Origin of the sequence: Sulfitobacter sp., assembly GCF_036960155.1 — a bacterium.
Lineage (GTDB): Bacteria > Pseudomonadota > Alphaproteobacteria > Rhodobacterales > Rhodobacteraceae > Sulfitobacter.
This window is the reverse complement of the sequence record NZ_JBALWB010000008.1, coordinates 113,618-170,171: the sequence shown is the minus strand read 5'-3', so window position 1 is coordinate 170,171 and position 56,554 is coordinate 113,618. Positions and strand designations below refer to the sequence as shown.

The 56,554-nt window shown below is 53.5% G+C and carries 57 protein-coding genes (2 of these 57 cut by a window edge); 21 read left to right on the top strand and 36 right to left on the bottom strand.

Annotation, left to right across the window (positions count from 1 at the left end):
- On the bottom strand, positions 1-113 hold the 5' end (the start) of the coding sequence (locus tag V7775_RS17120) for an MSMEG_1061 family FMN-dependent PPOX-type flavoprotein (protein ID WP_335753129.1). 526 nt of this gene lie to the left of the window's left edge; 113 of the gene's 639 nt are visible here — the first part of the coding sequence; it begins with the start codon at positions 111-113; its stop codon lies off the left edge, out of view.
- On the bottom strand, positions 113-760 hold the full coding sequence (locus V7775_RS17115) for a glutathione S-transferase family protein (protein ID WP_335753128.1): 648 nt from the start codon (positions 758-760) through the stop codon (positions 113-115). The genes V7775_RS17120 and V7775_RS17115 overlap by 1 nt, the downstream gene beginning before the upstream one ends.
- Positions 761-928: 168 nt before the next feature.
- On the opposite strand from V7775_RS17115, the gene V7775_RS17110 reads away from it, so the two are divergent.
- The 3 genes from V7775_RS17110 (at position 929) to V7775_RS17100 (ending at position 3,698) form a co-directional block, all read left to right on the top strand.
- A complete protein-coding gene (locus V7775_RS17110) occupies positions 929-1,867 on the top strand; it encodes a pyridoxamine 5'-phosphate oxidase family protein (protein WP_335753127.1) in 939 nt (312 codons plus the stop codon).
- A 268-nt stretch (positions 1,868-2,135) separates the two neighbouring features.
- Positions 2,136-2,705, top strand: a complete 570-nt coding sequence (locus V7775_RS17105) for a TetR/AcrR family transcriptional regulator (protein ID WP_335753126.1) — start codon at positions 2,136-2,138, stop codon at positions 2,703-2,705.
- A gap of 42 nt (positions 2,706-2,747) precedes the next feature.
- Positions 2,748-3,698, top strand: coding sequence for an ADP-ribosylglycohydrolase family protein (locus tag V7775_RS17100; protein WP_335753125.1), 951 nt, complete (start codon positions 2,748-2,750; stop codon positions 3,696-3,698).
- A gap of 118 nt (positions 3,699-3,816) precedes the next feature.
- Here V7775_RS17100 and hpaH read toward each other — a convergent pair whose 3' ends face one another.
- The 10 genes from hpaH to V7775_RS17050 form a co-directional block, all read right to left on the bottom strand.
- On the bottom strand, positions 3,817-4,617 hold the full coding sequence (gene hpaH / locus V7775_RS17095; RefSeq protein ID WP_335753124.1) for a 2-oxo-hept-4-ene-1,7-dioate hydratase: 801 nt from the start codon (positions 4,615-4,617) through the stop codon (positions 3,817-3,819).
- Positions 4,614-5,468 carry a fumarylacetoacetate hydrolase family protein gene (locus V7775_RS17090; RefSeq protein WP_335753123.1) on the bottom strand — a complete coding sequence of 285 codons (855 nt, stop codon included), beginning with the start codon at positions 5,466-5,468 and terminating at the stop codon, positions 4,614-4,616. The genes hpaH and V7775_RS17090 overlap by 4 nt, the downstream gene beginning before the upstream one ends.
- The gene (locus tag V7775_RS17085) at positions 5,465-6,862 is read right to left on the bottom strand and encodes a pyridoxal phosphate-dependent decarboxylase family protein (RefSeq protein ID WP_335753122.1); all 1,398 of its coding nucleotides are present in this window, start codon (positions 6,860-6,862) and stop codon (positions 5,465-5,467) included. The genes V7775_RS17090 and V7775_RS17085 overlap by 4 nt, the downstream gene beginning before the upstream one ends.
- Positions 6,863-6,944: 82 nt before the next feature.
- Positions 6,945-7,928 carry a 3,4-dihydroxyphenylacetate 2,3-dioxygenase gene (gene hpaD, locus V7775_RS17080; RefSeq protein ID WP_335753121.1) on the bottom strand — a complete coding sequence of 328 codons (984 nt, stop codon included), beginning with the start codon at positions 7,926-7,928 and terminating at the stop codon, positions 6,945-6,947.
- On the bottom strand, positions 7,928-9,439 hold the full coding sequence (gene hpaE / locus V7775_RS17075) for a 5-carboxymethyl-2-hydroxymuconate semialdehyde dehydrogenase (RefSeq protein ID WP_335753120.1): 1,512 nt from the start codon (positions 9,437-9,439) through the stop codon (positions 7,928-7,930). The genes hpaD and hpaE overlap by 1 nt, the downstream gene beginning before the upstream one ends.
- Positions 9,440-9,597: 158 nt before the next feature.
- The gene (locus tag V7775_RS17070) at positions 9,598-10,830 is read right to left on the bottom strand and encodes a Tm-1-like ATP-binding domain-containing protein (RefSeq protein WP_335753119.1); all 1,233 of its coding nucleotides are present in this window, start codon (positions 10,828-10,830) and stop codon (positions 9,598-9,600) included.
- 24 nt (positions 10,831-10,854) lie between these two features.
- Positions 10,855-12,339, bottom strand: a complete 1,485-nt coding sequence (locus tag V7775_RS17065) for an aldehyde dehydrogenase (RefSeq protein WP_335753118.1) — start codon at positions 12,337-12,339, stop codon at positions 10,855-10,857.
- A 6-nt stretch (positions 12,340-12,345) separates the two neighbouring features.
- Positions 12,346-13,863 carry a tripartite tricarboxylate transporter permease gene (locus V7775_RS17060; protein WP_335753117.1) on the bottom strand — a complete coding sequence of 506 codons (1,518 nt, stop codon included), beginning with the start codon at positions 13,861-13,863 and terminating at the stop codon, positions 12,346-12,348.
- Between the two features lie 12 nt (positions 13,864-13,875).
- The gene (locus tag V7775_RS17055; protein WP_335753116.1) at positions 13,876-14,415 is read right to left on the bottom strand and encodes a tripartite tricarboxylate transporter TctB family protein; all 540 of its coding nucleotides are present in this window, start codon (positions 14,413-14,415) and stop codon (positions 13,876-13,878) included.
- A gap of 70 nt (positions 14,416-14,485) precedes the next feature.
- The gene (locus V7775_RS17050; protein WP_335753115.1) at positions 14,486-15,430 is read right to left on the bottom strand and encodes a tripartite tricarboxylate transporter substrate binding protein; all 945 of its coding nucleotides are present in this window, start codon (positions 15,428-15,430) and stop codon (positions 14,486-14,488) included.
- Between the two features lie 114 nt (positions 15,431-15,544).
- Between V7775_RS17050 and V7775_RS17045 the strand changes: the two genes are divergently transcribed.
- From V7775_RS17045 to V7775_RS17025, 5 genes are all read left to right on the top strand, one after another.
- Positions 15,545-16,360 carry an IclR family transcriptional regulator gene (locus tag V7775_RS17045; protein WP_335753114.1) on the top strand — a complete coding sequence of 272 codons (816 nt, stop codon included), beginning with the start codon at positions 15,545-15,547 and terminating at the stop codon, positions 16,358-16,360.
- Positions 16,357-17,703, top strand: coding sequence for an aspartate aminotransferase family protein (locus V7775_RS17040; protein ID WP_335753113.1), 1,347 nt, complete (start codon positions 16,357-16,359; stop codon positions 17,701-17,703). The genes V7775_RS17045 and V7775_RS17040 overlap by 4 nt, the downstream gene beginning before the upstream one ends.
- Positions 17,704-18,122: 419 nt before the next feature.
- Complete coding sequence (locus V7775_RS17035; protein WP_335753112.1) at positions 18,123-18,881, top strand: tyrosine-protein phosphatase; 759 nt, start codon at positions 18,123-18,125, stop codon at positions 18,879-18,881.
- A gap of 187 nt (positions 18,882-19,068) precedes the next feature.
- Complete coding sequence (locus tag V7775_RS17030) at positions 19,069-19,830, top strand: MipA/OmpV family protein (RefSeq protein ID WP_335753111.1); 762 nt, start codon at positions 19,069-19,071, stop codon at positions 19,828-19,830.
- Positions 19,831-19,845: 15 nt separating this feature from the next.
- On the top strand, positions 19,846-20,523 hold the full coding sequence (locus tag V7775_RS17025; RefSeq protein WP_335753110.1) for a nitroreductase: 678 nt from the start codon (positions 19,846-19,848) through the stop codon (positions 20,521-20,523).
- 6 nt (positions 20,524-20,529) lie between these two features.
- Here V7775_RS17025 and V7775_RS17020 read toward each other — a convergent pair whose 3' ends face one another.
- Entirely contained in the window at positions 20,530-21,540 is a 1,011-nt protein-coding gene (locus V7775_RS17020) for an NAD-dependent epimerase/dehydratase family protein (protein WP_335753109.1), read from the bottom strand.
- 215 nt (positions 21,541-21,755) lie between these two features.
- Here V7775_RS17020 and V7775_RS17015 point away from each other — a divergent pair, with 215 nt between their 5' ends.
- From V7775_RS17015 to V7775_RS17005, 3 genes are all read left to right on the top strand, one after another.
- Complete coding sequence (locus V7775_RS17015) at positions 21,756-22,724, top strand: KpsF/GutQ family sugar-phosphate isomerase (protein ID WP_335753108.1); 969 nt, start codon at positions 21,756-21,758, stop codon at positions 22,722-22,724.
- Positions 22,724-23,524 carry a 3-deoxy-manno-octulosonate cytidylyltransferase gene (locus V7775_RS17010; RefSeq protein ID WP_335753107.1) on the top strand — a complete coding sequence of 267 codons (801 nt, stop codon included), beginning with the start codon at positions 22,724-22,726 and terminating at the stop codon, positions 23,522-23,524. The genes V7775_RS17015 and V7775_RS17010 overlap by 1 nt, the downstream gene beginning before the upstream one ends.
- Positions 23,525-23,770: 246 nt before the next feature.
- Positions 23,771-24,199, top strand: coding sequence for a YqaA family protein (locus V7775_RS17005; protein ID WP_335753106.1), 429 nt, complete (start codon positions 23,771-23,773; stop codon positions 24,197-24,199).
- Positions 24,200-24,312: 113 nt separating this feature from the next.
- Here the strand turns inward: V7775_RS17005 and V7775_RS17000 are convergent, their stop codons facing one another.
- The gene (locus V7775_RS17000) at positions 24,313-25,206 is read right to left on the bottom strand and encodes a DMT family transporter (RefSeq protein ID WP_335753105.1); all 894 of its coding nucleotides are present in this window, start codon (positions 25,204-25,206) and stop codon (positions 24,313-24,315) included.
- 338 nt (positions 25,207-25,544) lie between these two features.
- On the opposite strand from V7775_RS17000, the gene V7775_RS16995 reads away from it, so the two are divergent.
- From V7775_RS16995 to V7775_RS16965, 7 genes are all read left to right on the top strand, one after another.
- Positions 25,545-27,248 (top strand): class I adenylate-forming enzyme family protein, encoded by a 1,704-nt coding sequence (locus V7775_RS16995; RefSeq protein ID WP_335753104.1) that lies wholly within the window; start codon positions 25,545-25,547, stop codon positions 27,246-27,248.
- Positions 27,245-28,534 carry a 3-hydroxyacyl-CoA dehydrogenase gene (locus tag V7775_RS16990; protein ID WP_335753103.1) on the top strand — a complete coding sequence of 430 codons (1,290 nt, stop codon included), beginning with the start codon at positions 27,245-27,247 and terminating at the stop codon, positions 28,532-28,534. The genes V7775_RS16995 and V7775_RS16990 overlap by 4 nt, the downstream gene beginning before the upstream one ends.
- Positions 28,531-29,310 carry an enoyl-CoA hydratase-related protein gene (locus tag V7775_RS16985; protein ID WP_335753102.1) on the top strand — a complete coding sequence of 260 codons (780 nt, stop codon included), beginning with the start codon at positions 28,531-28,533 and terminating at the stop codon, positions 29,308-29,310. Before V7775_RS16990 ends, V7775_RS16985 begins: the two co-directional genes overlap by 4 nt.
- 82 nt (positions 29,311-29,392) lie before the next feature.
- A complete protein-coding gene (locus V7775_RS16980; protein ID WP_443070141.1) occupies positions 29,393-30,679 on the top strand; it encodes an acyl-CoA dehydrogenase family protein in 1,287 nt (428 codons plus the stop codon).
- Positions 30,676-31,446: an SDR family NAD(P)-dependent oxidoreductase gene (locus V7775_RS16975; protein WP_335753100.1), complete on the top strand. Its 771-nt coding sequence runs from the start codon at positions 30,676-30,678 to the stop codon at positions 31,444-31,446. The genes V7775_RS16980 and V7775_RS16975 overlap by 4 nt, the downstream gene beginning before the upstream one ends.
- 3 nt (positions 31,447-31,449) lie before the next feature.
- Positions 31,450-32,223, top strand: a complete 774-nt coding sequence (locus V7775_RS16970) for an SDR family oxidoreductase (protein WP_335753099.1) — start codon at positions 31,450-31,452, stop codon at positions 32,221-32,223.
- 13 nt (positions 32,224-32,236) lie between these two features.
- On the top strand, positions 32,237-32,608 hold the full coding sequence (locus V7775_RS16965; protein ID WP_335753098.1) for a VOC family protein: 372 nt from the start codon (positions 32,237-32,239) through the stop codon (positions 32,606-32,608).
- Between the two features lie 51 nt (positions 32,609-32,659).
- Here the strand turns inward: V7775_RS16965 and V7775_RS16960 are convergent, their stop codons facing one another.
- The 17 genes from V7775_RS16960 to V7775_RS16880 all read right to left on the bottom strand — a co-directional run bounded on the left by V7775_RS16960 (position 32,660) and on the right by V7775_RS16880 (position 50,970).
- Positions 32,660-33,526, bottom strand: coding sequence for an acyl-CoA thioesterase (locus tag V7775_RS16960; RefSeq protein WP_335753097.1), 867 nt, complete (start codon positions 33,524-33,526; stop codon positions 32,660-32,662).
- Positions 33,527-33,537: 11 nt separating this feature from the next.
- Complete coding sequence (locus tag V7775_RS16955; protein WP_335753096.1) at positions 33,538-35,490, bottom strand: acetoacetate--CoA ligase; 1,953 nt, start codon at positions 35,488-35,490, stop codon at positions 33,538-33,540.
- Entirely contained in the window at positions 35,487-36,692 is a 1,206-nt protein-coding gene (locus V7775_RS16950) for a serine hydrolase domain-containing protein (protein WP_335753095.1), read from the bottom strand. The genes V7775_RS16955 and V7775_RS16950 overlap by 4 nt, the downstream gene beginning before the upstream one ends.
- The gene (locus V7775_RS16945; protein ID WP_335753179.1) at positions 36,692-37,375 is read right to left on the bottom strand and encodes an ABC transporter ATP-binding protein; all 684 of its coding nucleotides are present in this window, start codon (positions 37,373-37,375) and stop codon (positions 36,692-36,694) included. Before V7775_RS16945 ends, V7775_RS16950 begins: the two co-directional genes overlap by 1 nt.
- A 14-nt stretch (positions 37,376-37,389) precedes the next feature.
- On the bottom strand, positions 37,390-38,151 hold the full coding sequence (locus V7775_RS16940) for an ABC transporter ATP-binding protein (RefSeq protein ID WP_335753094.1): 762 nt from the start codon (positions 38,149-38,151) through the stop codon (positions 37,390-37,392).
- The gene (locus tag V7775_RS16935) at positions 38,148-39,443 is read right to left on the bottom strand and encodes a branched-chain amino acid ABC transporter permease (protein ID WP_335753093.1); all 1,296 of its coding nucleotides are present in this window, start codon (positions 39,441-39,443) and stop codon (positions 38,148-38,150) included. The genes V7775_RS16940 and V7775_RS16935 overlap by 4 nt, the downstream gene beginning before the upstream one ends.
- A complete protein-coding gene (locus V7775_RS16930) occupies positions 39,440-40,396 on the bottom strand; it encodes a branched-chain amino acid ABC transporter permease (protein ID WP_335753092.1) in 957 nt (318 codons plus the stop codon). The genes V7775_RS16935 and V7775_RS16930 overlap by 4 nt, the downstream gene beginning before the upstream one ends.
- Positions 40,397-40,475: 79 nt before the next feature.
- Positions 40,476-41,720, bottom strand: a complete 1,245-nt coding sequence (locus V7775_RS16925) for a branched-chain amino acid ABC transporter substrate-binding protein (RefSeq protein WP_335753091.1) — start codon at positions 41,718-41,720, stop codon at positions 40,476-40,478.
- A gap of 429 nt (positions 41,721-42,149) precedes the next feature.
- Positions 42,150-42,941, bottom strand: a complete 792-nt coding sequence (locus V7775_RS16920; RefSeq protein WP_335753090.1) for an IclR family transcriptional regulator — start codon at positions 42,939-42,941, stop codon at positions 42,150-42,152.
- Between the two features lie 2 nt (positions 42,942-42,943).
- Positions 42,944-43,972: a phosphotransferase family protein gene (locus V7775_RS16915; protein WP_335753089.1), complete on the bottom strand. Its 1,029-nt coding sequence runs from the start codon at positions 43,970-43,972 to the stop codon at positions 42,944-42,946.
- Between the two features lie 11 nt (positions 43,973-43,983).
- The gene (locus V7775_RS16910) at positions 43,984-44,634 is read right to left on the bottom strand and encodes a histidine phosphatase family protein (RefSeq protein ID WP_335753088.1); all 651 of its coding nucleotides are present in this window, start codon (positions 44,632-44,634) and stop codon (positions 43,984-43,986) included.
- Positions 44,635-44,664: 30 nt separating this feature from the next.
- Positions 44,665-45,657 (bottom strand): NAD(P)H-dependent flavin oxidoreductase, encoded by a 993-nt coding sequence (locus tag V7775_RS16905; protein WP_335753087.1) that lies wholly within the window; start codon positions 45,655-45,657, stop codon positions 44,665-44,667.
- Between the two features lie 72 nt (positions 45,658-45,729).
- Positions 45,730-46,926, bottom strand: coding sequence for an acetyl-CoA C-acyltransferase (locus V7775_RS16900; protein WP_335753086.1), 1,197 nt, complete (start codon positions 46,924-46,926; stop codon positions 45,730-45,732).
- 15 nt (positions 46,927-46,941) lie between these two features.
- Positions 46,942-47,865, bottom strand: a complete 924-nt coding sequence (locus V7775_RS16895) for an SDR family NAD(P)-dependent oxidoreductase (protein ID WP_335753085.1) — start codon at positions 47,863-47,865, stop codon at positions 46,942-46,944.
- Entirely contained in the window at positions 47,865-48,686 is an 822-nt protein-coding gene (locus tag V7775_RS16890; RefSeq protein WP_335753084.1) for an SDR family oxidoreductase, read from the bottom strand. The genes V7775_RS16895 and V7775_RS16890 overlap by 1 nt, the downstream gene beginning before the upstream one ends.
- Positions 48,687-48,688: 2 nt before the next feature.
- Positions 48,689-49,804 (bottom strand): acyl-CoA dehydrogenase family protein, encoded by a 1,116-nt coding sequence (locus tag V7775_RS16885; protein WP_335753083.1) that lies wholly within the window; start codon positions 49,802-49,804, stop codon positions 48,689-48,691.
- Positions 49,801-50,970, bottom strand: a complete 1,170-nt coding sequence (locus V7775_RS16880; protein WP_335753082.1) for an acyl-CoA dehydrogenase family protein — start codon at positions 50,968-50,970, stop codon at positions 49,801-49,803. The genes V7775_RS16885 and V7775_RS16880 overlap by 4 nt, the downstream gene beginning before the upstream one ends.
- Positions 50,971-51,108: 138 nt before the next feature.
- Here V7775_RS16880 and V7775_RS16875 point away from each other — a divergent pair, with 138 nt between their 5' ends.
- Complete coding sequence (locus V7775_RS16875; RefSeq protein WP_335753081.1) at positions 51,109-52,107, top strand: NADPH:quinone oxidoreductase family protein; 999 nt, start codon at positions 51,109-51,111, stop codon at positions 52,105-52,107.
- A gap of 42 nt (positions 52,108-52,149) precedes the next feature.
- Here the strand turns inward: V7775_RS16875 and V7775_RS16870 are convergent, their stop codons facing one another.
- On the bottom strand, positions 52,150-52,803 hold the full coding sequence (locus tag V7775_RS16870; RefSeq protein ID WP_335753080.1) for a histidine phosphatase family protein: 654 nt from the start codon (positions 52,801-52,803) through the stop codon (positions 52,150-52,152).
- Between the two features lie 47 nt (positions 52,804-52,850).
- Here V7775_RS16870 and V7775_RS16865 point away from each other — a divergent pair, with 47 nt between their 5' ends.
- Together V7775_RS16865 and V7775_RS16860 are read left to right on the top strand one after the other, a co-directional pair.
- Entirely contained in the window at positions 52,851-53,855 is a 1,005-nt protein-coding gene (locus V7775_RS16865; protein ID WP_335753079.1) for an NADP-dependent oxidoreductase, read from the top strand.
- Positions 53,856-53,866: 11 nt separating this feature from the next.
- Positions 53,867-54,337: a MaoC family dehydratase gene (locus tag V7775_RS16860; protein ID WP_335753078.1), complete on the top strand. Its 471-nt coding sequence runs from the start codon at positions 53,867-53,869 to the stop codon at positions 54,335-54,337.
- Positions 54,338-54,383: 46 nt separating this feature from the next.
- Here the strand turns inward: V7775_RS16860 and V7775_RS16855 are convergent, their stop codons facing one another.
- The 4 genes from V7775_RS16855 to V7775_RS16840 form a co-directional block, all read right to left on the bottom strand.
- Positions 54,384-55,187, bottom strand: coding sequence for a substrate-binding domain-containing protein (locus tag V7775_RS16855; RefSeq protein ID WP_335753077.1), 804 nt, complete (start codon positions 55,185-55,187; stop codon positions 54,384-54,386).
- A gap of 331 nt (positions 55,188-55,518) precedes the next feature.
- A complete protein-coding gene (locus V7775_RS16850; RefSeq protein WP_335753076.1) occupies positions 55,519-56,169 on the bottom strand; it encodes a GntR family transcriptional regulator in 651 nt (216 codons plus the stop codon).
- Between the two features lie 3 nt (positions 56,170-56,172).
- Entirely contained in the window at positions 56,173-56,487 is a 315-nt protein-coding gene (locus V7775_RS16845; protein ID WP_335753075.1) for a 2Fe-2S iron-sulfur cluster-binding protein, read from the bottom strand.
- A 10-nt stretch (positions 56,488-56,497) separates the two neighbouring features.
- Positions 56,498-56,554: the final stretch of a glutamine synthetase family protein gene (locus V7775_RS16840; protein WP_335753074.1), read on the bottom strand. The gene runs 1,233 nt beyond the window's last position; 57 of the gene's 1,290 nt are visible here — the last part of the coding sequence; the start codon falls outside the window, past its right edge; the stop codon is at positions 56,498-56,500.

Here is a 56,554-nt window from a genome sequence, read left to right as displayed (position 1 = left end):
TCGCTCAAAAACGGGGCCGATTTATCATAGATAGACTCCGTTGTGTCCCCATGCCGCTCGCGGAATTCGGGGATGTCTTTGATCAGGTATTCTGGGCGAATTGGATTACTCATCAGCGTCCCTTCATCGTCTCTGGTACAAACGCACAACTTGCTCGGGCGCCGATGCACGCGCGCCACTCGTTCAAAGCGGTGAGCCCTTGGGGCACCATAACCTTGGGGTATGTTTCGGAAAAATTAAGACCCGTAAAAACAGTGATGTCAGCCATCGAATAATTCGCACCCGCGATATGGCGCTGGTCGCGCAGCACCGCATCAAAATAGGCCATCCCATCCAGGGTCTTTTGCAGATGTGCGTCACCCCATGCTTTGTTTTGGTTCAGTTCAATCTCTGGCCCAAAGCCCAGGGTCGCGTGATGAAAATAGGTCCCTATTGCATCAACGATCTTTTGTTCGCCCCGCCGTTGCATCATGTGCACCACTGCGCGCTCTTTTGCTCCGCGACCTGTTAACGGAATGCCCTCAAAAGTGTGATCAATGTACTCAGTGATCGCTGTCGTCTCGGACAAGGCAGTGCCGTCATCCAATTCCAGCAGCGGTACAGTCACACTTGGGTTTTTGGCCTTAAAGGCTGCAGTACGGTGTTCGCCCTCCCAAAGATTGACCTGAATGATCTCAACTTGATCGAGCACCCCTTTTTCGGCCAATGCAATCCGCACACGGTCAGGATTTGGCAAACCCAAGCTATCATAAAACTTCATTCGATCATCCCTTAGTGCAACCACAAGATAGGCAAAAATACCTGATGTTCCATTTCAATCAAGGAAACGTGAGCACGATACCCTTGTGTTCATAGTCTCCGACATCACATACCACTTACCCTACCTATTGGAAGGCAGATTTCTAGAATGTTCACAAGGATGACAAGAATGCCAGAACAAATCGGAGTTTTCCACGCAGGCGAACAGAGCTTGCATGAAAAATTGGGGATCGGTGAGCGCCAGCATCAACTTGGCCTGCGAATGATCCGTGATCACATGCCCGATCAACATCGCGATTTTTTTGCGGGCCTATCGTCGGTTCATATCGGCGCCGTAGACAGCGCAGGACATCCTTGGGCTATGATGCGCGTTGGACCAGCCGGATTCATGACCTCTAAGGATGATAAAACGTTAAACATCTCATCCCGCCCTCTTGCTGGTGAACCTACCGATCTGCATCTCGCTGAGGGTGCCAAAGTCAGCGTTGTCGGTATCGAATTTGAGACGCAACGCCGCAACCGGCTCAACGCGACGATCACTGCCGCTGACAGCGGTCATCTGTCTCTGCGTGTTGATCAGAGCTACGGAAACTGTCCTAAATACATTCAGGTCAGGACCAAAACATCTGAGGCGTCAACGCACCCTTCTCCCTCCGTAGTCACCTCAACCTTACAGGATATCGACAAAGAGCAGATCATGAACGCCGATACTTTGTTGATCGCGTCGCGCGCCGCACAGCTGGGCGATGATCCACGCGCCGGGGTCGACATTAACCATCGCGGTGGCATGCCCGGCTTTGTATCGGTCTTGGACGACACCACGATCCAGTTCCCAGACTACAAGGGAAACAGCTTTTACAACACATTCGGTAATATCGTGACGGATAAGCGTGTCGGTTTACAGTTTGTCGATTTTGAAACGGGTACGCTGCTCAACATCAAAGGCACTGCAGTTTTGGTAGAAGACCTGAACAACGGTGAACTACCTTTGATGGGACGTGGCCTGCGCATCACCGTTGAATCCGTCACACGTGCTGAAGGTGCTTTGCCCATGCGTTTCACCTTTGGACAATATTCTGACCGCAATCCCGCGATCCACCCAGACTAAACAACCCTTGCCACGTAACCTACCTGTTGGTAGGCTGCTCGAGGTGAGAAGTTCCAGTGAGCCGAATTGTTTGCGATTGGTGGCTCATTGGTCGAAACCAAAGAAACCCTTTGCCTAGGATTGCGGCAATGCCCGCCAGATGATCACCCGTTGAATGCCAACGCAGACATTAACAGCGCAAAAACTGGAACAGTACTCACCACTTGCGGCATATCAAGCCGCCGAATACATACATTGGCCATTAGGGCGTTAAACGGAGCACTTTGTAATGGCGATCGACACCAAAACAGCACTCTTGGATTCAGCCGAGCGCGCCGCACGAACCCTTGGTTTTGACGGGTTTAGCTATGCCGATCTGGCAGAGGATGTCGGTATCCGAAAGGCCAGTATCCATCACCATTTCCCATCCAAAGCGAACTTATCGGTCGCGCTGATGCAGCGCTACCTTGCTAAATTTGAGGCCGTGCGCGCAGAATTTGACGCCAATCCCAGGACAGGCGGAGCGCACTTAGATGCGATCATCGGCAACTACCGTGCGGGCATCAATGGCGGCAAAAGCCTATGTTTATGTGTAACCTTCACAACCAGCCGCGACAGCTTACCACCCGAAGTAGCTGACCTCATTCGCCGCTTTCGCATCATGATGATGGATTGGCTCGAAGCCGCATTCCGAACAGGGCAAGGTGATGGATCAATCACTGGCGTCCTAGACCCCGCAATTGAAGCTGCTGCGACCCTTCCCTTGTTGGAAGGTGCGCAGCTCGCCGCGCGGACACAGGAAGATCCGGTCCTTTTTGACAAAGCTATGCAGCTTTTGAAGCAACGCATAAAAAACTGATACAGGGCCTTATAAGTCTCTCACTTTACCAAAGGACCTAATATGACCCAGAATGCTGAATTACTTATTGGTGCCCTTGTGGCAGATGCCGCCAGCCTTGGTCTACATTGGATTTATAACGTCGACAGAATTGCCGAGATAACGGCGCGCCAAAACGGACAATGCGCATTCACGCCAGTTGATGCCAAAAACTTTGACGGCGTAAAAACATTTGCGCACAGCGCGCGCCATAACGGTATGTTCACCCAAATTGGCGAGGTCTTGCGGCTTGTGATCCAATCCATGAATGCAAATGATGGGGCCTTTGATATCCCCGCCTACCAATCCGCATTCGTCGCCTTTTTTGGCGCAGGCGGAGCCTATCAAGGGTTCATGGACCACCCTACACTGGGTGCATTGGTAAACATTGCTGCACAGACAGATCCGTCGGGAATTGACGATAATCAAACACCAGCCCTTGCGCGGCTACCTGCAATTCTTGTCGCCTACCACGGCAAAGCAAACCTGTTAGACATGATAAGAGCCTCAATGCAGGTCACAAACGTCAATAGTGTTGCCGCCGCTTACAGCGATGTATTCGCAGATGTCTTATCTCGCGTAATGCAAGATGAACCTTTAAGCGCCGCCCTCGTCGCTGCCGCCCTCAATGCAGATGAGGCCATAAAGGCCGATCTATTGGCAGCGCTTGAAACACAAGAAACGGATTCAACAATTTTTGCGGGCATAAACGGCCTCATGGGACGCGCATGCAGCTTGCCTGCTGCTGGTCCGGTTATGTTCCACATCCTCAAACACAGCACCACGTACCAAACCGCCATTGAAGCCAATATTTTAGCAGGCGGAGATAGCGCCGGTCGATCGATTATGATCGGTGCAATCATGGCGCGCGTACACGGCATCGCAACACTAACAGGTGTTCCACTTTCGTGGGTGCTTCAGTTGGAAGACGGTGCAGAGATATGGAATGAATGTGAAACTCTAGGCGCCAACTAACAAAACCTAAACCTGCTGGATACGGCAGGTTCTTACTGCGAACATAGGCACCATTGCCCAAAGGGTGAGTGACATCATTAGTAGGCGTGTGCTTGTTTCGTCTTAAGGCGACTGTCCGTTATTGAAATGAAATTTCGACCTCACCAAAGGAGCCAAAGTCAGCATGAATTTCCGCACCTGAGGGGCATTCAATTGGCCTGATAAAGCTACCCGAAAGGATGATCTGCCCCGGCTCAATGCTTTGACCATATTGCGCCATGCGCTGCGCCAACCAAACCACGCTTTGGACTGGATCATTCAGCACGCCAGCGCCAAGGCCCGTCTCTTCGACCTCGCCATTACGCGAAGTAATGGCACCAACCCACCGCAGATCAACTGCATCAACGGCGTGACGTTGCGGCCCCAATACGATGCCAGCATTCGCAGCGTTGTCACTGATCGTATCAAATACTTTACGTGTCTGGCCTGTCTTGGCATCCACGCGTTGAATGCGGGTATCCAGAATTTCGATCGACGGAGCCACGAAATCAGTGGCCGCTAGAACGTCATCACGCGTAACGTTCGCACCACCCAAAGAAGTTTTGAGAACAAAGGCTATCTCGGCCTCAATCCGAGGCTGAATGAAGCACCCAGCAGGAACAACTGCTCCGTGCGCAAACAGCATATCATCAAACAGGATGCCGCTATCAGGGATGTCGATGTTGAGCGCGGATTGCATCGCCTTGGAGGTGAGACCGATTTTCCAACCGATCACCTTGCGCCCTTGCGCAATTTTGGCGCGATAGATTTCATTCTGAATCGCATATGCGTCATCCATCCCTATTTCAGGGTGGCGTAGACTTAGCAGGCTGATCTGGGTTCCTGCCTTTTCCGCCTCTAGCAGATCGGTCGCAGCCTGTGCATGCTCTTGGGGGGTCATACCACTTCGTCCTCCACAGTATTGCGCAACACACCAATACCGTTCACTTCGACCTCAACCACATCACCGGGCTTGAGGTATTGCGGCGGATCAAGGCGCGCGCCCGATCCGGTCGGCGTGCCCGTGACGATGATATCACCCGGTTGGAGCGTCATAAACGTTGAAATATATTCAATCTCGCGGCGGATTGGATGCATCATACGCGACAGCACATCATCCTGACGCACCTCGCCGTTTACGCGGGTGATTATGCGGGCATCATCTAGTTGCTTGGCATCTGTAAACGGCACCAACCACGGCCCAATCGCACCGGAACAATCCCAGTTTTTACCTTGTGTGACGTTAAACTTTGCATGACGAACCCAATCGCGGATTGTACCCTCATTGCACAGCGTGAGTGCGGCAATGTGATCATAGGCGTCGTCTTGGGAAATCCGGCGGCCCGATTTGCCAATAACGATTGCGACCTCACCCTCATAATCGAGCGTCTCATTTTCGGGGGGACGAATGAGCGGCCTGTCATGGCCCGTGAAGCCACTTGCGAAACGAGGGAACAAAGACATGTATTTTGGCTGTTCTGATCCGTCTTTGTATTCTGCGTTCCGGTCTGGGAAATTCACACCTACGCACAAAATGCGAGGCGCGTTGGGCAGCACCATTTCAAACTGATACTCTTGATGGCTCACTGGTTTGCCATCTGCAGCTTGTCCAAGCGCTGCCAAACCATCCGCTTGCACAGCATCCAGAAGCGTAGGCCACTGTGGAAAATCAGTATTCAGGGCAATCATACCCTTGTCGGTTACGGCTCCATAGTATGTTTGCCCATCAACCGAATAAGTTGCGAATTTCATATGCCTTGCTCCCAAATCTCTTTGATAACGGTGTACGCCATCATCACGTCATCACGCGTTGTATCGAACTGCCCCACTTGGAACCGGATGACCTTGCGATCGCCAAACATGCCCTGTGTTACGTAAATACGCCCATCATCATTCAGCGCATCAACCAGTTTTTGTTGATCGGCATCACTCCCCGGACAGCGGAAGGAAAACAGGCTTAGGATTGGTTCGGTCACGATTTCAAACCCATCAAGCCCGCGCAACATCTCGCAGAGTTCATGGGCCCATTTAACGTGATTTCGAATGCGTGTACGCAGCCCTTCCAGACCGTAGGATCGCAGCAAGAACCAAATCTTGAGCGCGCGAAACCTGCGGCCCAATGGGATCGTCCACTCGGAATAGTTCGTGACGCTTTCACCCGACGTCTTGAGGTATTCTGGTTCAATCTTCAACGTGTTGAGCTGCGGTGTAGCGTCCCTCAGAAATTGAACCGAGCAATCAAATTGCGCACCGAGCCATTTGTGCGGGTTGAAAACAATACTATCAAAACCGTCCACATCAGCCCAAAAATCTTGCTGGAATTCAGGGCAAATCATAGCGGAGCCTGCCCATGCAGCATCTAGGTGCGTGTACAAATCCTCTGCCTTGGCTACATCCAACAGCGGGCCCAACGTATCGCAGGCACCAACACCCGTGCCGCCTGTAACCGCAATGATCCCCGCAGGGGTGTGTCCCGCCGCGCGGTCTGCTGCAATCGCTGTTTTTAGCGCCTGAACGTCCATCGCATGCCTTGAACCTTGTGTTGGGATTTTAATCAGGTTCGCTTGCCCAATGCCCGATACCCAGCACGCGCGGTCAATAGATGAATGCACCTGATCTGAGCAGTAAACGCGCAGATGCCCTTTATCCGAAATCCCATCGCGATTGCCAGTGTACCCTGTCGCGCGTTCCCGCATTGTCAGAACCGCGGATAACGTCGCTGATGACGCACTGTCTTGGATCACGCCTGTAAATCCATCGGCAAGCCCTAATGCTTGGCGCAACCAATCGATCATCACCCCTTCAACCTCTGTTGCGGCGGGGGACGTTTGCCATAGCATGCACTGTGCTGCCATTGTTGTTACTAACATCTCTGCCAACATCGAAGCTGGGGCCGCGTTCGCGGGAAAATACGCAAAGAAACGGGGATGCTGCCAATGGGTCATCCCAGGCATAACGATGGCCTCGAAATCGGCCATAATGGTTTCCATTGCTTCGGCATTGTCTGGCGGCGTTGCGGGCAGCTGCATCGCAATATCACCTGGTGCCGTCTGGGCACGTACGGGTAGGTCACGCATATTTTTGTGATAATCCGCGCCCCAGTCGGCAATGTGCTTACCCCAATGGGCAAATTCGTTCCACTCCATCAGTGAACCTCCAGATTGATAGTACGCAGATATACTTTATTGAAGTCTACTGGCCCAAGGCACAGCATCAAACTCAGCTTAGTCACGGCGCAATGATCGGACTGGCAGCAATCTCGCTATCGCGTGTTTCGATATCTACAAACGTTGAACCATGTTCAAACCAACTGCGCGGTGCTGCCGCACCCCAAAGCGTTTGACGTTGTGGATCTTGCAAATCCCATTTGATCGGTTCCAGATCTGGATCAACAGTCTGATAATCAGAGCAGTAGATTTCAATCCGGTGGCCATCAGGGTCAAGAACATAGAGGAAGAATGCGTTGGATATGCCGTGGCGGCCCGGGCCGCGTTCGATATTATCAACATATCCTGTTGTCGCCATCAGATCGAGCAAATCAATGATGTTCAGCGGTGTTGGCACCCAGAACGCAACATGGTGCATGCGTGGGCCAGTACCGTTCGTAAACGCCATGTCATGCACGCCGCCCTTGCGGTGCATCCATGCCGCCCACAGCTTTTTACTGTCTTCGTCCTCAGTGTATTCCGTCACGCGAAACCCAAAATCGCTATAGAACGCAACCGATGCATCAACGTCCGGCGAGAAGCAATTAAAGTGATCAATGCGCAGTGGCTTTACCCCACGATACAACGCGTACTGCTGATGAATCGGTGCGAGGCGGTCCATCTTGTGGTAAAATTCCAAAGGGATGCCGATGTTATCCGAGGTCAGCAATGTTCGGCCCTGATAAGGTCGATCAACCCAAGATGTCGGGCGGCCCTTGGCGTTAAAGTATGCTTCGGCCTTGTCTAAATCATCTTCATCAAAGGTTTTAAATCCCATAACCTCAACCGTACCCGGCTGGTCAGATTTTTGCAGGATGATGCAGTGATGGCCGCGCTCTTCCATGGCACGCAAATAAATATGCGTGTCGCTTTCGTCAGTGACTTGGAGGCCCAAAATCTCGGTGTAGAATTTTTTGGAGACCACAAGGTCTTTGACATTGAGACACGCGTGCGAGAGACGAATGGTGTTGAAATCGGGGTAAAGATTTGGCGCAGGTACGGGCATCAGAGGGCTCCCAATTTTGTGATTTTATGCTGTCCGGTCGCAAAACCGATGTGCTTTTGCTCCATGTAAAACTCGAACGACCAATCGCCGCCATCGCGGCCAATGCCGCTGGCCTTGACGCCGCCAAACGGGGTGGGCAGATGGCGCACATTTTCCGAATTCACCCAGATCATCCCCGCTTCAAGCTTATCGGTAAAGCGCAAGGCACGGGTCAGATCATTGGTCCACAGATACCCCGTGAGGCCATAAGGCGTATCATTTGCCATGCTCAGCGCCTCTTCCTCGGTAGCGAAGGGGATAGACGTGAGGACAGGTCCAAAAATCTCTTCTTGGGCGATGCGCATGTCGTTCGTTGCGTTGGTAAACAGCGTCGGGCGGATGAAATAACCCTCTTCGCCAACCTTTTCGCCGCCAGCAGCAATTGTTGCGCCGTCTTCGCGCGCGATGTCAAAATAGCTGGTTACTTTGTTATAGTGTTCCTCGGTCACAAGCGGGCCAATTTCGGTGGACGGGTCCAACGGGTGGCCAACTTTTATGTTGTTCACACGTTCAACCAGCTTGGCCTCAAATTCTTCACGAATTGTGTCTTGGATCAATAGGCGAGAAGAGGATGTGCAGCGTTCGCCGTTGATTGAATAGATCATGAAAATCACAGCATCTAATGCGCGTTCAAGATCAGCATCCTCAAACACGATTACTGGGTTTTTGCCACCCAGTTCTAAGTGATTGCGTTTAAGAGTATCTGCACCTTGCTTGGTGATCAGGCTGCCTGTGCGGCTTTCGCCTACAAATGCGATAGCGCGGATTGCTGGATGTTCGCACAGCGCCTTGCCTGCACCTTCGCCAAAGCCATTGACTGTGTTCAACACGCCCGGTGGCAGGCCTGCCTCTTCGGCGATTTCGACCAGCAAACGCGCGGTCAGTGGCGACGCTTCGGCGGGTTTGTGAACAACCGTACAGCCGGCGGCCAAAGCCGGCGCGATTTTCCACGTGGACAACATAAAGGGTGTATTCCACGGCGTAATCACCCCAACAGGGCCAATTGGCACACGCGTTGTGACATTCATCAACGTAGGCGATCGCAAGTGTTGCCCATCGCGTGCTTTGATCGCCTGATCCGCGAAATACCGGAAATTCTCGGCGCCGCGCAGGGCTGCTTTTGACATGAACCGCATGGTTTGGCCGGTATCCCAACACTCACACAAAGCGATCTCTTCGGCGCGCGCTTCGATCCCATCAGCAATGGTGAGCAGGATTTTACGGCGCGCCGCCGCGGGCATATCACGCCAGCCTGCAAAGGCATCCGCAGCAGCACGTGCCGCCGTATCGATGTCTTCAGCTGTCCCATGTGCAACATCGCAAATCTTGCTTTTGTCCACAGGAGAGCGGTTGGTGAACACGCCACCTGCCCCTACACAATCCTTACCATCAATCCGGTTCTGGATACCGCGTTCACGAAAACGATCAAGATATCCGTCCAGTTTCGTGATGTTGTCCTCGAGTATGCCCATGCCAATTCCTTCAGCTGTCAAATCCTGTTCGGATGGTGTTTTGGAATCATCCGAACCGTTAACAAGTTAATGATTAATACGTTAACTAAAATTTCCCTGTCATGTCAAGCTAAACGACTAAGACAAGGATGTATCGCACCAGGAATTTGAAAGAGCTATTAGGCTGAAACAAGCCCTTCAGCACACCAGCCATCAAATATCTTCAAAGCGGTCGCTGCAAATATCTCATCGTTGATGTGACCAGCGACTTCATGAACAGCAACGCCATCGGGCAATGTATCTTTCAGCTCAGCCAAAAACACGGCAAGGCCTTCGGCATCGTGCAAATCGGCGCCTATCCGGTCCCATTCACCCAATCCGTCTTTCGGCAACAACAGTGCAATAGGCCCAGCAGCCGTTGCCAATTGCGCGCTATGCGCCTGTGCAATTTCTTTGCGTTCTTCATGGTTCATGACAATAGAAGTGAGCAAACGATTGTGCGTGTGCTTTGGGTGATCCGCCCACTTTTCGGGTACAGGTTGCCAACCTACGATATCAACCAGATCATAACATCCCGGTGCCACCAGCTGCGGTGTTCCGTTCAGGCCCGCATGGGTCAGTCGCCCTGCCCCAGCAGAAATGTTAGACCCGTGGATGTGATTGCCCAACTCTTGGGTACAGAAATCAAACACACAGGCAAACGCCCCTTGGGCGGCAAGACTTTCGAATGCGCGCCCGCCCATGCCAGTTGCGTGAAACACAGCCACTTCGAAACCGCGCTCTTCCAAGGCGGGTTTGAGCGTCACCATGTATCTTAGGGCCGATTTACCAAGTGAGGTCATACCAATCAGTGGTTTTTTCCGATCAGGTGCGACAACGGCCCGCGCCGCACCCAAAACAGCGCCCCCTGCCTGACTAAGCGACGCTTTGCATACAGAATTCAATCCATACAGGCCGCCAGCCCAAAGGATCATCTGAGTATCGGCAGCAAGCCGTTCTGCTGGGATAAGCGGCGAGAAAGAGACCGTAGAGACAATGTATTTAGGCACACCCAGAGGCAGCGCCAAACACACGTCCAACGCCAGATCAGTGCCCATCGTGCCGCCCAACACGACCATGCCGTCAAATTTTCCTGACGCGTATAGGCGCGCGGTGAGCAAGCCAGCACCCGCCGCCATAATTTGCATCGCCTTATTTTCATCACCTGAGGCAATAGCTGCTTCGATACTGCTGCCACCCTCTTGGGCCACATCATGTTTAGAATAATCCGTCGGGCTAGACGGGTCCCCCAGAACAGACACATCCATTGTCACAACATTGCCACCCTGTTCACGGATCACATCGGCAAGGAACGCCAATTCGTCGTCCTTGGTGTCATAGGTGCCGATCACAAGAATGGTTTTATCTGACATGGGGTGTGTCCTTATCTGAGTATCTTAAAGTTTGATCCAAGCGGTCTTGAGGTTCACATACTTGTCGAGCGCGTGAAGAGATTTGTCATGACCATTGCCAGACTGGCCAACGCCGCCCAAAGGCACCGTGCCATCCGCGCCGCCATATGTATTTACGTGCATGACACCTGTCTTTACCGCACGCACCATCGCGTGTGCCCGCGACAAATTTGAGGTCCAGACCGCGCCTGCCAAACCGTATATGGTTGAATTTGCTAGGCTGATCGCCTCGGCGTCCGTATCAAATGCCGTTACTGCCAATACTGGGCCAAATACTTCCTTTTGGGCGATCGTCGCATCGCGGGTGACATCCGTAACAACTGTTGGTGCCATGTAATATCCGCCGGTGTTTTCCAGAATGCGTTGACCACCTGTCACAACCCTACCGCCCTCAGTTTTAGCTGTCTCTACAAAGGCAAGGTTCTGCAGCAGTTGCGTTTCAGAGTTGATCGCACCCACATGAGTATCAAGGCTCAGTGGGTCGCCGACACGAAGTCCTTCAGCAGCTTTAACAACCGCGGCTACAAACTCATCGTGGATTGACGCCTCAACCAGCAGGCGCGAACCTGCAACACAGACCTGCCCTGAATTGCGAAAAATACCCATGGCAGCGACCTTTGCCGCCTCATCCAAATAAGGCGCATCGGCAAAGATGATATTGGGGGATTTTCCACCCAACTCCAGATAGACCCGCTTCATGTTTGAACGCGCCGAGTATTCCATCAGGCGACGGCCAGTTCCGCCAGACCCAGTGAACACCAAAACATCCACGTCCATGGACAGTGCCAATGCCTCACCCACCACAGCACCTTCACCGGTTACGACATTCAGCACACCGTCAGGCAGACCCGCTTCATGCGCCAGCTCGGCCATGCGCAGCAAAGACAGCGATGCTGTCTCGGACGGTTTCATCACAACCGAATTGCCCATCGCCAGCGCGGGACCAAGTTTCCAAGCACCGATCATCATCGGGAAATTCCACGGGATGATCGCCCCAACAACGCCAACAGGTTCTTTGTGGATCATACCTAGAATGTCGGGGTTGGTTGGTGCAACTTCGCCGTACACTTTATCCAAGGCTTCAGCGTAATAGCGGATGGTGCCTGAAGCAGACCCCGGTTCGGCCTTGATGGCCATGCCAATCTCGGTTCCATTGTCACGCACACCCAGTACAGCCAGTTCCAGCGCATGCGCATCAATCAGGTCCGCCCATTTCATCAAAACCTTTTTACGCGCCGCCGGGCCTTGGCCTGACCAACGGCCATCTTCAAATGCGCCGCGTGCAGCCGCAACAGCAGCGTCCATGTCTGCCGCTGTGCCTTTGGCAACCTGCGTCAAAACCTGCCCGTCAATTGGCGACAGGACATCCATGGTTTTGCCGTTCGATGCCGCAACTTTTTTGCCGTCAATCAGATGGGTGAATGGCGCAACATCTTGTGCACGCAGCGTATCAATTTGGGTTTGGTCCATTGGATCCTACCGTGTTTGTGTGTCGTGAATGTCGTGATCTTCTTCGGGCTGATGGGCGCGCCATTCTTTGATCAACGTACGCACATGCAGCAACACTATCAGGCAGATCATTGTGAACAAAATAAAGGCGATGGGCCGGTCGATCATATCAAACGGTGTTTTCAGGCGTGGCATCGCAGCACGCAGCTTTACCTCCATAATACCGCCCAAAACCATACCCAGAATAATTGGAACTATAGGTAGATTGAGACGTTTGAGGATCAGGCCCAGCACACCAAAGCCGGCAGAGATCATACAATCGGTTAGTGAGTTACGCAGCGAATACACCCCAACAAAAGACAGGATCAAAATCATCACGCCCAAGAAACGTGTTGGAACGCGGATGATCTTTGTCATCAGATTTGTAGAGAAAAGCAGAAACACAAATACAATGATGTTGAGCAGGATCAGCGCAAAATACAGGCCATAGACCAGATCGATATTATTCTGGAAAAGTTGCGGCCCCGGGATAACGTTGTGCACATAAAATACGGACAGCATCATCGCAGTCAACGCCTCGCCTGGAATGCCAAGGGCCAGCAAGGGGATCATCGCAGCGGCAGGTACAGCGTTGTTGGCCGCTTCTGATGCAATCAAACCCTCTGGTGAACCTTTGCCAAATTCATCCGGTGTTTTGGAGGATTTCTGCGCGTAAGTGTAACTCATGAATTGGGCGGTAAACTCACCCGTGCCCGGGATCATCCCAAGGATCACACCAAGGCTGGCGGAAACTGTGGCCACACGCTTGTGCTTCATCAGCTCCTTTATGCCTGCGCTCATTTTGCCTGATACGGGTTTCGCATCTGGGCTGGAATCTGGCGCACCGAGAAGAAAGAATGCTTGGCTAAGCGCGAACAGGCCAAGGACCACAACAATCAGGTTTATCCCTGAACTGAGGAAACTGTAGCCAAATGTATAACGCTGCGTATAGGTCACAGCGTCTAATCCAACCGTTTGCAGAAAGATGCCAAACATTGCGAGCAGCCCAGCCGCAAATATCTGACCGCGGTGTGCGAGGACAACCAATATGATCCCCAACATTGCAGCTAGAAAAATCTCTCGGCTGCCAAACATGGGCGCAACCAACGCTAAAACCGGAGAGAGCAATATCAAGCATAAGATGCCGAAAATGCCGCCCCAAAAAGACGCGCTATAAGCCAATGAAATTGCGCGGTGCGCCTCTCCCCTTTGGGTCATCGGATACCCGTCATAGGATGTTAGGGCGTTCACCGCCGTTCCCGGTGTATTGATCAAGATCGCGGGTATAGCGCCGCCATACATTGACGACCCATAGATGCCCAACAGCATCGTCAGACCTACAATTGGATCAAACGAGAATGTCGCGGGCAGCAAGATCGCAATTGCAACTGCGGGCCCAACACCCGGAATGGCACCAATGATTACGCCGCCAATGGATCCTACGAACAACGCAAGGACCACATCCCATCGTGCCAACATCTCGGCACCAGCAATAAGATTTTCCATCAATTGATCCGATCAAAAATATGTAAGCATGATTTGGCGGATGCCATCCGGCAGGTATTCATAAACCTGACCCGCTGGCAGCTTGACCTGCAGGAGTGTTTTGAAAATCAAAACAATTCCTAAAGCGCTAAGTGCTGCGGCACTTAGAGCCATTCGGCTTCGATATCCTGCACGCAAAGCAAGCAAAACGGCAAAAACAACAGTCGAGGGCAGGTAGCCAGTGATAGGGACAATAGCCGCATATACAACAAACCAAATAGCGTATTCAAGCGATGAAACCCAAACCCACACCTCGGCCCAGCGTCCGTCGATACGTTCTGATAGCATCGACCCTAAAAGGTGAAGCGCTGCAAACAAGGCCATTAGCGAAAGAGAAGCAGCAGGCCAAAAGCGTGGTTGAGAAAACAGCTTTCCGCCAGATTTATACGCGGTTTGCTCAAACAATTGAGACAGCAGGAACACCGCGACAATCAGAAGCACCCATGCAAATACGATATCACCCGGGCGGCGGTACCGTTTGAAAAGAGATTGAAGCGTTTTGACACGTGACATTATAGGCCCCACCTGATGATCGCAAAGAGCGCGCGAAACATGTCGCGCGCTCAAAGTCTTTTGCTTGAGCTTATTCAGCCAAAAGCGTTTCGATACCTACCAAGGTTTCGATGTCTTTCTGGATCTGTGCGGTCACTTCGTCAGCAGACTGCCAATAGACCGAAGCACCCGTTTCGGACGCAATCTTTTGCGCACGTTCCGACATCATAGTTTTTGAAGCTACCGCAATGATTTTTTCGCGCACGTCTGCCGGTGTGTCTTTGTGCACAAACAGGCCATTCCACAGAGCAACATCAAGGCTTGGCGCCAACTCTGCAACAGTCGGTGCGTCTGGCACCAACGGGATACGCTCAGAACCGATAGACGCAAGAATCTTCACATCATCAAGGCATGGCAAGATCAGCTGCAAAGTGGTGTTCATCACATCAACGTCACCAGATGCCAATGTATTGCAATCCAGCGCGTCAAACGCCGCATCGGACGCAAAGGAGAAACCCATCTCTTTGGCCAGACCGAATGTCACCTGTGTCGGCACCAGCGGCGCGCCAAAGTGACCCAGAACCACATCGTTGCTCTTGGCGTGTTCTGCCAGGCCGTTGATGTCGTCATATGGCGCATTTTTACCTGCCACGATCACAAACGGATAGGTCAGGAAATTGCCCAATGGCTCAAACGGATCTGGGTTCAGCTCGGGAATGCCGATCTGCGGACCAACAACCGGAATAGCAATGATGAACGAACCGATCGTGTAACCATCAGCAGGTGCATTTGCGACCTCAATCGCGCCCGGGAATGGGCCGCCCCCGCCGCCGGGCTTGTTCACTACAGCTGTTGGAACGCCATATGCCGTCTGAAAATCTTCGGCAATCATGCGCGTCAGGACATCTTCCAAATCACCGGGAGGCCACGGCACAACAAACTGCACAGGTTTCTCTGGATATTCCGCCTGAGCAGAGCCAGCGACCGCAGCAACGGCAAGCGCCATAGCCGTAAGCGATTTCACAAATTTAGACATTACGTTCTCCCTGTCATCGGTTCATATATTGAACCCTTATTTCAAAAAATAGATTGCCTTGTTAAAAATAGTCTGTCAAACTTTTTTTGAAATAAGAGCGAAGAGAAGGTTCAAATGTCATCTGCTGCTAAAACGCTTGGCTTGCTTGCCTATTTTTCACCCACACGGCCTGAGATCGGGCTTTCGCAGCTGTGCAAGCTGGCTGGACGGGACAAGGCAACGACATACCGCCATCTTCAAGCGCTTGAAGATACAGGGTTTGTTGAGCAAAATCCCGCGACCAAACAATATCGCCTTGGTCCTGCCGTCCTTCAGCTGGCGCAAACGCGGGAAATCACGGTTCCACGCAAAGCGGGCGCAGAACATGCCTTGTCAGAACTTGCGGAGGCAACGGGCGAAACAAGTCATGTTTCGGTTCTGTCCGGCTCAACTGTCTATGCGCTCGCCTCATGCGAGTCGCCCCAACACAGTACACGTGCGATCATAGACATTCAGACTTTCCCGCTGCACGCGACAGCCTCCGGGTTGTGCGCACTGGCATTTGGTTCCGCTGATCTGATGGCGTATGCCTGTAAAAATATTCAGATATTCACCGCCACCACCGTTCAAACACCCGATGCGTTAAGGACCGCTGTCGAAACCGTCCGCCAAACCGGCTTTGCATGGTCAGGCGGCGCTCTGGAGATCGAGGTGCAAGGCCTTGCCGCGCCCGTCTTTGACCACACAGGCTTATTGGCTGGCTCCATATCAGTCGCCAGCGTTGCAACGCGGTTCACGCCAGAGCTCCAAGAGACAATTCAGCGAAACCTAATCATCGCCAGTCGAGAAATAACACGCAATTGGGGCGGCACCATTCCCGACAGCCTAGAGGCTAAGTGGGCCAGCTCCCTCTCAAATACAAACCCGCAAATAATGGAGTTTTCAAAATGAAAGATTCGAACTTTTTGAAAGAGAACAATGGCCGCTTCATGTGGCACCCGATGACATCACCGGCAGACACAAAAGAAAACCCTCCCAAGATTATCACTGGCGCATCCGGCGTTCGAATTGAGGACATTGACGGGCATTCTGTTGTGGATGCGGTTGGTGGTCTTTGGAACGTGAACCTTGGGTATTCTTGTCAGCCTGTTAAAGACGCGATTAAAGATCAGCTAGACACACTGCCTTATTATTCGACGTTCCGCGGGACATCTAATGATGCCGCGATTGAGCTGTCTTACGAGTTGAATGAGTTCTTTGCCCCGGACGGAATGTGCCGTTCGTTCTTCACCTCCGGCGGTTCGGATTCCATCGAGACGTCGCTGCGGCTCGCGCGGCAGTATCATAAATTGCGCGGCGATCATGGTCGTACAAAGTTCCTGAGCCTGAAAAAAGGGTATCATGGCACCCACATCGGTGGGGCCAGCGTGAATGGGAATGCGAATTTCCGCAATGCGTATGAGCCGCTTTTGCCTGGGTGTTTCCACATCCCCGCGCCCTACACGTACCGCAACCCATTCAATGAAACCGATCCCGAAAAGCTGGCACAGCTGTGCGTTGCCGCGCTGGTGGACGAGATTGAATTTCAGGGTGCAAACACAATTGCAGCCATGGTGATGGAACCCATTCTAGGGGCGGGCGGCGTCATTCCTCCGCACAAATCCTTTGCGCCTATGGTTCAGGAAATTTGTAACCGCAACGGCATCCTGTTGATCACAGATGAAGTTATCACAGCTTACGGGCGCACTGGCGCATGGTCTGGTGCGCGCCTTTGGGGCATTAAACCCGACATGATGGCCACCGCCAAAGCGATCACAAACGGTTTCTTCCCGTTTGGTGCAGTGATGCTGGGTGAGCGAATGGCAGAAGCATTTGAAGACAATCCAGCGGCAAAAATTGCCCACGGGTATACCTATTCCGGCCATCCTGTCGGTGCCAAAGCGGCCCTTGCCTGTCTGGCGGAAACCAAACGCCTCAACATCGTTGAAAACGCCGCGGCGCGTGGGGACCAGTTGTTTGAAGGATGTAAGGCACTGATGGAGAAATACGACATCATTGGTGATGTGCGTGGCGGCCACGGCATGATGACGGCAATCGAAATGGTGTCAGATCGCGCAACCAAAAAACCAATCGATGGCGGTACTGCTGGCAAGGTTCAAGAAGTCACATACGAGTCCGGAACAATGGTACGTGTTTCAGGCCCCAACATCATCCTGTCTCCGCCATTAGTCCTGTCCCAACAAGATGCTGATGTAATTCTTGCATCGCTCGACAAAGGCTTTGCGTCTCTCTGACGCGAAAATTACACGCCTTATCCGCAATCAGAAAATGCGGATAAGGCGTGTCGCAAAAAAGTATGGTCATGAAATTGGGTAATCATGCAACCCTTGGGACAATCGCGTTCGCCCTTTTTCAAGGTTAACCGTGGCACCACTCCCCACATTATTCTGATATGGCCAAATTGGTTATGGGCACTGCCGGACGTAACACATGCTCGTTCAGCTCTGGTAGCCCGCCGTGTCTATATTTAGCCCAACAACTGTCATGGCATCTGCAATCAATCACGCAACTATTGCAGCCTCATTTCTTGAAATTTTGGCGTAGTATGTCAATTGATACAAGGCTGATCACTGACTGAGAGTAGGAAATATGAAACTCTCTGCATTGGGTACTGCGCCTTGAACACATACAGCGCCCGCATTAGCTATGGGTTATGACATCACCTCTCCCCTCCCGACAAATCGTCCTGCGCGGCGCCTATAATGTGCGCGACCTTGGTGGCTATCTCACGGCGCAAGGGTCGCCTGTCCCGATGCGGCGTTTCCTGCGTGGGGATTGCCTGCACCGTTTGGATGAAGGAGAGCCCGAGCGGTTGCACTTTGAAGGACTGCGCATGGTTGTAGATCTACGTACTGCGCGCGAAGTACGTGATGCCCCCAGCCGCCTTGCACGCCAACGCGGGGTTGAATGGGTGAACCTGCCCTTGTTTGATGCGCTGTCACCAGATGCTTTGGCGGAAATTGACGTCCCCGACGGACATCCCCTGCTTGCCATGTATGTCACCGCCGTTGAAACCCGCGGTGAGGCAATTGAAACCATTCTCAGCCGCATCGCAACTGTCCGCGAAGGCGCAGTCCTGTTCAACTGCACCGCAGGCAAGGACCGTACAGGCGTAATTGCAGCATTACTGCTGGGACTTGCTGGCGTATCTCATACCGACATCATTGCCGATTATGCCCTTACCGAAGCCCTGATCCCCGAACTTGTCGCGGAATTTTTGAGCCGCTCACGTGCAAATGGTGGCGACGTTGCGACATATGCGACCCTACTTGAAAGCCCTGCAAGCGCAATGGCAGGCATGATGGCACATATTGATGGGCGGTACGGATCGGTCATGGGATATATGGACCACATCAATGTTCCCACAAATGTTTTATCGCGTCTTCAGGTGCGTTTGGGTGTGACCGAATAATCCCTACTGATAAAGTAAGCGTTATTTCGCTGAAAGGCTCCGCTTGCCTCAATAACACTGTAAATTGTCCAGTCACGGGTGAGTGATCTGATAGTTTCCCCATATACTTAGATATATTGATCCATTAAAATTACCGGGAATCTAACGAACCTCGGTTGTCGGGGCTTACGGATATTGGAGCATTCAAATGCGCATTCACTCGATCATGTATGTCTCTGCTTTTGCAATGGTTGCTGCCCTGCCAGCCGCCGCACAGGAGCGTTCGTTCAACTTTGCGCTGCGCGGTGGAGCTTCTGTATCACCCGAGTATCTTGGATCCGATCAAACCGAGGCTGGCGCTGACCTAGGCTTTACCTTTGGATCGCTTTCATGGGGCGGCATGACGATAGGCAATGGGGTGCGCGGTGTCCCAGACAATGGCGTATCTGTACGCGGCGCATTCCGCGTGATTGGCGACCGTACCGTAGATGACAGCCCCGAACTTGCGGGTCTGGAAGACATCGACACCGCAGTTGAGCTGGGCTTTGGCCTGACGTATCAGCAAACAAATTGGATGGCCTTTGGTGAAGTTCGCAAGGGCGTCACAGGCCATAGCGGTGTCACGGGTACAGTTGGTGCAGACCTGATTTACCGTCCCAATGACCGTTGGCTGATCACTGCTGGCCCACGTGTTAACTTTGGCAACGACGAATTTGCCAGCACGTATTTTGGTGTTCCTACAGGCAGTTCTTCCAGTTTTGCGGCATATGACGCTACTGGCGGAGCACTTGGTGCGGGCCTCGAAGTTGCTGGTACATATTTCATCGATGATAAATGGGCACTTGAAGGTGCTGTCAGTTATGAGAAACTATTGGGTGACGCTGCAGACAGCCCGATTACGCAAAACGGGTCCGAAGACCAGTGGCGTATTCGGTTGGGTCTGAGCCGCGTGTTCACCCTTAATTTCTAATAACAGGACTTTCCCATGCAACTAGACGAAGCGATGCAAGGCCGCCGGAGTATCCGCGGCTTTCAAGACAAACCTGTGCCACGCGCGCTGATTGAAGAAGTCATTGCACTGGCGAACCGTGCGCCTTCGTCTATGAACACCCAGCCTTGGAACTTGCATGTTCTCACCGGAGAGCCGCTGGAACGGGTGCGTGAAGGGAACTCAACCCGTATGCTCAACGGCGTGCCACCCGTGCGCGAAATCGTCGATCATGGTGCCTATGAAGGACCACACCGTGACCGTCAGGTGGGCATTGCCAAGCAGCTGTTTGCCGCCATGGGCATTGCCCGCGAAGACAAAGAGATGCGCCAAGATTGGGTCATGCGCGGCTTTCGCCAGTTTGACGCTCCCGTTTCCATTGTTGTGACGTTCGACAAAAGCTTAGAGGGCGGCACAATTGCGCATTTCGATCTGGGTGCGGTGACCTACGGCCTGACATTGGCCGCATGGTCACGTGGTTTGGGCTGTGTGATCAACGGACAAGGCATCATGCAATCCCCTGTTGTACGCGAACACGCTCAAATCCCTGATGATGAAATCATCATGACCTGCGTTGCACTTGGCTGGCCGGACGAAGAATTCTCAGCGAATGCAGTGGTCTCAGAACGCCGCGACGTGAATGACGTGGCCTCCTTTGTCGGGTTTGACGACTAAACCCAATCAGATTTTATAGTAGTTGCGATACCACGCGACGAATTGCGTAACGCCGTCGCGCACAGTTGTGCGCGGCACGTACCCCGTGAGCGATTCCAGAAGGCTTGCGTCTGCCCAAGTAGCAGGCACATCACCCGGCTGCATAGGCATCATATTCATTTCTGCATCAACACCTGTCGCGTTTTCAATTGCCTTGATAAAATCGAGCAGTGGCACGGTTTCAGAGTTGCCGATATTCACAACCCGGAACGGCGCAACTGGCGACAAGCTATCGTTCACATGTTTACCCTGCCCCGTCAGGTAATCAGGCACAGCGTCTATCAACAAGATAATCGCCTCAACCAGATCGGTCACATAGGTAAAGTCGCGACGCATTTGGCCGTGGTTGTACACGTCGATTGGCCGTCCCTCTAGGATGCGCGACGTGAATTTATGCGGTGCCATATCCGGTCGCCCCCACGGCCCATAAACCGTGAAAAAGCGAAACATCGTGATCGGCAATGCAAACAGATGGGAATAGCTGTGGGCGATATTCTCGGATGATTTCTTTGTCGCCGCATACAGCGACATCTGATGATCCGCCTTCATGTTCTCTTGATAGGGCATCTGCGTATTGGCTCCATAGGCTGAGGAACTGGACGCCATCAGCATATGTTTGGGCGGATGCGCACGCGCAGCCTCTAACAACTGCAATGTTCCACCCAAGTTTGTCTCAAAATACGACATCGGGTTTTCCAGCGAATACCGCACACCCGCTTGCGCAGCGAGGTGGATCACAACGTCTGGTTTGTATTGCCCAAACAGCGCTGTCAAAAGGCCGGGTTCTTCGACCTTGCCCTGTACGTTTGTAAAACCGCTCTGCGCTTCCAGCAGATCCAGACGCGATTGCTTTAGCCCCACGTCATAATAATCACTCATGCTGTCCAAGCCCACGACCTGCCAGCCAGCGGCCAAAAGCGCGTCTGCTACAAAGTAGCCGATAAATCCGGATGTTCCGGTGACAAGTGCGGTTTTCATAAGTGCATCCTAAACAACGCAAGACTTCTTGTCTGCGCGCTTACACCCGCATGGGGCACTGCCTCAACCGTGAAAGCGGGTTTTCACCTATCGTTTGCTTCACATTAGCGGCACGTTGAGGTGACCCACCTGTGATAAACCCCCTTCCTCGACTTGCGGCATGGGCGCGTCATGCGTACATCGGTATCAAGTACCGAGTAGCCTGAAAGAGCATAATGTCTGATCAAACCGCCTCCCGCGACACGATACTGGCCACAGCAGCACAAGTGCTAGAGCATGAAGGCAACGCCCTAGTCCGCATGGCACAGAACCTGCCGGATGATTTTGCCCCCGCTGTTGAGCGCATATTGCTGATCAAAGGGCGGATCATTTTATCGGGTATCGGCAAATCCGGCCATATCGCACGCAAGATCGCTTCAACCCTCGCCTCAACGGGAACGCCTGCGTATTTCGTGCACCCCGCCGAGGCCAGCCACGGCGACCTTGGCATGATAACCCAAGATGATTTGTGCATCCTGCTATCCAATTCAGGCGAAACATCCGAGCTGGGCGATCTTATCCGCCACACCCGCCGCTTCTCAATTCCGATGATCGGGATGAGCAGTAAATCCGACAGCACCTTGATGCGCGCTGCCGACCTATGCCTGACCCTCCCTCAAGAGCCCGAAGCAGGCAGTGGTATTGCGCCAACAACATCAACAACCATGGCACTCGCCTTGGGCGATGCCTTGGCAATGGCGCTGATGGAGCAACGCGGCTTTCTATCCGAACATTTCCGCACCTATCACCCCGGCGGCAAACTGGGTGCACAACTGGCCTTGGTGCATCAACTGATGCACGGCCTCGAAGCCATGGCAATTGTTCCCCCTGATGCCGGCATGCAGGAAACGCTCCTCAAGATGAGTGAGAAAGGCTTTGGCATTGCCTGTGTTGTCGAAAATAACCAACTGGTTGGTGTGATCTCGGACGGCGATTTGCGCCGTAACAGCGAGCACCTAAGCAGCCATAGCGCGCGCGAAGTTGCCACTAGCACACCCATAACAATACCTTCCGATATGATGGCCGCCGAAGCCTTGGCCGTAATGAACGACAATAAGATAACCGTATTGGTTGTGGTGGATGAGGCGGACGCCCCTGTGGGCTTGTTGCGCATCCACGATTGCCTACGTGCAGGAGTAGCATAATGAAAACAGTCATCGTAATCCCCGCACGATATGCCTCTACCCGTTATCCCGGCAAACCGCTGGTCACCCTACGTGATCGCGACGGACACGAGAAATCCCTAATCCAACGCAGCTGGGAGGCGGCAATGGCCGTTCAGGGTGCAGACGCCGTCTATGTTGCCACAGATGATGTCCGCATCAAAGAAGCCGCCGAAGCCTTTGGTGCAGATGTAATCATGACATCCGAGAGCTGCGAAAACGGAACCGCCCGCTGTGCAGAAGCCGCGACCAAAGGCGTGTTTGACGCGGATCTCGTCGTGAACCTGCAAGGTGACGCACCCCTAACCCCTGCATGGTTTGTTGAAGACCTGATCGCCGCCATGAAAGCACGCCCCGAAGCCCCCGTCGCAACGCCAGTGGTGAAATGTGACGCACAAACCTACGCCCATTTCCGCGCCGACCGCGCGGCAGGCCTAGTTGGCGGTACAACGGCAGTGTTCGACCGGACCAACCGCGCGCTCTATTTCAGCAAAGAAGTCCTGCCCTATATCGACCCCGCAAAAGAAGCAGACGCCGCCGGAGAAGTGTTCCACCACGTTGGTCTGTATGCCTACCGCCCTGACGCCCTTGCCCTTTATGCTGGCTGGCCCGAAGGCCGCCTAGAGCGCCATGAGGGTTTGGAACAACTGCGGTTCCTCGAGAATGGCACCGATGTGCTATGTGTCGAAGTTGAAGGTCGCGGGCGTGTGTTTTGGGAACTCAACAACCCTGGTGATGTTGAACGCATCGAATCCATTCTCAATGCTGATGCCGATAGCTGAAAAGTCGCAAGTTATCAGTAATCTTTGACAGAATCTGACGGGTTTCCTGACATCTAACAAGAGCTAGCGCCAAATACCTATGACCTTAACCGGACCTCCGCTCCGAACGAAGCCAAAGTCTGCTACGTGGACTTTGCTACCGTCAGGCAGTCTAGATATAAGTGCCTCATGATCTATGATCTTCCTAGATTCAACTTTGAGTACCGCGTGTGTGGTCGCCCCTGTGCGCCAGGCTGTGCATGATATATGATTGCATATATTGGCCTCTTCATTTCTGCGTTCGTGGCAGCGACCGTCCTTCCAATGCAATCAGAAGCTGTTTTGGTCGGGCTCTTGGTGGCCGCTTCTCACCCGATTTCTGTCTTGGTCATTGTTGCAACAATAGGAAACGTACTGGGATCAGTAATCAACTGGTATCTTGGACGGTATTTGTTGGTATTTAGAGAGAAACGCTGGTTTCCAAGCTCGCAGCACCAACTTGAGCGTGCTCAGAACTGGTATAGGCGTTACGGACGGTGGTCGCTTTTGGGTAGTTGGCTACCAATTGTAGGCGATCCCCTGACTGTTGTTGCTGGCCTTATGCGGGAGCCTCTCATTTCCTTTGTTGTACTGGTCACGATTGCGAAAGGAACAAGATACATTCTTCTTGCGGCTGTAACATTGGCGTGGCTGTAAGTGCCGAAATTATCAGCTACCAATGCAACTGTTCTTCTACCGTGCAGCATCGGTTACATTGGGTTCGAAGCAAACCTTAGCATCTAGTCAACGCAAGACATCCCGCTCAATTGCTATTCTGACTTTTCACTCGGTCGATTTGCACCCGCGAACGTCACAATCAAGGCAGCAAACGTGATTGCGAAAACACCAAGGAAACCAAGCGCGCCAGGAACCACCGAAAATAGGATCAGATCAAAACCCAAAGCCCAGATTAAGCCCGTGAAATCAAACGGAGCCAAAGCACTTACGGGCGCGCGGGCAACCGCTTCATTTGCTGCGATGTGCCCCACTCCACCCAGCAATCCGGCAAGCGCGAGCCACCCAAACATTCCCCAATCCAACGTGACCCACCCGAATGGAAGCGTAACCAATCCGATGGCCGCGGCCACAACCGCAAAGTAAAACGCGATCGTCGATGCGCTTTCTGTCAACGTCATTGTTTTTGTATGCACCCGCACAAAGGCCATCGTGACAGCATAAGCCAACCCTGCTGTGACACCGATTAACGCGCCATCTCCGGGCAGCTCAAATGCTTCCCATAACAGCAGAACTACCCCTGCAAACCCAAAGAACATCGCAGTAAAGATCGCAGTGGTCAATTTTTCGTTCAACATAATAGCGGCAAGCGGCAGCACCAAAACTGGGGCAAGATATGCAATGGCTTGGGCATTTGCGACGGGCAAATACGCAAGCGACAGGAATGACATTGCCATCGAAAATGCGCTAAATGCGCCGCGCGTAATATGAAGACCAGGACGTTGTGTTTTTGGGGCCTTCGGAAACTCGCGTAACCAAAACATATACAGACATATCGGTATCAACGCTAAAGCTGATCTCCAGAACATGATCTGACCAATCGGGACAGATTCTGCTGCCGCATGCACAGCAGCTGACATTGCAGTCACCAGAAACGCAGCGAGTAGGCGAAGGCCGACACCCTCAAGAAAGCTATTACGAGAAACCATATTGATGATGTCTTAGAGAGGCTGTTCAACTACAAGTGGTTTAACTTGTTTTCACACCCCAACGTGCCTGCTCATGCCTGAAAGCCCGCGTTGCGCCAATAAATTGCGCGGATTTCCGCAGCGTAAATTTTACGGCAAACGCCTAATCCAAACGGGTTCAACCAGAAATTGCCATTTTGCGAAACGAAGTTCCGTACTGCGGTATTGGCAGTCCCGAAGTTTCCCCCTAGTCTCTGGCTTGAAGAGAGTCGCGCACCCTTGGGAGGAAGGGGGCGCATGGCTTAAAGACTTGGGAGGGTCACGATGATTACTGCATACTGCCTGATTGGTTCTGTCCTATGAACACGATGACACCTGAAGCCGCTGTAGCCCATGTTATTGCGACAAACCCCACGTTTGCCGTGGCACCAACGGTGATCCGTGGGGTCACTTACACCGCGTTTCAGAACATTCCTTCCAATGTGCCGATGCTGATGGCCGCGGGAATGGCGCAGCACGAAGATGGCGCATCCCACTACCTTCTTTATGAAGGTGAGCGTTGGACTTATGGTGAATTCAGTGCCGAAGTACGCCGCGCAGCACAAGTGCTGCATAGCAAATTTGGCATAGGAAAAGGCGACCGCGTCGGGATTGCCATGCGCAACTATCCCGAACTGATGACACTTGTACTCGCGATCTCGGCCACGGGCGCGACTGTTGTGTTTGTCAACGCGTGGTGGACAACCGAAGAGCTGGACTATGCCCTGCGCGACAGCACCGCAAAGTTGATTTTCGCCGATGGCCCGCGTGTTGAGCGACTGCTTCCACTCGCAAACGAACATGGCCTGACACTGGTTGGCGTCCGTGACGGCGAAACTATGGTGGATCACAGCTATACTGCGCTGCAATCTGTAGCCTCCGATGCACCGCTAGACGTCCTAATCGACACCGATGACGATTTTGCCGTAATGTATTCCTCAGGAACAACAGGACACCCAAAAGGGGTTGTGCAAACGCACCGAGGCGCTGTGAATGCCGTCTTCAGCTGGTTGATGCAGGCCGTAATTGCGCCGCTTGTCACGCCCCCAGAAGATGACGCACCAGAGGCACCGCGTCCTTCAGCGTTAGTGGTCACACCCCTGTTCCACGTCACCGCAACGCATCCGCTTTTCCTCCTCAGCTTGGTTGCCGGTGCCCGGATCACATTGATGCGCAAATGGGACGCTAACGAAGCAGTCCGTCTGATCAAAGAAGAGGGCATCACGCGCTTTTTGGGCGTCCCGACACAATCAGCTGAGCTGATGCATGCCGCCCAAGCAGCCGACGAAACCCTCGAAACTATGAGCTACCTTGGGTCAGGCGGTGCAAAACGCCCCGGCGCGCAGGTAGGACAACTGGCCAAAACATTCCCAAATGCCGAAATCGCAACGGGATGGGGCATGACCGAAACCAATGCCCTTGGCATCGGGATGATCGGCGAGGATTACGTGAACCGTCCGGAAAGTGCAGGCAAACTGCACCCTCCTGTTCAGGAATTGCGTTTGTTGGACGATGCAGGAAATGATGTTCCGCTGGGCGAGTTGGGTGAAATCACCATCAAAAGCCCCGCCAACATGCGCTGCTATCTCAACAAGCCCGAAGCAACCGCCGAAACCATGCAAGACGGCTGGCTGCGCACAGGTGATCTGGCTGTCATGGACAGCGAAGGTTACGTCACCATTCTAGATCGCAAGAAAAACATCATAATCCGGGGCGGTGAAAACATCGCCTGTCTGGATGTTGAGGGCGCACTGCACCGCCTGCCAGATGTGATCGAGGCCTGCGCATTTTCCGTGCCCGATGAACGGCTCGGCGAAGTTGTGGGCGCCTGCGTGCAACTGCGCAACGGTGCCACCCTTTCCCAAACAGACATGGCAACCGCATTGGAAGGCCATATCGCCAAATTCAAAACACCCGCACATTTGTGGACCCAGACTGGGCCGCTCATGCGGGGCGCAACCGATAAGATTGACCGCCGCGGATTAAGCGTGGCCTGTCTAGATAATGAGAAGGCAAAGACATGACACCAACCATTGAAGAAACAGGCGAATACATCGCAACAGCAGGCAAAGCAGCGTGGGATGTTCCAGGTCTGGACGCAAACGCGCCACAACGTGAAATCAAAACCGTTGGCATCATTGGTGCGGGCACCATGGGCGGCGGCATCGCGATGAACTTTGCCACCGCAGGCTATAACGTCAAGATTGTCGAAACCACGCAAGAGGCCCTTGATCGCGGCCTGAAAGTTGTGCGCGGCAACTACCAGCGTTCATCAGACAAGGGCCGCTTTCCACAGGACGAAGTAGAGGCGCGCATGGACCGTTTCGACGGCCGCCTAGCGATTGCTGATCTGGCTGACTGTGATCTGGTGATTGAGGCCGTGTTTGAAAACATGGACCTCAAGCGCACCATCTTTACCGAGCTTGACCGCGTTATGAAACCCGGCGCCATCCTTGCCACCAACACTTCCGCGCTGGACATCGACGAAATCGCGGGCATGACAAAGCGCCCCGAAGACGTGATTGGCCTACACTTCTTCTCCCCTGCGAACGTGATGAAGCTGCTGGAAATTGTCCGCGCCAAACACACTGCTGATGATGTAGTCGCGACCTCAATGGCGCTGGCCGCGAAGATTAACAAAATTGCGGCGCTGGTTGGCGTCTGCCCCGGATTTGTTGGCAACCGCATCTTATTTGCCCGTCAAATTCAGGCAAACAAACTGTTGGATCTGGGCCTGATGCCTTGGGACGTTGACGCTGCGCTGAACGCATTCGGTTTCAAGATGGGGCCGTTCCAGATGAGCGACCTTGCAGGTCTGGACATCGGTTGGTCCAAAGGGGCAAAAACCGATAACCCGATCCGCGATGCATTATGCGAACTCGATCGCCGCGGCCAAAAGACCCAAGCCGGCTTTTATGACTATGACGAAACCCGCCGCCCCATTCCATCCGACGTAACGGCAGGCATCATCCGCGACATCACTGGCGCGGACGCCTCAACCATGAGCGCCGAAGAGATCATTGAAATTTGCATCTATCCAATGATCAACGAAGCGGTAAAAATCCTCGAAGAAAACAAAGCACAGCGCCCCTCTGACGTCGATGTGGTTTGGCTAAACGGCTATGGCTGGCCCGCCGACAAAGGTGGACCAATGTTCTATGGCGACATGGTTGGCGCACAGGCTGTGCTGGACCGGATGGAAAAACTAGGGGCACAAGACCCCGCATTTGCACCTGCCGAAACACTGCGCAAACTCGCGGCTGAGGGCGGCAAATTCACTGACATCGATACCGGAGGGCTAAAAGTATGAGCTACGAATTTATCACCACCGAAAAGAAGGGTCATATCCTTGTTGTGACCATGAACCGGCCTGACGTCTACAATGCCGTTCACGTTGATATGCACAACGAGATGGCGCAGTGCTGGGATGAATTTGCAGCGGATCAAGACCTTTGGGTGGCCGTTCTTACGGGTGCTGGCGAAAAAGCGTTCTGTGCAGGCAATGACCTCAAGGCGACAGCAGCAGGCGGATCAAAGGCGACGATGACATCTACAGGTTTCGCCGGTCTTTCCTCACGGTTTGATCTGGAAAAACCGATCATTGCTGCCGTGAACGGCTTTGCCATGGGTGGCGGATTTGAGACAGCACTGTCTTGCGACATTATCCTCGCCTCAGAAAATGCAAAATTCGCACTGCCCGAAGTCAAGGTTGGCTTCTTTGCCGCCGCATCTGGTGTTCAGCGCTTATCACGTTACATCGGTCGCTTGGCCGCGCAGGAAATGATGTACACGGGCCGCACCATTATGGCTGATGAAGCGCTGGCAATGGGCTGCGTAAATGAAGTCCACCCGCACGGCGAACTGATGACGAAAGCCATGGAAAAAGCAGAGCAGCTTTGCTCGGTCTCGCCCTCAGCCGTCAAAGCCACAAAGCGTGTGTTGAACGACATGTACGCCCGTGACGGCATGCAAGAAAGCATCAGCTATTCCCGCGAAGTCATCGCGGACCTCAGCAAAACCGAAGACTTCAAAGAAGGCGTGCAGGCCTTTGTAGAAAAACGCAAACCCAATTGGGTCAACAAGTAAACCTACCTCCGAGGTAGACAAATAGTGCCCTCTGGGTCAGCGAAAAATAGGGAGACAACATATGTCCGATACACCAATGGAAATGAACAATCTCGGCATGTCCGAGAAGAACAAACCGCTGCTTGCAGCCGTGATCAAACACATCCGCGAAAACGTTGATCCGATCACCGAAGAGTATTTTGCTCTTGGTGAAGGCCGTGCAGATCGTTGGAGCCACACACCCGGTCAGTTGGAATTAATTGAAACTGCCAAGCAAAAGGCCCGCGACGCCGGTTTGTGGAACTTCTTTCTACCGAACGCTGAAACTGGCGAAGGTCTCAGCAACCTCGACTATGCGTATATCGCTGCTGAACTGGGAAAAAGCCCGTTGGCTTCCGAGACGCTGAACTGCTCCGCACCGGACACGGGCAACATGGAAGTATTGGAACGTATCGGTACACCAGAGCAAAAAGAAGAATGGCTCAAGCCGCTGCTTGCAGGTAAAATCCGTAGCGCATTTGCCATGACAGAGCCTGATATGGCCTCCTCTGACGCCAAAAACATCAGCACATCTGCTGTGCTGGAAAATGGCGAATGGGTCATCAACGGCGAGAAGTATTACATTTCGGGTGCGGGCGATCCGCGCTGTAAAATCATGATCACCATGGTGAAGACCTCCCCAAATGCCGAAGCATTCCGCCAGCAATCCCAAATCCTTGTACCAATCGACACCCCCGGTGTTGAGATCGTTGGCCCGATGCACGTATTCGGTCATGACGACGCGCCACACGGCCACATGCACATCAAATTCAAAAACGTTCGCGTTCCCGAAGCAAACATGCTGTGGGGCGAAGGCCGTGGTTTTGAGATTTCTCAGGTACGTCTTGGACCTGGCCGTATCCACCACTGCATGCGCTCCATTGGTGCAGCGGAAAAAGCGCTTGATCTGATGATCGAACGTGGCCTGTCCCGCGAGGCATTTGGCAAAAAGATCATCGATCTGGGCAAGAACATGGAAACCATTTCCCGCTCAAAAATCGAGATCGAGGCCATGCGTTTGATGGTGCTGAAAGCGGCCAAAGCAATGGATGTGCTTGGCAACAAAGAAGCCCGCATCTGGGTCAGCATGATCAAAGCGATGGTGCCGGAAAAAGTATGTAACATCATCGATGAAGCGATGCAGGTGCACGGTGCCACGGGTATTTCCCAATGGTCGCCTTTGTCCGGCATGTACACCGCGCAGCGCACATTGCGTTACGCAGATGGCCCTGATGAAGTACACCACCACGTCATCGCGCGCGCCGAAGTCAAAGACTACCAAGAGTCCAACTCTCGCACAGACCGCGCACGCAGCGAGATCGCAACAGGCCGCACACGGAGCGGCGTATGAGCATGTTTGACCTCACCGGAAAGGTTGCTTTGCTGACTGGTGCCTCCAAAGGCATGGGCTTTGAAATGGCCAAAGGTCTTGCCGAACATGGCGCGACCGTGATCATTTCATCCCGCACCCAAGAAGATTTGGATGCGGCGGCCAAAACCATCAACGAAGCTGTGGGCGCAGAGCGCGCCCACGGCGTTGCGGCGAACATCGTGCACGAGGATTCCCTTCAGGCGCTTGTGGACAAAACCCACGAAATCGCAGGGCCCATCGACATCGTTGTCGGCAACGCAGGCGTGAACCCATACTTTGGGCCAATCGCAGGCATCTCGAATAAAGACTATGAGCGCACAATGAACGCAAACGTTCAGTCAAACCTGTGGCTGGCCAAGATGGTTGCCCCTGACATGGCCGCCAAGGGTGCTGGCTCCATGATGTTCACTTCATCCATTGGCGCGTTCAAAGCGTCAGACATGCTAGGCGCTTACGGCATGTCAAAGCTCGCTTTGATTGGCCTTGTGCGCAATTTAGCTATGGAGTTTGGTCCCCAAGGCATCCGCTTTAACGCGATCTGCCCCGGCCTGATCAAAACCGATTTTGCCCGCGAATTGTGGGACAAACCCGGCGTCGAAGAGAAATACTCAAAAAGTATTCCATTGCGTCGCTTGGGTGAGCCTGACGATTTTGCTGGTCTTGCAGTTTTCCTTGGGTCGGATGCAAGCAAATACATGACCGGACAGGCGCTGACCGTCTGTGGCGGCTCCAGCATGTGGGCATAGGCCATGGAACTCAAAGATAAAATCATCGTTGTGACAGGGGCGGCGTCCGGCATCGGGCGCGCCATGTGCATCCGCTACGCCGAGGAAGGCGCCGCGCACATCGCATGCGTTGACCGTGACATCGCGGGCGCTGAAGAAACCGCCAAAATGATGGGCGGCAAAGCCTATCAAGTGGATGTGGCTATCAAAGACCAGATCACCGGCATGATCGATGCGGTTGAAGCAGATGCAGGTCCTATCGATCTGTTCTGCTCAAACGCGGGCATCTCGGTTGCGGGCGGCGTTGAGGTTGAAGACGACGCGTGGCAGAAAATCTGGGAGATCAACGTGATGTCCCATGTTTGGGCTGCACGTCATCTGGTGCCTCTCATGGCCGAACGTGGCGGTGGCTATCTGCTTAACACAGCGTCAGCTGCTGGCTTGCTTAATCAGATCGGCTCGGCGCCTTACGGCGTGACAAAACACGCCGCTGTTGGCTTGGCAGAATGGATTGCTCTTAGCTACGGTGATCAAGGGATCAAAGTATCCGTCCTGTGCCCACAGGCTGTGAAAACAGAAATGACACGCGGACACGAAGACCATGTTGCCGCGATCAATGGCATGATGGAACCGGGCCCCGTCGCAGATGCCTGTGTGCAAACAATCCGCGACGAGACCTTCCTTGTGCTGCCGCATAAAGAAGTCGAGCAATACATGCGCAACAAAACAGACAACTATGATCGTTGGATCGGTGGCATGCGCAAACTTAACCGCCGCTTTGGCAGCTTTGACACCTGATAGGATAATGTAAATGATCGGCTATACCACCATCGGCGTGAGCGACATGGAAAGCGCCAAAAAATTCTACTGTGATCTGTTTGCAGATAAAGGCGCAAAAGTTGCCATCGATGCAGGACGCATCGCCTTTATTGGAACAGAACGCGGCGAGCCAATGCTTGCCGTTTGCGAACCCTATGACAAAGAGGCCCCTACACCGGGCAACGGCGTCATGGTCGCATTTACAGTTAAGGAAAAGCAGGAAGCCGACGCGCTTTATGCCCGCGCACTAGAACTGGGTGCCACGTGTGACGGCCCTCCGGGACAGCGCGTCCCTGATCGTTTTTACGGTGCCTACGTACGCGACCCCGACGGCAACAAATTGTGCTTTTTCCAGTTTGCCTAAGCGCCATCCAAACAATAGTCAGGTCCGCTTCATCGCTAAGATGAAGTGGGCCTACATCTTTTTCAGAGGTCTCACCAAACCTTCTTGTGCCACACTGGCCACCAACGTCCCGTCTGCACTGTAAATTGATCCACGGTTAAATCCGCGGGCCTTCCCAGTCCAAGGCGCATCCAGATCATAAAGATGCCAATCGCTAAACTGGATCGGGCCGTGAAACCACATCGCGTGATCCAGACTGGCGCTCATGACATTACCTTGAAACCAAGTGAGCCCGTGAGGGCGCAATGACGAACCTAGCAAATTCATGTCCGACGCATAGGCTAACAGACAATGCTGCATCTGTGGTCCCTGCCCTTTGGCCGCCTCCATCCGGAACCATAGATGGTTTTTGTCGCTCGTTTTTTCGGGCGTAAAGAAATCACGCGGCGCAACTTCGCGCAGCTCAATCGGACGCTCTCGCAGAAAATCGTCGTGAAATTTCTCAGGAACTTTGGCCACATGAGCTTCGCGAAGCTCATTCCGGTTTGGCCAGTCTTCGGGTGATCCAACTGCGGGCATTGGGTGTTGATAATCCCAGCCCTCTTCATCAACTTGAAAAGACGCCGAAAGGTTGAATATCTGTTTGCCATGCTGAATCGCAACAACGCGGCGCGTGGTAAAGCTGCCGCCATCACGGGCGCGGTCAACCTGATAGATCACAGGTATTTTGGGATCACCTGGCCGAATGAAATACGCATGCAAACTATGGCACAAGCGATCAGGCACCGTACGGTAGGCGGCCATCAAAGCCTGCGCAATCACATGCCCGCCAAAAATACGCGTCGTTGTTTCGCCACCCGATCCAACACCACGAAACAGGTCAACCTCCAGCTGTTCGATATCAAGAAGCTCTAGCAGTTGATCAGCAACAGTGCTCATGGACAGGCCTTTTACATGGTGGCCCGTGCATCCGCATAGGCGATAAAGAAATCAAAGCTCGTTGGGTTTGCCATGCTATCACGGTTCACCACCCGAGCGGGGTCCCCTCCCAACAACAGCTTTTTCACAGGAACCTCAAGCTTTTTACCTGAAAGAGTTCGCGGCACCTCGGCGACCTGAACGATCTCATTTGGCACAAACCGCGCTGATACCGTCTTGCGAATAGCATCGTTAATCTTGTCTTTGAACGCCTGATCAAACACGACGCCCTCAGCCGGAACAACAAACAGCGGCATAAAGCTGTCTTTGCCCAAAAACTCCAGATCGACAACCAGACTGTCCAAAACCTCATCTAATCCCTCAACCGCCTGATAAATCTCAGCGGAGCCAAGGCGCAGGCCCTTTCGATTTATCGTCGCATCAGAGCGGCCATAAATCACGCTTGCGCCACTTTCATCGATGCTGATCCAGTCGCCATGTCGCCAAACACCCGGGTAGGTATCAAAATAACTGTCAAACAAACGGGTTCCGTCATCATCTCCCCAGAAATAAAGAGGCATGGACGGCAGCGGCTCGGTACAAACCAGCTCACCTACTTCGCCGACCAGTTCGTTTCCTTCGGGGTCATAGGCGCGCACAGCATTGCCAAGCGCGCGACACTGCATTTCACCCGCGCGCACTGGCATACCTGGGTGGCCCAAAACAAAGGCCCCCGCGAAATCAGTGCCGCCAGATATCGGCGCAAGCCAAACGTCCGCCTTCACATCGTTGTAGATCCAGTCGTATGCGTCCGAACTTAACGGTGAGCCAGTAGACCCGATTGAGCGTAGAGCAGATAGATCAACCTGTTCGCGCGGCGTAATGCCTGCCTTGAGGCATCCAGAAAAGAACGCAGCACCCGCACCCAAATAAGTGAGTTTTTCATCCGCTGCAAAGCGCCATAACGCCAGCATATCAGGATGATTGGGGGCGCCATCATACATGCACACGGTCACACCCTGCGCTAACGCTGTCCACTGCGCGTTCCACATGATCCAGCCTGATGAGGTAAGCCAGCAAAAGCGATCTTGTTTGGTAAGGTCATGGTGCAGGGATTGTTTGGCAGATTCCAGCATCACACCGCCATGGCCATGCACAATAGGTTTAGGTGTGCCTGTCGTGCCGGATGAATAGACTATCCACAGCGGTTGATCGAACGGCACTTGAGTTGCCTCAAAGGGGACATCATCGTGCAACAGGCTGTCCCACGCGATGTGACCGTCTGGCACGTCTCCGGCCACGGGGAGAGTGACAAACTGTGCAACGCTAGGCAACTGGGCTGTGATCTCAGCCAGTACATCACGGCGATCAATTGTCTTTCCTGCGTGCACATAACCGTCTTGCGCAATGAACACTTTTGGCGCGACTTGTTTGAAACGATCAAGGATCGCCACATGCCCCATATCGGGGGCGCACAACGACCATGTAGCACCGATGCTAACAGTCGCAAGAAAGGCAATCAGCGCCGCTTCGGTATTGGGCAGCACAGCCACCACGCGGTCATCTTTTTCCACACCCATGCGCCGAAGGTTCGCCGCAACCGATGCTACCTGCGCACGCAATTCACCCCATGAAAGTTCCTTGCGACCCGATGTTTCAGAAAAACTGACGATGGCTGGATGCTCTTCACGCCCCTCAGCATGGCGCAGGATATTCTCCGCGTAATTAAGCGTCGCGTCGGGGCACCACTTTGCCCCCGGCATGGTGCGATCTGCAAGAATGCGAGAATAGGGCGTACCCGAACGAAACTCAAAAAAATCCCAGATCGCAGCCCAGAACCCTTCAAGGTCTGTGACGCTCCAACGCCACATTGCGTTATAATCCTCAAATGTCAGATCACATGTATCTGCCACATGCCGCTCAAACGCAGCCATGGTGGACGCTTCATAACGTTCAAGCGTCGGCGTCCAAAGGACGGGATTCATGTCATTGCTCCGTGGATTAACGCCTTGAGTTGCGGACGTGCAGGATAGGCGCTGCTTGGGATTAGTTGAGTGAAAAAGATGACGGACATATCAAACACCGGATCAATCCAAAAAGCGGTCGAGGCCATTCCGCCCCAGCTGAAATCACCAACACTGCCCGGCGCACGCGCGCGACCCGGATCAAGAAGAACAGCACCGCCAAGGCCAAATCCCATCCCTTCCATCGGTTGCTCTGCAAAACTATCAGGCCCCATCGAAGCAATGTCGCAGCCCAAGTGATTGCGCATCATAAACTCAAGCGTCTTAGGACCAATGAGGCCAGCACCACCCGTGCGCATCATCTCTGTAAATTTCAGATAGTCGTCGATTGTGCCAACCAAACCACCACCGCCAGACTGAAGCGTCGCATCAAAGTAGGAAGACTTGTCAGCGCCATCAATCAAACGAAGGCTATTAGTGGCCTTCTCAACCTTACCGACGGAGAACGCATCCCCTGCAAGTGGCGTATAACACGCAGCAAAGCGATCCCGCGCCTGTGCAGGAACCGAAAACCGCGTCTCATCCATACCAAGTGGGTTGAATATTTCATCGATGAAAAACTGTTCAAGGGACTTACCTGAAACAACTTCGACAACACGTCCAAGGATGTCGATGCCAATAGAATAGTTCCACCGTGCCCCCGGCGCAAACGCCAGCGGCAGAGAAGCCGCGCGATCACAGGCTGCTGCTAAATCACCGCCATCAGCTCTGAACTCAACCTTTTGGGCGGCCATTTCCTCACCCAGAACACCGGGATTAAAGGCATAGCTTAGGCCCGAAGTATGCGTCAGCAATTGGTGCAGCGTTGGCGTGGCACAAGGCACAACCTGATCAATCGAACTGGCACCGGCAACGAGGCAATTCATGTCCCTAAACGCAGGAATGAAATCGGAAACTGGCGCATCCAAATGGAACAGCCCCCGCTCGGCCAGCATCATTATCGCAACCGAAGTGATCGGTTTGGTCATGGAATAAATGCGGGCAACAGTGTCGCGTTGCCAAGGGGTTGCGCGCGCAGTGTCGCGCACCCCACAGTCGTTATAGTAAACCTCATGCCCGCCTTGGGCGATCAATACCGACGCCCCCGCGAAACGATTAGTGTCGATGTAGGATTGCATCCAATCGCCGATGCGGTTCAGGCGGTTACCATCAAAAGCGGTCATTAAACCTCCAACCACTCCTTACGGACATCATCACGTTCCTTCAGTTCAGCGGGCGTGCCTTCAAACACAACCTGCCCGTGGCCCATCACATAAACACGGTCTGCAATATCCATCGCAATCGACAGCTTTTGTTCAACCAGCAACGTCGAGATCCCGCGCTTCGCGATTTCTTGCAAAACTTCGGCCACTTTTTGGACCATCTGCGGGGATAGACCCTCAGTAGGTTCATCAATCATGACAAAGTCAGGATCACCCATCAATGTGCGGCACATGGTGAGCATCTGCTGCTCCCCACCTGACAACACTGAGGCCTCAACATCTGCACGCCGATCAAGGTTTTCAAACATGTCGAACATCATCTGCATCGACCAACGGCCCGCACCGTCCTTTTGACCCGGCTTCAGGCCAAGCGTCAGGTTTTGGCGGGTCGTCAGGCCAGGAAAGATATCGCGATTTTCCGGCACATACCCGATGCCCATGTTGGCAACTTCATATGCTTTTTTACCAGCAATCTCTTTGCCGCGAAACTTGACCGATCCATGAGGAACAACTTCGCCCATGATGGCCTTGCACGTGGTCGAGCGGCCAACGCCGTTGCGGCCCAAAAGGGCAACAATCTCACCCTCCTGCACATTCAGGGTCACACCCTGTAGGATGTGGGATTTACCGTAATAGGCGTGCATGTCGGTGACTTCGATCAATGTTCTGCCTCCAATGCTGCGCCCAGATAGGCTTCTTGAACTTTTGGATCACCACGCACGTCTTCGGGTTTCCCCGTTGCGATGATTTCTCCGTAAACGAGGACACTGATCTGATCAGCAAGACCAAACACAACGCTCATGTCATGCTCCACCATAATCAACGTTTTGCCTTCGGTGACTTTCATGATCAGGTCAGTGATATAGTCAGTCTCGGTGTTGGACATCCCAGCGGTTGGCTCATCGAGCATGATCACATCTGCACCACCAGCGATGGTGATCCCGATCTCAAGTGCGCGTTGTTCCGCGTAGCTAAGCGTGCCCGCAGGCAGATTGCGCCGTTCCATCAAGTTGATCTGTTCCAAGATCGCCTCGGCACCTTCTGTCAGATCCTGTTTGCGGCTTACCAGATGCCAAAAGCTGTACTTGTAGCCTTGTGACCATAGTAGCGCGCAGCGCACGTTTTCAAAAACCGTCATCGCAGGAAAGATGTTAGTAATCTGGAACGACCGGCTAAGGCCCTTGCGATTGATCTGGAAAGGTTCAAGTCCGGCAAGGTTTTCACCGTGCAGTTTGACCGACCCAGCAGTAGGTGCAAAGCGCGCCGTGATCAAGTTGAACAGCGTTGATTTACCAGCACCGTTAGGGCCAATAATCGCGTGCCGTTCGGCCTTGCCGATGGACAAATCAATGCCACGGATGATCTCGGCCTTGCCAAAGCTCTTTTTTAGGCCGGTGAGTTCTAGGGCGGGTATGCTCATGATGCACCTCCTATTGTACTGGCCTCGTCCCATGCTTCCTTAAGCGCGGGTGCCGTGGTTTTTGCAATGCCAAGGCCAATCACTGTGATCGCCCCTGCGATGATCCATGGTAAAATGGCATGGCTGTCAAAAGTGGTCCAGAAGATCGTCATCTCATTATCTCCGGTCGCTGCGTGGCGATAATGGAAAGTCATCTCAACCAAAGCCGCAAGCCCAAGGAGACCAATCGCCCCCGGCAATAGCGTTCTGAAATACGGCATGATCAGCAAGCGCGCCTTACCCAACTTGAACGCGGGAACGTGCATCATAATGAGGCCCGCAAAACCACCCGGGAAGAACATCACCGTCGCAAGGAACAAGACACCAGCGTAAAACGCCCACAGTTCTGTTGAAAGGCTCAGCACAGTTTGCAGCAAGGTAAATGCAATCGCTCCGATGATGGGACCAAAGAAGAAGCCAACACCGCCGAGGAATGTCACCAATAAGATCACACCAGAAGATGCAGTGTTCAGGTTCTCTTCGGTCAGGATTTCGTAGTTGATCGCAAACAAGCCACCAGCAACACCCGCAAAGAAACCAGACGCAACAAAGCTATAGTAGCGAACCCAGCGCGAGGAATAGCCAAGGAACTGCGCACGCTCTGGATTGTCACGTACCGCGTTTGCCATCCGGCCCACAGGTGTGCGGCTCCAAAGATACATAAGCGCTGCGGATACAACCACCCAAGCCACTGTCAGATAATAGACTTCGATTTGCTGCAAGAACTCAACGCCAAAGAACGGCTGTGCATAGGTGCGATCACCGCTGACGCCCTCTTCGCCGCCAAAGAATGCAACGATGATAACAGAACAGGCCGCAATCAATTCACCAACACCCAGTGAGATCATTGCAAACACCGTGCCAGCACTTCGGGTCGAGAACGAGCCGACAATCATCGCCAGCCCCATCCCGAACAAACCGCCAAACAATGGCAGTATCACCAGCGGGAAAGATCCAAAGAAGTCAGACATGTTCATGATGTGCATGCAGGCAAAACCGCCCACACCCGCATAAACCGCGTGACCAAAGGACAACATGCCCCCTTGCCCCAGCAACATATTATAGGCCAGCGCAAAGATGATCGTGATCGACATCTGATTCATAATCGTCAGCGCCGAGTTATTGGTAAACACCATCGGCATGATCGCCAGTGCAACAGAGGCAATAACCCAAGGTGCCAACGTGAGTGTCATGGAACCTGCACGCATACGCTGTGCGGGTTTTGACGGGTCGGTTGTCATCTGATCGGTCATGAGCTGCGCTTTCCGAAGAGGCCTGCAGGGCGGAAGATGAGAATCAACACCATTAGGATGTAGGGAAGGATGTCAGCAATCTGCGGGCTGGTTAGGCTCCAGAAATCGCGGAAGACACTCTCACTCAAATTTTCCGGCGTACTGATACCGATTGCATTGAGCACGTTCTCCATTTCGATGTTGTAGGATTTCGCGAACGTTGTAATCCAACCGATCAATAGCGAGGCCGCCAAGGCCCCCCAAAGCGAGCCAAGCCCGCCAATCACGATGGTCACAAACACAATTGAACCCAGCACAAATGCCATCCCCGGGAAGGTGCCCAGCACCGGACCAGCAATCACACCCGCAACACCCGCCAGCGCAGTACCTACACCGAATACTCCCATAAAGATGAGCGGTACGTTGTGGCCCAAGGCCTCAACTGTGCGTGGATAGCTAAGAGCCGCCTGAATGATCATCCCAACCCGCGTCTTGGTGAGTACATAAAGTAGACCAACAAAGATCGCGACTGAGGTAAAGATCATAAAGATCTTATATGCAGGGATAGAGTTTCCAGAGATTGCAAAGGCCGTGAAATTCAGGATTTCAGGGACATTGTAAGGCATCTGGTTTTTACCCCAGAGAAACTGAACCAATTCCTCAATTAACAACGCCAAACCGAAGGTAAAGATCAGTTCAGGCACGTGGCCGTATTGGTGAACCCGTCTCAGACCATACCGCTCAACTCCGGCACCCAAGACACCGACAATGATTGGGGCAATCAGAAGGCCCATCCAGAACCCCAGCGCGATGCTGATCTGATATGCGAAATAAGCGCCCAACATGTAAAAGCTGGCATGGGCAAAGTTAAGTACGCCCATCATCGAAAAAATTAGGGTCAAGCCAGCGGACAGCATAAACAATAGCAGTCCAGTAACCAGCCCGTCGATTAGATTGACGAGAATGAGGTCCATTGGGCCCCTCCGGTAGAATGTGATAATATTAGCGAATACGGCTTGCCCGCAGTGAGGCGGGCAAGCCGTAGAAGATCCCTTATGGGCGCTTCATTTTGCAAGTTGTTGCGCTATCCATGGATGCCATCACAACTGTTGACTCGGTACGAACACCGTAACCGGAACCGTCATAGTCGAAATCCAGACCATCGTTGGTGTGAACACCAACATGCATGTCTTGGATCGCTTGGTGATCCTGTGGACGCATAAATACTTTACCGCCCCACATGCTTTCGTACTCCATGCCTTCCAACGCATTGGCAACAGCAACAACATCATCAGCAGTACCCGCTGCAGTGATTGCATCACCCAGCATACCGATCACGTTAAAGATACGGCTTTGGTCGATGTTACCATCTGGATACTTCGCCTCGAACGCTTCGTATGTTGCGCGGGCTTCTTCGGTAGCAATCGGGTTGATGCCACCCTGAGAGATCAGACGAATACGGTCTTTACCGCTTTCACCAAATGCGCCCGTGATACCGGAACCAGCAGCGTAGTAAGTATAGATTGGACCTTCAAAGCCGTTCTCGATAACCGACTTACCCAGACCAAGCATGTCTGCGCCCCAGTTACCTGTGATCACCGCATCAGCACCGGAAGAAACGATTTTACGCGCATATGGCGTAAAGTCTTTAACCTTACCAATTGGGTGCAGTTCATCGCCAACGATTTCGATGTCGGCGCGCTTCTCGCCCAAGAACTTGTTCGCGGCGGCAGCAACAGCCTTACCAAAGGAATAGTCTTGGCCGATCAGGTAAACTTTTTTGATACCTTCATCAGCAGCAATAACATCCGTCAGCGCATCCATTTTGATGTCTGCGTTTGCATCAAAGCGGAAGTGCCAGAAGTTACATTTGTCGTTTGTCAGTGCTGGATCAACGGCGGCGTAGTTCAAGAACAACACGCGGCTTTCTGGGTTGCGACGGTTGTGCTTGTCGATTGCTTCGGTAAGCGCGTTCGCAACACCTGAAGAGTTACCCTGTGCGATAAATCGGATGCCTTGGTCGATCGCGACCTGCAACTGGATCAGCGACTCTTTCGGGCTGATCTTGTTATCAAACGCAACGATCTCCACTTGCTGGCCATCCAGCAAACCGCCTTTTTCGTTGACCATGTGATCAGCAGCGAATTCAAACTGATGTAGGCCATTTGTACCCGTGCTGGCAAAAGGGCCTGACAGTGGGTCGATAAATGCAATCTTGATATTTTCAGCAAAAGCAGCACTTGCGCCGACGATCAGTGACAATGCGGATACCGCACCGAGTTTCGTGATATTCTTCATGTTGTTCCTCCCTAGGACAGCCCGTCGCTATCTGCGATCTTTATAAATGAGCCATACCAAGAGACTTACATACCCCCACAGTAAGTCAAGGACTCAAGCACTAGTATCACTGCGGTTTTTTTAAGCGTGACGTAGGGAAACTTTTGGCACCCCTGCACAAGAATAAAGCAATAATATTAGCACAGGAATATAAGCTATTGAATCAAAATGATAATTTTTGAGACATCGTTGAAGATTTCAACGGTTACGCACGCGCTGTTTTTGAAACAAAAGTGGGACGCGCCCAGTATTCCAACCACAAAAAGTGAATGGTAAACGCGGCCAACGACGCTCGATAAGTAACACATGGGTTACAGTTCGTTCCGCTATGCGGAACAGGCGTCCATTGGCAGTTCGCAAATTTGAAAACGAATCTAAAACGCGTTTCTACTATTCTTGGGCACTCAGCGATTCAGCAAGTTTAACCAGCCGTTCAGCATAAACCGCCTCAAGCTGCTTGCGTTTTACGCGGTATGACGGGCCTCCAACATTAAGGCCGTAAACGCGGCCGTCACTCAAAGAGTGGACAGGAACAGCGATGCCATTCACATCAGAACGCCAGTTTCCGTACCCTGTGCAAAAGCCATTGGTTTCATATTCCTTGAGCGCCTCTGCGTAACATATGCGGGCTTCACGTTCCATTTCTTCGCTCTCTTGGCGCGCAAATGTAAAAATTTGTTCACACCGTTCTTCCGGTGTTACTGCCAAAATGGCCTTGCCAATCGCAGACCGAAACAGCGGCAGCCGCGTCCCGACACGCACCATCAATGTCACCTCTTCGGTGGAGGTTTCTGTCGCAAGGTAGATCACTTCGGTCCTGTGCTGCTCTCCGAGAGAAACAGTGACAAACGGATTTGGGCCATCCACCCGCAGCGCATGCATTTCGTGTTTTGCGCGGTCCCGCATGTCCATTGCTGCCAGACGGCTAAACCCCAACCGCAACACACCTGCGCTCAAACGGTACGTCCCGACACGGCTGTCAGCGACAAGGTAATCCAATGCGCACAGTGTATGGGTCAGGCGTGAAATCGTCGCTTTGGGCAGGCCCGTACGTTCGGAAAAATCGCTATTGGTCAGCGTATGATCGCCACGGCGAAAACACCGAAGCAATTCAAGCCCCCGTGCCAGCGCCGTCACAAAATTGCGGTCTTTTCCTTCTGGATCTCCGTCGAAATGATCCATGCTCAACCCCGCTTGAGGGCATCAAGCCCGTGCTGCGCAAACACTGGTACAAACGCACCAACCTTCATCGCACGCTCTGGGTTAGAAGCATTGCCATCCAACGCGCGTTTCAGCACACCCTGAATGATTGCAGCCATCCGAAAGAACGTGAACCCTAGATAATATCCAAAGTTATCAATGCCGTTTAGGCCGCGCCGTTCGCAATAAGCTGCAATGAATTCTTCGTCACTTGGCAACCCGTGAGCTGCACGATCTAGTCCACCCATACCGCGGCCTTCAGAACCAGCAGGCAATTGCCATTGCATAATCACAGCGGCCAAATCCGCAAACGGATGCCCTGTTGTGGACAGCTCCCAATCCAAAACTGCGCGGCAATCCGTGCTAGTGGCGTCAAAAATCATGTTGTCGATGCGGTAATCACCGTGCACCAATGTGCGCTGGCCATCATCCTCAGGGCGTTCCCCTACCAAGGCATCCATCAACTGGTCCATTGCTGGAATATTCTGCGTCTCAGAAGCGCGGTATTGCTTTGACCAACGTCCAACCTGACGTTCAAAATAATTGCCCTCTGGGCCATAATCCCTAAGGCCAACCGCGTTGATATCAACACTGTGCAGCGCGGCCAAAACGCGGTTCATCTCGGTGATAACCTTGCCACGGTCCACCATTGAAACATCCGGCATTGCAGGTTCGTTAAAATTGCGGCCAGCAACATGATCCATGATGTAAAACATTGACCCGATCACACTGTCATCTTCACACAGCAGGTGCATCTTAGACACTGGCACATCAGAACCATGCAGCGCCTTTTGAACACGAAATTCACGATCAACCGCATGTGCCGATTTCAGCAAAACGCCCGGTGGCTTGCGACGCAGCACATACGAATGCGCAGGCGTTTTGAGCATGAACGTAGGATTGGATTGACCACCCTGAAACTTAGTGACCTCCATCGGTCCTTCAAAACCAGGCAATTCTTTGGACAAATAGGCGTGAACGGCCGCTTCATCTAGGGTCTGTGTATCGGTCATGAGAAGCGGTCCTAACTGTAACTCATCAACTTGGCGCCATCCGGCGTCGCGTAATGCGGGGTGGCGTTGAACTCGTTCAACGAAAACAAGCTACCCGAAAACATAAACCGCGTCATGGCTGCATTTTTGATTTGAAGATTTAAGTTCATCATATGTTGCGCTGGGGCATGTAACGACGCTGCCGTAAGTTGCCCAATGACACCACCAGAACTGATAACCAAAACACGTTTGGCATCCGTATCCACGGAAAATGCCCGCGCTGCCTCAACGCGGGTGCAAAAAGCGTCCCACGTCTCGTAGGGGTTTTCGATCTCGTCACGTTGCCATGCAAAAACGGTCTCGCGCAGCGTGCGAAAATGGACCTTACGATCCCCCTGCACCAGATCAGGAATTCCGTCCTTAAACCGCGCGTTCAACAGGTCGCTGAAATCATATTCATTCAGGCCCGCATGCTCTTCACGATCAGGTTCAAAACCCATCTCTGTTGCTGTGTCAATCTGACGATTAAGCGTTCCCGTGACCACGCGATCAGGCGCCCAGCCCATGCCGCGCAGCCATTCTCCTGCTGCGCGCGCCTGTTGACGGCCAAGATCGGACAGAACATCATAGTTCTCCGCCCCGAACGAGGCTTGCCCGTGGCGAATGACCAAAAGCTCAGCCATTCAGGGCACCCTCACGCGTCTGCACTCGCATCATGAAAATTCCGCCGCCAGCTTTTTGCCCGCAGCAAAATATTCAGCTGCCATCCTGTCGATAATGTCAGCAGCTGGCCCAACAGATTTGATCGCACCAATACCTTGGCCGGAACCCCAAATGGTTTTCCATGTCTTTGGTTTTTCGCGGTCCCCGCCAAAATTCATCGACGACGCATCAGCGGTTGGCAGATTGTCGGGATCCATACCCGCAGCAGTGATCGACCCTTTAAGGTAATTTCCCCAAACGCCAGTGAACAAAGATGAATACACAATGTCTTCCGCGCCGCTATCCACGATCATGTCTTTGTAGGATTGATCGGCGTTAGCCTCATCCGTGGCAATAAATGGCGAACCCGTATACCCCAGATCAGCGCCCATTGCGCGGGCGGCCAGCAGGCTTTCACCCGTTGCAATCGAACCGGACAATGCGATGGGACCATCGTACCATTCACGAATTTCGCGCACCAAGGCAAAGGGGGATTGTTGGCCTGCGTGCCCACCAGCACCAGCAGCCACAGCAACCAAACCATCAGCGCCTTTTTCAACGGCCTTCTTGGCAAAACGATTGTTGATGATGTCGTGCAAAACAATACCGCCACAGCTGTGCGCGGCCTCATTCACTTCTACACGTGCGCCCAGTGAGGTAATCCAGACAGGCACCTCATGCTTGACGCAAATCTCTAGATCGCGGTCCAACCGAGTGTTGGAACGGTGTACAATCTGGTTCACCGCGTAGGGTGCCGCAGGAGTATCAGGGTTCGCTTGGTTGTGACGATCAAGCTCTTCTTTGATTTCTGTCAGCCATGTATCGAGCAGCGGATGCTCTCCCTCGCCTTCGCGTGCGTTCAGTGCAGGGAAGGAACCAATGATGCCCGCCTTACATTGCGCGATCACCAGCTTTGGCACCGAGATGATAAACAATGGCGATGCGATCAGCGGAATGCGCAAACCTTGAAGCGCCTTAGGAAGATGGGAGTCGTTGCGGGCCATAGGGCCTCCTAGATTCATGTTGATCGTAAGGGGGCGGGAAAACCCGCCCCTCTTGTTTGCGAAACGCAAGGTTTAGAGAACCTCGAACAGGCCTGCAGCACCCATGCCGCCGCCAACACACATGGTGCAGACAACGTATTTGGCACCGCGGCGTTTGCCCTCGATCAGCGCGTGGCCAACCATACGTGCGCCGGACATGCCGTACGGGTGACCAATAGAAATCGCGCCACCGTTTACGTTCAACAGCTCATCAGGGATGCCCAAAACATCACGCGACTGGATAACCTGAACAGCAAACGCTTCGTTCAATTCCCACAGACCGATATCTTCGATCTTCAGTCCATGTGCCTTAAGAAGGGGCGGCACAGCATAGATCGGGCCAATGCCCATTTCGTCCGGCTCACACCCTGCGGCCATCACACCCATGTAGCGACCCAGTGGCGCAAGGCCCATCTGCTCGGCTTTTTTGGCTTCCATGATCACAGTTGCGGAGGCACCATCAGACAGCTGGGACGCGTTGCCCGCAGTGATGTATTTGCCTTCTTTGATGGTCATGCCGTCTTTGAACACTGGCTTCAGACCGCTCAGCATTTCAGCAGACGTGCCCGGGCGGTTGCCCTCATCTTTGGACAGCGTCACTTCGTGCTCTGTGATCTCTTTAGTTTCTTTGTTCTGCACCATCATCTTGGTGGTCATTGGCACGATCTCGTCGTCGAACTTGCCCGCTTCTTGACCTTGGTGCGTGTTTTCTTGGCTGCGTGCGGCGTATTCGTCCTGACGCTCACGGCTGACGTTGTAGCGCTCGGCCACTGTCTCGGCTGTTTCCAGCATAGACATGTAGATCGCTGGTTTGTTCTCTTTCAACCAGTCATCCGCCTTTACGCGCATGTCAGCGGTTTGCACCATCGAGATGCTCTCAACGCCGCCACCGATGACCACATCCATACCGTCTGTGATAACCTGCTTGGCCGCAGTTGCGATTGCCATCATGCCGGATGCGCACTGACGATCCAGCGACATGCCTGCAACAGTTACAGGCAAACCTGCGCGAACGGCGGCTTGACGTGCAATGTTACCACCAGAGTGACCCTGCTGAAGCGCAGCACCCATGATGCAGTCTTGAATTTCTGCCGGATCAACGCCTGCGCGCTTCACCGCATTTTCAATGGCGTGGGCCGCCAATGCCTGTGGTGTCGTGTTGTTGAATGCACCGCGATAGGCTTTGCCAATCGGGGTACGGGCCGTGGATACGATTACTGCGTCACGCATAGTTTTTCTCCTAATTTACCAGTTTAGCTTTAGGCCTTTGGCCTTTGCTGCATTGAGGGCGTATTTCTTGGTCTGGCCGAACGCGCCGTCCAGTTGTTCTTGGTCTTGTGGATCACAGATTTGGTTGAACTGTGCGGCCACCGCTTCGGGTGTATTTTCATCCCCCATCAGGCTGATGCCTTGGGTTTCGTAAACCCGCGTCTCGGCGTAGCTGCCTGCACCTGCACCAAGGATCACTTGGCTTGGGGCGTCTTCGCTCACCAGATACAAAAGACCCGGTGTGATGGTTTCTGGCGCCAGCAGTTCTTGTGCCTCTGGTGGCAACAAATCTGCGGTCATGCGCGTGGCCGCTGTGGGGGCCAACGTGTTGACGCGAATATTGTCGCGCGCACCTTCCATGTGCAACACATTCATCAGGCCCAACATCGCAGCCTTCGCCGCGCCGTAATTGGACTGACCAAAGTTGCCATAAAGGCCAGACGCCGAAGACGTCAAAACCACACGCCCGTATTTCTGTTCACGCATAATCGGCCAGCAGGCGTGTGCCACATTTGCTGTGCCGATCAGGTGAACATCCACAACCTTGCGAAAGGCCGACATTTCCATTTTGGAGAATGTCTTGTCCATCAGGATGCCCGCGTTGTTGACACAAATATCAATGCGCCCCCATGCGGCCATCGCCTGTGCAACCATGTCTTTGACTGCATCCTCATCCGAAACGTCAGCACCATGCGCCATCGCCTCGCCGCCCATGGCTTTGATTTCCTCCACAACCGACAGCGCCGCCTCGGATGACGTGCCCGTCCCATCACGAGACACACCCAGATCGTTTACAACAACCTTGGCACCGCGCGCGGCAAGACCCAGCGCGTGCGAACGCCCAAGGCCAACCCCCGCACCGGTTACAATCGCAACGCGGCCATCAAACCGGATATCCATTAGTGCATCGCCTGTTCAAAGATGTTCGGGCCAGACATGACATTGATGCCACCCGAAACAGGGATCACAGCGCCAGTGATATAGGCACCACCGCGTCCACACAGGAACAGCACGCAACCGCCAATATCTTCGTCGCGACCAACGCGGCCAATCGGCACATCATCGCCAACGCGGGAGCGCATATCTTCATCATGCGTGGCAAAGGCGGTCATCCGGCTAACAAACGGACCAGGCGCGATGCTGTTGACGGTGATATGATCACCCGCCAGTTCCTTGGCCAAAATCTTGCTGATGTGGATCACGGCGGCCTTGGAGGTGGCATAGCTGTATGCACCATCGCCCATCTCGCGTTCGCCCATCACTGATGCAACATTAACCACGCGCGCAGGATCATCAACCGTACCGGATGCCTTGAGCATCGGCAGCAGTTTTTGCGTCAGATCAAACAGACCCGCCACATTGACGTCCATCACTTTTGACCATGCCTTGAACGGGAAATCCCCCAGCGGCGCGCCCCATGTGATGCCCGCATTGTTCATCAAAATATCCAGCGTATCGGTGCGCTCTTTCACAGCGGCCACCAGCGCATCAACACCTTCTTCAGTGCCAACATCACCAGCAAATCCGATGACCTTGCCCGAAGCGCCCATCGCATTGAGCTCTTTAGCAACCGCCTCACAGGCATCGCCCTTACGGCTGGCAATCAGAACCGTTGCGCCTGCGCGCATCAGCGACTCTGCGGCCATACGGCCAATGCCGGTTGCCCCGCCTGTGACCAGCGCAGTTTTACCTTCCAACCCAAACAGCGTTTGAATATCCATCTCTAAAATCCTCTCGCAGCGGCGACTTTTTCAGCGTGGTAGCTGTAGTCGCCCAACCATTCGGCGCTCACACGCGCACGTTTCATGTAAAAACCCATATCAAAGGCATCGGTCATGCCAACACCACCGTGCATCTGCACCCCTTCTTGCACCGCAAGGATCGCAGTCGATGTCGCCTTTGCCTTGGCAAGGGATACGGCCATTTCCGCATTGTCAGGGTCACTGTCTAGCAACCGACCCGCGTTCAAGATCGCAGATGCCGTGACTTCCGTCTCACACCACAAATGCGCCGCGCGGTGTTGCAGCGCTTGAAAGCGGCCAATCTCAACACCGAACTGCTTGCGCTCTTTCAGATAGCTCACGGTCATGTCCAATGCGCCAACCGTAAGGCCCGTCATTTCGGCGGCCAATGCCGCCTGACCTGCCTGCAAAGCGGGCTTTAGAATATCCATCGCGCTGTCGACCTGCCCCAAGACATCATCGCCTGTGGCCTCAACATCATCAAAGTTGATCTTAGCCGCGTCGCGCGCATCAATCATGTTGGACTGCGCACGCGTGATACCCGCACGGTCCGCTGGAATATCAAACAAGGTCAAACCATCAGCTGTCTTGGCCAACACCAGCAAACGATCCGCCATGGCACCATCCACAACAAATGTCTTTTTGCCCGTCAGGCGAAAGCCGTTGCCATCAGCCTTAGCTTCCATCGCTGATGCATCAGGATCATGTTTGATCCCCTCATCCACAGCCAGCGCATAGGTCACATCGCCACTAGCGATTTTGGCCAAGGCCGCCATCGCGCGATCATCGCTGACCTGACGCAGGGCAGTTGCCGCAATCACAGCGCTGGAAAGAAACGGAGACACTGCCAGCGTCTTTCCCATTTCCCGCGCAATTACATTCGCCGCTGCAAACCCCATGTCAGAGCCGCCCGCCGCTTCGGGAACCAGCACGCCGGCCCAGCCCATGTCAGCCATTTCTTTCCACAGCTTGGCGTCGTGAGTCTGGCCCTCATCGCGCAACTTGCGGAAAGCACTCACAGGTGCTGCGCCATCCAGAAATCCGCGCGCCATATCGGCGAGCATGGATTCTTCTTCAGTCAATACAAGCTTGTTCATGCTGGCAGCCCCAATACACGGCGCGATACAATGCTCAGCATTACCTCGCTCGTGCCTCCTTCAATTGAATTCGCTTTTGTGCGCAGCCAATCGCCCGCACGGTTGCCCACATCGCCGTCCCATTCCAGCGCAGCAGAACCGCCCGCCGTCATCATCAGCTCATGACGCTGTTTGTTCAGCTCGGTGCCCATGTATTTGAGCATCGCGGATGCATCACCCGCCCCCTGCCCTGCTTCGGCTTGGTCTTTGTAACGTTCCAGCGTGAGACCAATGGCCAGCGCGTCGATCTCACAACGCATCGCATCTGCGCGCAATGTCGCGTCCAGCGTTTCCATCGTGTCCGTCAAAACCGCACCCAATGCACGACCGCCACCAGACAACCCAGCACCACCGCCAGAGATCATTTCGCGCTCGTGGGTCAGTAGATACTTCGCAACATCCCAGCCGCGGTTTTCCGTGCCAACGATCATTTCCTTGGACACTTTCACATCGGTAAAGAACGTCTCGCAGAACGGCGAAATGCCAGAGATCATTTTAATGGGGCGGGTTTCGACGCCAGCGTCTTCCATGTCGATCAACAGGAATGAAATGCCTTTGTGCTTGGGCGCTTCACGGTCGGTGCGCACCAGCGCAAAAATCTGGTCCGCTTTGTCAGCGTAGGATGTCCAGATTTTCTGGCCGTTGACCAACCAGTGATCGCCTTTGTCCTCGCCGTGGGTTTGCACATTCGCCAGATCAGATCCTGCGCCCGGCTCGGAGTAGCCCTGACACCAGCGCACTTCACCGCGCGCAATCGGGGGAAGATACTCGACCTTCTGCTCTTGTGTGCCAAAATGCAGCAAGGCGGGCCCAAGCATCCAGATGCCAAAGCTCTCCAGCGGTGAGCGCGCATCGATGCGGCCCATTTCTTCGTGGAATACTTTTTCCTGTTCGCGGTTCAAAGCAGCACCACCACAATCAACAGGCCATGTCGGAACAGTATAACCCTTGGACGCGCAACGCTCTAGCCACTGCTTTTGCGCATCAGACGTAAACACCCAGTTCTTACCGCCCCAGCAGATGCCGTCTTCGGACATCGCGCCGTCGCGCATTTCCTGAGGACAATTCGCCTCCAACCACTCGCGCAACTCTGCGCGAAATTCTTCTGTCGATTGAGCGTCGGACATCCGCAATTCTCCCGTTTAACGTGCGCGGCCTTTTGCGGGCCACCATTCCGCAGAGCAGAATTGCATTTCGATATTCGATTGACAAGTAAGAGTTGCACTGGCCCATTGCAGACAAATAATCCTGAAGGAGACCCCGAAATGAAAGCAATGCTAAGCCATGAGCCAGGCGGCCCCGAGACCCTGAAGCTCACTGAAATGGACACCCCCGCACCAAAGAAAAAACAGGTTCTAATTCGCGTACATGCCGCCGGGTTAAACTTCCCCGATACCCTAATTATTAAGGATATGTATCAAATGAAGCCCCCGCGCCCCTTTGCGCCGGGTGGTGAAATTGCTGGCGAGATCGAGGCGATTGGCGAAGGCGTAACAGGACTGTCTGTGGGCGACCGCGTGCTGGGAATGACAGGCTTTGGCGGCTTCGCGACTCATCTGTGTGTTGACGCCGCGCGGGTCATGAAGATCCCTGATGCGATGCCTTATGACGAAGCGTCATGTTTGGTGCTTACCTACGGAACCTCGCATCACGCCCTCAAAAACCGTGCCGAAATCCAGCCCGGCGAATCGCTGTTGATCCTTGGTGCCGCTGGCGGCGTTGGTGCCGCCGCGATTGAACTTGGCAAAGCAGCCGGTGCGCGCGTGATCGCTGCGGTGTCTTCCGAAGAAAAAGCGCAGTTCTGTCGCGACCTCGGTGCGGATGAGACAATCATCTACACCCGCGACATGGATAACCGTGATGCGCAAAAAGCGTTCTCAAACAAAATCAAAGAACTTGCCGGCGGTGACGGCGTGGATGTTGTGTATGACGCTGTTGGCGGCGCCTATGCAGAACCCGCCATTCGCGCAATGGCATGGAAGGGCCGCTTCCTTGTTGTTGGATTCCCTGCTGGCATTCCAAAAATCCCGCTGAACCTGACGCTGCTAAAAGGCTGCCAGATTGTTGGCGTGTTCTGGGGTGCCCACACCCTGCGCGAACCAGACGCACATGCCGAAAACATGAGTGATCTGTTTCGCATGTACGCAAGTGGCCAGATCAAGCCACGCATTTCCGCGCGCTTCCCCCTAGAAAAAGCGGCAGATGCACTGAACCTGATGATGGACCGCAAGGTACTTGGCAAAGTCGTATTGGACGTCGATTAAACCCCGATGACTTATTCCATCAAAACCAAAGCGTGGCGCGCCTTACAGATGCGCCACGTCGTTATACCCACGCAGGATCATTTGATCACCGTGAACAACCACGCGGCTGATCGAGCCGTTGTTGGCACCCATAAATCCAAAATTGCGCGAACCCGTCGCAGCAGCCAGCGCCGCACCAACAACACCGCCATGCACCACAACCGCAACCAGTTGATCGGGATGCGCAACTGCAATTCTGCGCAACCCTCGGACAACGCGGGTTTGCAGCTCAACGAATGTTTCAGCCCCGGGCAACTCTCCCCAGCATTCCTTTTCTTTTGCGCGCAGGAAGATCGGATCGTTTTCCGCAGCACGAAACCGGTATTCGCCGCCATCCCATTCCCCAAAGGAAACCTCACGCAAGTCCGCCTCGACATTCGGCGTGATCCCCAAAGCAACTGCAAGCGGTGCCGCCGTTTGGTGCGTGCGCTGCATTGTCGTAACGTAGATCGCGTCAATCGCTTCGGATTTCAGACGCTCCCCCAAAGCCGTCGCTTGCGCGTGGCCCTCGGGGCGCAGCGTCGGGTTTCCCTGCCCGTCAATCATCGGGAACATCTCGCCTCGAATGGCAGCTTGTGTTTCACCGTGCCGGATCAACAGCATGTCGCAAGCCCCTGCCTCTGGAGTAAACCGATGTTGCCGCGCTTCGTTACTCATAGCCAATCCTTTTCATTTTCCGACACAGTAGACCTAAGGACCGCACCATGACAAACCGCCAAATCATCGTCACCGAGTTGCCCACTGGCGAATTGACCCCCGACAACTTTGCACTGTCAGAAACCGCCATGCCTGTTCCGGCAGCTGGCGAAGTGTTGTTGCGCGTCATTCTTATGTCAATCGACGCAGCCAACCGGACCTGGATGCAGGGCGCAACCTACCGCGCGGCTGTAAACGCAGGCGACGCCATGCCCACCTATGCGATTTGTGAAGTGGTTGAATCCAACTCCCCCAAGCTGGCCGCAGGTGACCTCGTCGCCGCCGAAGCCACTTGGTCTGATTACATCACCATCCAAGGCCACAAAGCAACCAAACTGCCACCCGTCCCAAAACTGTCCAACCTGATGTCAGTGTTCGGGGTCGCAGGCAAAACCGCCTACCATGGCCTGATGTCAATCGGCCAACCCCAGCCGGGTGAAACGGTTCTGGTGTCTGCCGCCGCCGGATCGGTCGGCGGCTACGTGGGCCAGATCGCAAAATCGCTGGGCTGCCGCGTGGTTGGTATCGCGGGCGGCAAGGAAAAATGCGATTGGGTGATGGAGCAGCTCGGCTTTGACGCCTGCATTGATTACCGCGCTGATGGTCTGTTCAAAGCCCTGCGCGCCGCCTGCCCTCAAGGTGTTGATGTGTATTTCGACAATGTGGGTGGCACCATTCTGGAAACCGCCCTCAACCTTATGAACGAACGCGGGCGGATTGTGTGCTGTGGCGCCATTAGCCAATATCAAAGCACCGCGCCTACTGGCCCGCGCAACCTTCCCGGTGCGCTGGTCGTGAAACGCCTGCGCATGGAGGGCTTTATTGTGATGGATTTTGCCCACAATGACGCAACCGCCATTCGCGCCATGCAAGGCATGATGGAACGTGGCCAGCTCAAGGTTACCGAAGATATCGTTGAGGGATTAGAAAACGCACCAAGTGCGCTGATCGGATTGCTCAATGGCGACAACAAGGGCAAGCGCATGGTGCGCGTGTCTGCTGATCCAACATGAGGAGGACGCGCATGTCCGCATTACAAACCGCCCTAACAGAATCTAAAAAGCTGATCGGAACCGAAGTTGGTGTATCCAAATGGATCACCGTCGATCAAAAGATGATCGATGACTTTGCCAAGACAACCCAAGACGAACAGTGGATTCACGTCGATCCAGAACGCGCCGCCGCCGAGACCCCTTTTGGTGGTTCAATTGCCCACGGGTTCCTGACGCTGTCGTTGGCCAGCCGGTTTGCCTATGATTGTTTTAACATGCTGCCCGGCCAATCCATGGGCATCAACTATGGCATGAACAAACTGCGGTTCTTGAAACCTGTCCTTGCAGGCAGCCGCCTGCGCGGCCGCTTTACCTTGCAAAAAGTCACATCCAAAGGCCCCACAAACATGTTGCGTGAGAACCTTTTGACGATCGAGATCGAGGGCGAAGAAACCCCTGCCCTTATCGCCGAATGGCTTGGCCTTGCAGTGTTCGAAGACTAACTTTGCGGCATGGCCTGATCCGCACATTGGATCAGGCCATCTGCATTTACGGCTTGGCGTTGAAGGTAAACAGCGTCTCGCCACCGATGGTATAGGTGTTGATCAGTTCCGCCGCCTTTGGGCTTGTCAGCCATACCTCTAGCTGTGTTGCCAATTTTGATTTCACATGTGGGTGCAGCTCTACGCTGACGGGTAGATAGGCGTATTGATTGAACAACACCGGATCGCCGGAAAACAGCAGCGCCAGCTCCCCCTTATTACCAAAGTTAAGCCAGCTGGCCCGATCAGCCAAAATATACGCCCCCAAACCTGACGCGGTGTTCAGCGCAGCGCCCATGCCAGCCCCCACCGCATTGTACCAAGAGCCGAAGCCATCCGCGCCCAGCCCGGCATCGTGCCAAAGGCTTAGTTCTTTTTTGTGTGTACCGCTGTCATCGCCACGGCTGACAAACGCTGCTTGGCTACTTGCTATAGCCCCAAGAGCGTCACTGGCTGTGGTCGCATTTGCCACAGTTGCTGGATCACTCTCAGGTCCAATGACAACAAAATCATTGTACATAATTTCAATGCGGTGCGGACCATACCCACCAGACACAAACGCTTCCTCGGCTGCGCGGCTGTGAACAAGGATCGCATCCACATCCCCCGCCTGCCCAAGTTTGAGCGCCTGTCCCGTTCCAACAACCAAAAGCTGCACTTCTAGTCCAAGGTCCTCTGCAATAACGGGCAATAGGACATCTGCCAAACCGGAGTTATGGAATGAGGTTGTAACCGCCATACGCATCGTTTCCTGCGCCATGGCCGTACTGGTCCAAACCATCATAACCAAAGCAACAATCATTCGTTTCATTCCACAATATCTCCTCTAAGGAATGCCTATGCCTGAGACATCTCAGACCCATTGAAATACAACTCGACGCCCCGCGTTCACGCACCTGTCCATACAACATGAACAGTACCTTATCTGCCAGACAGCGCGTTTGACCTAGATCATGGGCTGAAAAGAACTCGTTTGTTGCCTTGCCGACTGACGGCAAGGGTAACGACCTCAATCTGACAGGTGGTGCTGCGGTTACTTTCTTATGTAGTGATCTTGTCTGCATCTTATCCAGGATGCCATACCGCCATAGTTGAAAAAGCGTCGCCGCACGTAGAAAAAGCGCCAACTGGACCTTGGAAATTCAATCAAACGACGCAAGTAAATCCATCGCAGTGACATGATCAAATTGCACATGGCGTGTCATCAATGCTTCGGCTTCGTCACTGCGCCGATCAAGGATCGCTTGGGCAATTTCTGCGTGCTCGGCCGCTGATGCCTTGATCGCACCAACAGTACGATAACGCGCGCGGTAATAGGCCATCAATTTTCGCGCATTGGATTTGATCATCTCTAGCAAATAGGGATTACCCGATGCCTCACCCACAAGGCGGTGAAAATCAAGGTTAAGCTGGTAATATTCATTGGGATGCCCATCGCCATGTGCTGCATGATGCGCGCGACACGCCGCAACGATACCGCGCAAAGCATCCGCACGCGCAGGCGAAAGACGCCGCGCAGCCAATCCAGCCGCCTGCCCTTCCAGCTTTGCATGCACCTCCAAGATCGCAAGGAATTCCTCAAGCGTGGGACGAAATACAACAACCCCCTTGCGGGGCTGACGCGACACCAATCCGTGCGCCTCAAGTTGCAACAACGCCTCGCGCAACGGAGTGCGTGAAATCTCAAGTTCGGCAATCAGCGCATCTTCGGCAATCACATCACCGGGGTCCAACACCCCCGCGTCGATCTTTGCCAGAATGGTGTCCATCACCATTTGGGTTTGTGACCCCATTGTTTACTCCGATGGCACAGTCAAAGAAATGCCGTCCAGTTCTGCGCGCATTTCAATCTGGCACGACAGGCGGCTTGCGGCAGTGCGTTCTACCTCGGTCGCGTCTAGCATGGCATCTTCAAAATCACCAACCTCGCCAACTTTCTCCAGCCAATCTGCATCCACAAAAATGTGGCACGTCGCACAAGACAGGCATCCGCCGCAGGCGCCTTCGATCTGCGGAATGTCGTTGGCAACCGCCGCTTCCATTAGGTTGGTTCCCGCAGTCACATCCGCTGTTTTGGTGCTGCCGTCCGGCAGTGTCCATGTTGCTTTCATCGTTCAGCCCTCACAAGAATGGAATGTAAAAATCGCGCAGCGCCGCGTGATCCATCGAGGCGGTCTT

Bases quoted from the DNA above. Each gene is read 5' to 3' on its own strand.
- hpaD (WP_335753121.1), bottom strand. From the start codon at position 7,928: ATGCCCGTACCTGCGCCAAATCTTTACCCCGATTTCAACACCATTCGT.
- V7775_RS17015 (WP_335753108.1), top strand. From the start codon at position 21,756: ATGTCTGATCAAACCGCCTCCCGCGACACGATACTGGCCACAGCAGCA.
- V7775_RS16890 (WP_335753084.1), bottom strand. From the start codon at position 48,686: ATGGATATTCAAACGCTGTTTGGGTTGGAAGGTAAAACTGCGCTGGTC.
- V7775_RS17025 (WP_335753110.1), top strand. From the start codon at position 19,846: ATGCAACTAGACGAAGCGATGCAAGGCCGCCGGAGTATCCGCGGCTTT.
- V7775_RS16900 (WP_335753086.1), bottom strand. From the start codon at position 46,926: ATGCGTGACGCAGTAATCGTATCCACGGCCCGTACCCCGATTGGCAAA.
- V7775_RS16930 (WP_335753092.1), bottom strand. From the start codon at position 40,396: ATGGACCTCATTCTCGTCAATCTAATCGACGGGCTGGTTACTGGACTG.
- V7775_RS16870 (WP_335753080.1), bottom strand. From the start codon at position 52,803: ATGAGTAACGAAGCGCGGCAACATCGGTTTACTCCAGAGGCAGGGGCT.
- V7775_RS16925 (WP_335753091.1), bottom strand. From the start codon at position 41,720: ATGAAGAATATCACGAAACTCGGTGCGGTATCCGCATTGTCACTGATC.
- V7775_RS16945 (WP_335753179.1), bottom strand. From the start codon at position 37,375: ATGCACGCCTATTACGGTAAATCCCACATCCTACAGGGTGTGACCCTG.
- V7775_RS17090 (WP_335753123.1), bottom strand. From the start codon at position 5,468: ATGAAATTCGCAACTTATTCGGTTGATGGGCAAACATACTATGGAGCC.
- V7775_RS16845 (WP_335753075.1), bottom strand. From the start codon at position 56,487: ATGAAAGCAACATGGACACTGCCGGACGGCAGCACCAAAACAGCGGAT.
- V7775_RS17035 (WP_335753112.1), top strand. From the start codon at position 18,123: ATGACATCACCTCTCCCCTCCCGACAAATCGTCCTGCGCGGCGCCTAT.
- V7775_RS17100 (WP_335753125.1), top strand. From the start codon at position 2,748: ATGACCCAGAATGCTGAATTACTTATTGGTGCCCTTGTGGCAGATGCC.
- V7775_RS17085 (WP_335753122.1), bottom strand. From the start codon at position 6,862: ATGGAGTGGAACGAATTTGCCCATTGGGGTAAGCACATTGCCGACTGG.
- V7775_RS16975 (WP_335753100.1), top strand. From the start codon at position 30,676: ATGAGCATGTTTGACCTCACCGGAAAGGTTGCTTTGCTGACTGGTGCC.
- V7775_RS16990 (WP_335753103.1), top strand. From the start codon at position 27,245: ATGACACCAACCATTGAAGAAACAGGCGAATACATCGCAACAGCAGGC.
- V7775_RS16895 (WP_335753085.1), bottom strand. From the start codon at position 47,865: ATGGATATCCGGTTTGATGGCCGCGTTGCGATTGTAACCGGTGCGGGG.
- V7775_RS17065 (WP_335753118.1), bottom strand. From the start codon at position 12,339: ATGGACCAAACCCAAATTGATACGCTGCGTGCACAAGATGTTGCGCCA.
- V7775_RS17005 (WP_335753106.1), top strand. From the start codon at position 23,771: ATGATTGCATATATTGGCCTCTTCATTTCTGCGTTCGTGGCAGCGACC.
- V7775_RS17105 (WP_335753126.1), top strand. From the start codon at position 2,136: ATGGCGATCGACACCAAAACAGCACTCTTGGATTCAGCCGAGCGCGCC.
- V7775_RS16850 (WP_335753076.1), bottom strand. From the start codon at position 56,169: ATGGGGTCACAAACCCAAATGGTGATGGACACCATTCTGGCAAAGATC.
- V7775_RS17030 (WP_335753111.1), top strand. From the start codon at position 19,069: ATGCGCATTCACTCGATCATGTATGTCTCTGCTTTTGCAATGGTTGCT.
- V7775_RS16865 (WP_335753079.1), top strand. From the start codon at position 52,851: ATGACAAACCGCCAAATCATCGTCACCGAGTTGCCCACTGGCGAATTG.
- V7775_RS17110 (WP_335753127.1), top strand. From the start codon at position 929: ATGCCAGAACAAATCGGAGTTTTCCACGCAGGCGAACAGAGCTTGCAT.
- V7775_RS17010 (WP_335753107.1), top strand. From the start codon at position 22,724: ATGAAAACAGTCATCGTAATCCCCGCACGATATGCCTCTACCCGTTAT.
- V7775_RS16980 (WP_443070141.1), top strand. From the start codon at position 29,393: ATGAACAATCTCGGCATGTCCGAGAAGAACAAACCGCTGCTTGCAGCC.
- hpaH (WP_335753124.1), bottom strand. From the start codon at position 4,617: ATGACCCCCCAAGAGCATGCACAGGCTGCGACCGATCTGCTAGAGGCG.
- V7775_RS16960 (WP_335753097.1), bottom strand. From the start codon at position 33,526: ATGAGCACTGTTGCTGATCAACTGCTAGAGCTTCTTGATATCGAACAG.
- V7775_RS16955 (WP_335753096.1), bottom strand. From the start codon at position 35,490: ATGAATCCCGTCCTTTGGACGCCGACGCTTGAACGTTATGAAGCGTCC.
- V7775_RS17070 (WP_335753119.1), bottom strand. From the start codon at position 10,830: ATGTCAGATAAAACCATTCTTGTGATCGGCACCTATGACACCAAGGAC.
- V7775_RS17060 (WP_335753117.1), bottom strand. From the start codon at position 13,863: ATGGAAAATCTTATTGCTGGTGCCGAGATGTTGGCACGATGGGATGTG.
- V7775_RS17055 (WP_335753116.1), bottom strand. From the start codon at position 14,415: ATGTCACGTGTCAAAACGCTTCAATCTCTTTTCAAACGGTACCGCCGC.
- V7775_RS16860 (WP_335753078.1), top strand. From the start codon at position 53,867: ATGTCCGCATTACAAACCGCCCTAACAGAATCTAAAAAGCTGATCGGA.
- V7775_RS16905 (WP_335753087.1), bottom strand. From the start codon at position 45,657: ATGGCCCGCAACGACTCCCATCTTCCTAAGGCGCTTCAAGGTTTGCGC.
- V7775_RS16940 (WP_335753094.1), bottom strand. From the start codon at position 38,151: ATGAGCATACCCGCCCTAGAACTCACCGGCCTAAAAAAGAGCTTTGGC.
- V7775_RS16855 (WP_335753077.1), bottom strand. From the start codon at position 55,187: ATGAAACGAATGATTGTTGCTTTGGTTATGATGGTTTGGACCAGTACG.
- V7775_RS16920 (WP_335753090.1), bottom strand. From the start codon at position 42,941: ATGGATCATTTCGACGGAGATCCAGAAGGAAAAGACCGCAATTTTGTG.
- V7775_RS16885 (WP_335753083.1), bottom strand. From the start codon at position 49,804: ATGAACAAGCTTGTATTGACTGAAGAAGAATCCATGCTCGCCGATATG.
- V7775_RS17000 (WP_335753105.1), bottom strand. From the start codon at position 25,206: ATGGTTTCTCGTAATAGCTTTCTTGAGGGTGTCGGCCTTCGCCTACTC.
- V7775_RS16985 (WP_335753102.1), top strand. From the start codon at position 28,531: ATGAGCTACGAATTTATCACCACCGAAAAGAAGGGTCATATCCTTGTT.
- V7775_RS17045 (WP_335753114.1), top strand. From the start codon at position 15,545: ATGTCATCTGCTGCTAAAACGCTTGGCTTGCTTGCCTATTTTTCACCC.
- V7775_RS16970 (WP_335753099.1), top strand. From the start codon at position 31,450: ATGGAACTCAAAGATAAAATCATCGTTGTGACAGGGGCGGCGTCCGGC.
- V7775_RS16950 (WP_335753095.1), bottom strand. From the start codon at position 36,692: ATGACCGCTTTTGATGGTAACCGCCTGAACCGCATCGGCGATTGGATG.
- V7775_RS16910 (WP_335753088.1), bottom strand. From the start codon at position 44,634: ATGGCTGAGCTTTTGGTCATTCGCCACGGGCAAGCCTCGTTCGGGGCG.
- V7775_RS16965 (WP_335753098.1), top strand. From the start codon at position 32,237: ATGATCGGCTATACCACCATCGGCGTGAGCGACATGGAAAGCGCCAAA.
- V7775_RS16875 (WP_335753081.1), top strand. From the start codon at position 51,109: ATGAAAGCAATGCTAAGCCATGAGCCAGGCGGCCCCGAGACCCTGAAG.
- V7775_RS16880 (WP_335753082.1), bottom strand. From the start codon at position 50,970: ATGTCCGACGCTCAATCGACAGAAGAATTTCGCGCAGAGTTGCGCGAG.
- V7775_RS16915 (WP_335753089.1), bottom strand. From the start codon at position 43,972: ATGACCGATACACAGACCCTAGATGAAGCGGCCGTTCACGCCTATTTG.
- V7775_RS17040 (WP_335753113.1), top strand. From the start codon at position 16,357: ATGAAAGATTCGAACTTTTTGAAAGAGAACAATGGCCGCTTCATGTGG.
- V7775_RS17050 (WP_335753115.1), bottom strand. From the start codon at position 15,430: ATGTCTAAATTTGTGAAATCGCTTACGGCTATGGCGCTTGCCGTTGCT.
- V7775_RS16935 (WP_335753093.1), bottom strand. From the start codon at position 39,443: ATGACCGATCAGATGACAACCGACCCGTCAAAACCCGCACAGCGTATG.
- V7775_RS16995 (WP_335753104.1), top strand. From the start codon at position 25,545: ATGAACACGATGACACCTGAAGCCGCTGTAGCCCATGTTATTGCGACA.
- V7775_RS17115 (WP_335753128.1), bottom strand. From the start codon at position 760: ATGAAGTTTTATGATAGCTTGGGTTTGCCAAATCCTGACCGTGTGCGG.
- V7775_RS17020 (WP_335753109.1), bottom strand. From the start codon at position 21,540: ATGAAAACCGCACTTGTCACCGGAACATCCGGATTTATCGGCTACTTT.
- hpaE (WP_335753120.1), bottom strand. From the start codon at position 9,439: ATGGGCATACTCGAGGACAACATCACGAAACTGGACGGATATCTTGAT.